This window comes from Hymenobacter sp. UYCo722 (genome assembly GCF_040547115.1).
Classification (GTDB): Bacteria; Bacteroidota; Bacteroidia; order Cytophagales; family Hymenobacteraceae; genus Hymenobacter.
This window is the reverse complement of record NZ_JBEPPC010000004.1, coordinates 287096-339592: the sequence shown is the minus strand read 5'-3', so window position 1 is coordinate 339592 and position 52497 is coordinate 287096. Positions and strand designations below refer to the sequence as shown.

At 58.7% G+C, this 52497-nt stretch carries 40 protein-coding genes and 1 tRNA gene (1 of these 41 running past the window's edge); 14 read left to right on the top strand and 27 right to left on the bottom strand.

The features are described from left to right. The first annotated feature begins 1026 nt into the window (after positions 1–1026). Genes ABIB44_RS13110 through ABIB44_RS13100 form a run of 3 tightly spaced genes read left to right on the top strand, consistent with a single transcriptional unit; the run spans position 1027 to position 2898 of the window. Positions 1027–1734 carry an IS5 family transposase gene (locus ABIB44_RS13110; RefSeq protein ID WP_354585091.1) on the top strand — a complete coding sequence of 236 codons (708 nt, stop codon included), beginning with the start codon at positions 1027–1029 and terminating at the stop codon, positions 1732–1734. Then, on the top strand, positions 1694–2002 hold the full coding sequence (locus ABIB44_RS13105) for a transposase (RefSeq protein WP_354585090.1): 309 nt from the start codon (positions 1694–1696) through the stop codon (positions 2000–2002). Before ABIB44_RS13110 ends, ABIB44_RS13105 begins: the two co-directional genes overlap by 41 nt. After that, entirely contained in the window at positions 1999–2898 is a 900-nt protein-coding gene (locus ABIB44_RS13100) for an IS3 family transposase (protein WP_354585089.1), read from the top strand. Before ABIB44_RS13105 ends, ABIB44_RS13100 begins: the two co-directional genes overlap by 4 nt. A 297-nt stretch (positions 2899–3195) precedes the next feature. Here ABIB44_RS13100 and ABIB44_RS13095 read toward each other — a convergent pair whose 3' ends face one another. The 17 genes from ABIB44_RS13095 to asnB form a co-directional block, all read right to left on the bottom strand. Further along, entirely contained in the window at positions 3196–4071 is an 876-nt protein-coding gene (locus ABIB44_RS13095) for a CgeB family protein (RefSeq protein WP_354585088.1), read from the bottom strand. A 200-nt stretch (positions 4072–4271) separates the two neighbouring features. Next, positions 4272–5273, bottom strand: a complete 1002-nt coding sequence (locus ABIB44_RS13090; protein WP_354585087.1) for a glycosyltransferase family 2 protein — start codon at positions 5271–5273, stop codon at positions 4272–4274. Positions 5274–5295: 22 nt separating this feature from the next. Further along, the gene (locus tag ABIB44_RS13085; protein ID WP_354585086.1) at positions 5296–6276 is read right to left on the bottom strand and encodes a glycosyltransferase family 2 protein; all 981 of its coding nucleotides are present in this window, start codon (positions 6274–6276) and stop codon (positions 5296–5298) included. A 259-nt stretch (positions 6277–6535) separates the two neighbouring features. Next, positions 6536–7510, bottom strand: a complete 975-nt coding sequence (locus tag ABIB44_RS13080; RefSeq protein ID WP_354585085.1) for a glycosyltransferase family 2 protein — start codon at positions 7508–7510, stop codon at positions 6536–6538. Between the two features lie 103 nt (positions 7511–7613). Further along, positions 7614–8528: a glycosyltransferase gene (locus ABIB44_RS13075; RefSeq protein WP_354585084.1), complete on the bottom strand. Its 915-nt coding sequence runs from the start codon at positions 8526–8528 to the stop codon at positions 7614–7616. Between the two features lie 10 nt (positions 8529–8538). Beyond that, positions 8539–9108 carry a GNAT family N-acetyltransferase gene (locus ABIB44_RS13070; RefSeq protein ID WP_354585083.1) on the bottom strand — a complete coding sequence of 190 codons (570 nt, stop codon included), beginning with the start codon at positions 9106–9108 and terminating at the stop codon, positions 8539–8541. A 48-nt stretch (positions 9109–9156) separates the two neighbouring features. Further along, entirely contained in the window at positions 9157–10107 is a 951-nt protein-coding gene (locus ABIB44_RS13065) for an aspartate aminotransferase family protein (protein ID WP_354585082.1), read from the bottom strand. A gap of 59 nt (positions 10108–10166) precedes the next feature. Next, entirely contained in the window at positions 10167–11003 is an 837-nt protein-coding gene (locus ABIB44_RS13060; RefSeq protein ID WP_354585081.1) for a WbqC family protein, read from the bottom strand. Positions 11004–11014: 11 nt separating this feature from the next. Beyond that, complete coding sequence (locus ABIB44_RS13055) at positions 11015–12097, bottom strand: DegT/DnrJ/EryC1/StrS family aminotransferase (protein ID WP_354585080.1); 1083 nt, start codon at positions 12095–12097, stop codon at positions 11015–11017. Between the two features lie 59 nt (positions 12098–12156). Beyond that, positions 12157–13863 (bottom strand): ABC transporter ATP-binding protein, encoded by a 1707-nt coding sequence (locus tag ABIB44_RS13050; protein ID WP_354585079.1) that lies wholly within the window; start codon positions 13861–13863, stop codon positions 12157–12159. A 394-nt stretch (positions 13864–14257) separates the two neighbouring features. Continuing rightward, positions 14258–15187, bottom strand: coding sequence for a glycosyltransferase family 2 protein (locus ABIB44_RS13045; RefSeq protein ID WP_354585078.1), 930 nt, complete (start codon positions 15185–15187; stop codon positions 14258–14260). Between the two features lie 29 nt (positions 15188–15216). Next, positions 15217–16320: a DegT/DnrJ/EryC1/StrS family aminotransferase gene (locus ABIB44_RS13040; protein ID WP_354585077.1), complete on the bottom strand. Its 1104-nt coding sequence runs from the start codon at positions 16318–16320 to the stop codon at positions 15217–15219. 9 nt (positions 16321–16329) lie between these two features. Next, positions 16330–17289, bottom strand: coding sequence for a GNAT family protein (locus ABIB44_RS13035; protein ID WP_354585076.1), 960 nt, complete (start codon positions 17287–17289; stop codon positions 16330–16332). Next, positions 17271–17681, bottom strand: a complete 411-nt coding sequence (locus ABIB44_RS13030) for a sugar 3,4-ketoisomerase (RefSeq protein ID WP_354585075.1) — start codon at positions 17679–17681, stop codon at positions 17271–17273. The genes ABIB44_RS13035 and ABIB44_RS13030 overlap by 19 nt, the downstream gene beginning before the upstream one ends. 464 nt (positions 17682–18145) lie before the next feature. Then, positions 18146–19144: a UDP-glucuronic acid decarboxylase family protein gene (locus ABIB44_RS13025; RefSeq protein WP_354585074.1), complete on the bottom strand. Its 999-nt coding sequence runs from the start codon at positions 19142–19144 to the stop codon at positions 18146–18148. A gap of 130 nt (positions 19145–19274) precedes the next feature. Beyond that, complete coding sequence (locus tag ABIB44_RS13020) at positions 19275–20612, bottom strand: UDP-glucose dehydrogenase family protein (RefSeq protein ID WP_354585073.1); 1338 nt, start codon at positions 20610–20612, stop codon at positions 19275–19277. Between the two features lie 264 nt (positions 20613–20876). Beyond that, positions 20877–22781, bottom strand: a complete 1905-nt coding sequence (gene asnB / locus ABIB44_RS13015; protein ID WP_354585072.1) for an asparagine synthase (glutamine-hydrolyzing) — start codon at positions 22779–22781, stop codon at positions 20877–20879. A 187-nt stretch (positions 22782–22968) separates the two neighbouring features. Between asnB and ABIB44_RS13010 the strand changes: the two genes are divergently transcribed. Both ABIB44_RS13010 and ABIB44_RS13005 read left to right on the top strand, forming a co-directional pair. Next, positions 22969–23415: an acyl-CoA-binding protein gene (locus ABIB44_RS13010; protein WP_354585071.1), complete on the top strand. Its 447-nt coding sequence runs from the start codon at positions 22969–22971 to the stop codon at positions 23413–23415. 187 nt (positions 23416–23602) lie between these two features. Next, entirely contained in the window at positions 23603–25258 is a 1656-nt protein-coding gene (locus tag ABIB44_RS13005) for an amidase (protein ID WP_354585070.1), read from the top strand. 163 nt (positions 25259–25421) lie between these two features. Here the strand turns inward: ABIB44_RS13005 and ABIB44_RS13000 are convergent, their stop codons facing one another. Beyond that, positions 25422–26843 carry an FAD-binding oxidoreductase gene (locus tag ABIB44_RS13000; RefSeq protein WP_354585069.1) on the bottom strand — a complete coding sequence of 474 codons (1422 nt, stop codon included), beginning with the start codon at positions 26841–26843 and terminating at the stop codon, positions 25422–25424. A 52-nt stretch (positions 26844–26895) separates the two neighbouring features. Here ABIB44_RS13000 and ABIB44_RS12995 point away from each other — a divergent pair, with 52 nt between their 5' ends. The 3 genes from ABIB44_RS12995 (at position 26896) to ABIB44_RS12985 (ending at position 31423) form a co-directional block, all read left to right on the top strand. Beyond that, positions 26896–27510, top strand: a complete 615-nt coding sequence (locus ABIB44_RS12995; RefSeq protein WP_354585068.1) for a C40 family peptidase — start codon at positions 26896–26898, stop codon at positions 27508–27510. A 151-nt stretch (positions 27511–27661) separates the two neighbouring features. Continuing rightward, positions 27662–31162 (top strand): outer membrane beta-barrel protein, encoded by a 3501-nt coding sequence (locus ABIB44_RS12990; protein WP_354585067.1) that lies wholly within the window; start codon positions 27662–27664, stop codon positions 31160–31162. Between the two features lie 187 nt (positions 31163–31349). Beyond that, positions 31350–31423: transfer RNA gene (locus ABIB44_RS12985), tRNA-Ala, on the top strand. Between the two features lie 155 nt (positions 31424–31578). Here the strand turns inward: ABIB44_RS12985 and cysK are convergent. After that, positions 31579–32502 (bottom strand): cysteine synthase A, encoded by a 924-nt coding sequence (cysK, locus tag ABIB44_RS12980; RefSeq protein WP_354585066.1) that lies wholly within the window; start codon positions 32500–32502, stop codon positions 31579–31581. A 169-nt stretch (positions 32503–32671) separates the two neighbouring features. Continuing rightward, the gene (locus ABIB44_RS12975; RefSeq protein WP_354585065.1) at positions 32672–33511 is read right to left on the bottom strand and encodes a serine O-acetyltransferase; all 840 of its coding nucleotides are present in this window, start codon (positions 33509–33511) and stop codon (positions 32672–32674) included. 194 nt (positions 33512–33705) lie between these two features. On the opposite strand from ABIB44_RS12975, the gene ABIB44_RS12970 reads away from it, so the two are divergent. Both ABIB44_RS12970 and ABIB44_RS12965 read left to right on the top strand, forming a co-directional pair. Next, on the top strand, positions 33706–34047 hold the full coding sequence (locus tag ABIB44_RS12970; RefSeq protein WP_354585064.1) for a cupin domain-containing protein: 342 nt from the start codon (positions 33706–33708) through the stop codon (positions 34045–34047). A gap of 345 nt (positions 34048–34392) precedes the next feature. Next, complete coding sequence (locus ABIB44_RS12965; protein ID WP_354585063.1) at positions 34393–35373, top strand: aldo/keto reductase; 981 nt, start codon at positions 34393–34395, stop codon at positions 35371–35373. Between the two features lie 422 nt (positions 35374–35795). Here the strand turns inward: ABIB44_RS12965 and ABIB44_RS12960 are convergent, their stop codons facing one another. The 6 genes from ABIB44_RS12960 to ABIB44_RS12935 all read right to left on the bottom strand — a co-directional run bounded on the left by ABIB44_RS12960 (position 35796) and on the right by ABIB44_RS12935 (position 45867). Continuing rightward, positions 35796–39011: a PAS domain S-box protein gene (locus ABIB44_RS12960; protein WP_354585062.1), complete on the bottom strand. Its 3216-nt coding sequence runs from the start codon at positions 39009–39011 to the stop codon at positions 35796–35798. 132 nt (positions 39012–39143) lie between these two features. Then, positions 39144–39962: a mechanosensitive ion channel family protein gene (locus ABIB44_RS12955; RefSeq protein ID WP_354585061.1), complete on the bottom strand. Its 819-nt coding sequence runs from the start codon at positions 39960–39962 to the stop codon at positions 39144–39146. 136 nt (positions 39963–40098) lie between these two features. Further along, positions 40099–42126 (bottom strand): peptidylprolyl isomerase, encoded by a 2028-nt coding sequence (locus tag ABIB44_RS12950; protein ID WP_354585060.1) that lies wholly within the window; start codon positions 42124–42126, stop codon positions 40099–40101. A gap of 80 nt (positions 42127–42206) precedes the next feature. After that, the gene (locus tag ABIB44_RS12945) at positions 42207–43316 is read right to left on the bottom strand and encodes a glycosyltransferase family protein (protein WP_354585059.1); all 1110 of its coding nucleotides are present in this window, start codon (positions 43314–43316) and stop codon (positions 42207–42209) included. 320 nt (positions 43317–43636) lie between these two features. Continuing rightward, the gene (locus ABIB44_RS12940) at positions 43637–45220 is read right to left on the bottom strand and encodes a T9SS type A sorting domain-containing protein (RefSeq protein WP_354585058.1); all 1584 of its coding nucleotides are present in this window, start codon (positions 45218–45220) and stop codon (positions 43637–43639) included. 155 nt (positions 45221–45375) lie between these two features. Next, entirely contained in the window at positions 45376–45867 is a 492-nt protein-coding gene (locus tag ABIB44_RS12935) for a redoxin domain-containing protein (protein WP_354585057.1), read from the bottom strand. Positions 45868–46095: 228 nt separating this feature from the next. Between ABIB44_RS12935 and ABIB44_RS12930 the strand changes: the two genes are divergently transcribed. The 4 genes from ABIB44_RS12930 to ABIB44_RS12915 all read left to right on the top strand — a co-directional run bounded on the left by ABIB44_RS12930 (position 46096) and on the right by ABIB44_RS12915 (position 51899). Next, entirely contained in the window at positions 46096–47043 is a 948-nt protein-coding gene (locus ABIB44_RS12930) for a hypothetical protein (protein ID WP_354585056.1), read from the top strand. 208 nt (positions 47044–47251) lie between these two features. After that, positions 47252–47728 (top strand): nucleoside deaminase, encoded by a 477-nt coding sequence (locus tag ABIB44_RS12925; RefSeq protein ID WP_354585055.1) that lies wholly within the window; start codon positions 47252–47254, stop codon positions 47726–47728. Positions 47729–47893: 165 nt separating this feature from the next. Next, positions 47894–49432: an FAD binding domain-containing protein gene (locus ABIB44_RS12920; protein WP_354585054.1), complete on the top strand. Its 1539-nt coding sequence runs from the start codon at positions 47894–47896 to the stop codon at positions 49430–49432. Between the two features lie 175 nt (positions 49433–49607). After that, a complete protein-coding gene (locus ABIB44_RS12915) occupies positions 49608–51899 on the top strand; it encodes a xanthine dehydrogenase molybdopterin binding subunit (RefSeq protein ID WP_354585053.1) in 2292 nt (763 codons plus the stop codon). Positions 51900–51976: 77 nt separating this feature from the next. On the opposite strand, the gene ABIB44_RS12910 is transcribed toward ABIB44_RS12915, so the two are convergent. Further along, positions 51977–52497: the 3' portion of an MAE_28990/MAE_18760 family HEPN-like nuclease gene (locus ABIB44_RS12910; protein WP_354585052.1), read on the bottom strand. The gene runs 115 nt beyond the window's last position; the window shows 521 of its 636 coding nt (coding positions 116–636); the start codon falls outside the window, past its right edge; the stop codon is at positions 51977–51979.

Below are 52497 nucleotides of genomic sequence, written 5' to 3'. Positions count from 1 at the left end.
TTCGCTTCAATCATCGCTACGAGGACCTCTATAAATTGCTCCTTAAATTACTTCGTCAACTGCCCCTGTAAACCGGTTTGCTTCCTAAGCCCCTTTGTAAAAAGATAGCAATCTGGGCGTAGGTGGTCGCGTAGGCCTAGCACCCTTTGAGGCCGTAGCCGGCAAACCGCGCATCGAGCAGAATCATGAGTGCAGGATTGTAGGCGGTTTCTTCGCGAGGATGATAGTAGAAACTGTTGCGCGCAATGCCCAGCAACTGGTAGCTAACCTGCCGAGAGCGACTTGCAAGACCAGAGCCTGTTGTTGGGTTACTGACGGAGCCCTACCGTTTTTTGGGCGGTGAATTTTCCATTGGGCCGCTAAGACGGCCAGCGGCCGGCGCTCCGTGGGCGTGGCCAGCGCCCCTCGGCTTTTAATTCGGCCGTGTAATGGCGAGAGGTACCTTTCGGGGTCAGAATCGAGCTACGTTAACCGCTCATTGTAACCGGCGTTGAGAGTACCGCAGACAGTGCCTGCCAGGGACGGTAGACCGTGACACGCCGGCCTAAAATACCAGCCTTTATGCGCCGACTGGCCCATTCCACGGCCAGCCATAGCCACCCTTTATGCCGTCGTTGGCCCACATCAAATTTCGTCCAACTCAAACGCCTCCCCCCCCTTGCGTTGCGCTTTTGTCGGCCAACAAAAGGGCAAGGGCAGGTGTGCTTACTATGCTTTTTTCACTGAATTAGCCATGTGGGCTACGCCAGTCACGCGCACAATGGCTTCGTTGCGAGTTACGCTCAGCCAGTAGCTTCTCGGCTTAGGCATAGCGGGCAGTCCGCTCAGCTGCCGCAAGCACAATGCGGGCCTGATTGTTCGCAGGCTTGGCATTAATAGCGGGCATGCCTGCCACTGTGCCCGCTACGAACAATCTGTTCATTGCCGCATTTGGTACCAGCACGTTAAGAGCCTGTTAAAATTCACAAGTAACTGTTAGACAAAAAGAAACCAGCCAGATTACCGTCTTTTTTCATCCGACCAAAGATGTACGAAACGGACCTGACTGATTTCCAGTGGCAAGTTATCCAAGAAATATTTCCCGACATACGCCGCCGCAAGCATTCGCTGCGCCTGATTATCAATACCTTACTTTACCTGACCAAGAGCGGTTGCCAGTGGCGGCTGCTGCCGCACGAGTTTCCGCCCTTCCCGCTAGTCTACTACTATTTCCGCCGCTGGCAGGCCGACGGGCGCTGGGCCCGGCTCAATCAGGCCCTGGTGCGCCGCCACCGCCAGCGCGCGGCCCCGTCGCGGCAAGCGAGTCCGAGCGTGGCCGTGCTCGACGCCCAATCCATCAAATGCAGCGAGCGAGGCGTACGGGACAAAGGCTTTGACGGCCACAAAAAAATCCAGGGCCGCAAGCGCCAACTCCTCGTGGATACCGGCGGCTTGCTGCTGGCTGCTCATGTCGGGCCGGCCCACGAAAACGACCGGGTTGGTGGCAAGGAAGCCCTAAAAAAGCTGGCCCAGCAGGGATTTGAGCGACTTGACCTCGTATTGGCCGATGCCGGCTACGACGGCCAGCCCCTGGCCCAGTGGACCCGGGAGCACTGCGGCTGGCGCTTGGAAACGGCCCCTGGGCTCACGGGTAGCGGTGGGTTGAGGTGGTCGGGTAAATGTGGACAGAATAGGGTCTTATCTTTCGAATGTCATGAAAGACAGCCCCCAACCCACCAAACGTCGTCGTTATGACGCCCCCTTCCGCGCCGAAGCTCTGCGTCTGGCGGGCGAGAGCCGCTCGACCCAGGCCGCGGCCCGCGCCCTCAATATCAGCCCTAAACTGCTCTACAAGTGGCAGAAAGAAGCCCTGACGCCCGTCGCGGCGGCGCGCGGGGCCGATTTGGACCTGGCTACCGCTGCCGAGTTGCGCCAGCTGCGGGCCTTGTCCCGGCGGCAGGCGCAGGAACTGGCCATTTTAAAAAAAGCCATCGCCATCTTCTCGCAGACCGACGACCTATGAGCCGCTACCGCTTCATCGACGAGCAGCGGGACCACTACCCCGTGCGGCTGCTCTGCCAAGTAGTAGCCGTGCCAGCCAGCGGCTACTATGCCTGGCACCACGCGCAACAGCCGGCCGTCGCTGCGCCAGAACCGGCCTGGGAAACGGCCCTGGTCAAGGTCTTCGGGGTGCACAAGCGCTGCTATGGCACGCGCCGCCTGCAAGTCGCGCTGCGCAAAAAGGGGTACCGGGTAGGGCGCCAACGCCTGCGCACAGCCATGCGCCGCCGGGGCCTGCGTGCGCTGCAGCCCAAGGCCTTTACCCCGCGCACCACCGACTCCACCCACGGCCTGCGCTGCGCGCCGAACCGGCTGCTGGACCAGCCCAAACCCACCCGGGCCAACCGGGTTTGGGTCCCGGATATCACGTATCTGCCCCTGGCCAACGGTGATTGGGCCTACCTGTGTGCTTTTCAGGATATGGCCAGCAAGCAGGTCGTGGGCTGGCAAGTCGGGGCGACGATGCCCGAAGAATTGGTGACCAGGGCCTTACAGCGCGCGTTTTGGGCCCAGCCGCCCGCGCCGGGCCTGCTCGTGCACTCCGACCGCGGCGGTCAGTACTGCGGTAAGGCCTACCGGCAACTGCTGCACGACCACCAGGCCCTGCGCTCGCAGAGTCGCCGCGGGGACTGCTACGATAATGCGCTGGCCGAAAGCCTCTGGTCACGTCTCAAAACGGAGGTCCTGGAAGTCCGCGAGCGGCCCGTTTTTGCCGACCTGGCCGAGGCCCAGCGCAGCGTCGCCGACTATTTTGACTACTACAATCACGAGCGGCTGCACTCCAGTATCGACTACCAGGCGCCCTATCACGCTCACCAACAGCTTCTTCAACTCAACGCTCTAAACTGTCTAGCGTAACTAGACCACCTCAACTTTGCCCCCGTGCCCACACGCTGAGTCGTTGAGCGCTCCATCAGCTGGTTGCAATGGGACCGCCGCTTGAGCCGCGACTACGAATGCGAAACCAGCATTGCCGAAGCAACGGTCTATTTATCCAGCATCCGACACCTAATCCGCAAATTTTAACAGGCTCTAAACGCTTGCCATAGGCCCAGTGCAAAATTCATCCAGCATCAGACCGCCACCGAATAATTACCCTAATTTGAACTACCGCAATATTTCTTAGCAGATATTTACTCACATTAGTCAAATTCGCTACATTTTGTCCAAATGTCCCAATATATGGTTAGCAACGGATTGAGGGCTGGCCATAGAACGCCACCAATCAAGCGTTTTCAGGTGCAATTCCGCCATACGGTTTGGTTCTCGAAGCAACCGTTCGACTGTTTGCTTCAGTTCGCGCCAGGAAGACAGCACAATAAATGGCGCGTTGCGGTAAATTACTACGTCTGGTAAGGTAGTGGTAATGATAATACATCCAAGACTTGCTGCTTCAAAATGCCGCATCGATTCCGGGTTTTCTATACCTGCCGGACATAGCACAATCTTGCTATCACCTAGAAGCTGCGCATAGTCGCCGAGTGGAATGCCGTTATGAAAACCATTGCTAAAGCGAATGATTGATGCCGGAAAAGCGTTGTCAAATTGTTCGCCAAATAACCCACGTAAACGATGCAGAAGAGCAAATGGTATTAAAGGAACACCGGCCAAGACGCGGTATAATGCAGCCCGACCACTGTGTAGATTACCTGAGAAAAACACGTTATGCTTTCGCTTCAAAACGGGAATTACCTCTCCTGGAGCAAAGTGCTTGCTTGGCCCTACCGGTAGGTGGAAAACTTTACCACGTTGATTAACGGGCAGATAAGTACGGAAAATGACATCAACTTGGTCAGCAAATGAATAATTAGTACGTTCCGACTCGTCACCGATGCAAAGCACTAGTTTTTTTCGGGGGCTGACCTCTACTTGTAAGTCGTCGCCCTTCCACCGGCTCAGTTCAAAGTATAAGTAAAAGTCCCAATCTTCTCCCAGCCCTTGCAAAATATAATTAGCGAGGCTTTCAGCGTAACCGCTTTCGCGAAAAGATGCTATTTTATCTAAAGGAAGATTTGATAAAATTCTATTCATAAAATATTATTTGCTTTTTTCAAAAAACTATTAACAATTATTGTCGGACGTTGTGGCTGCATACAATTAGTAAACTAACGTCGCGTTTAAATGCCTTTATAAACCCATAGTACGCCTCTAAATCCAAAATTTAGAATGAGCGACAAAGGATTTTTAGTGGGCACGATATGTGAAATTTTATTCAAAGATACCGGGTTTAATCAGAAACGGAGCAGCATTTGGGCCCAAAGCTTGGCTTTTTTCCCCAGTCTTACGGACGAATAATCGGCAAATGAACTGCGGTAGAAACTGCGAATGCTGTTTAGCCGGGACTGCTTGTGCATGTAGCACACCTCAAACCATCGTTCGCCCAAGCCACGTTTTAATGCCAAGTCGTCAAAAATGTTTTTTTTCTCATTATGACGCACTATTTTTTGCAACCACATTTCTACCTCTGTGAGCGAAATTTCTTGTAGTGTATTTTTCAGCATCGCAATGCTGTTGTATACCATGAGCTCACGTGCGGAATAAGACAGCTGCCAGTCTTGTAGAAACTTTTCCCGAACTACATCCGATACAGTAGCCCGCTCGCTGAGAATATTTTTCTTCTGGCTATTAGGTGGCACGCGGTACTGAATCAGAGGTTCCTGTAAAGTGGCTATTTGCAATTCTCGAATATACCGCATGCAGAAATCATAGTCTTCCGTTTGTCGCAATGTGGGGTCGTAGCGCAGTCCGTTTTGCTTAAATAAGCTCGCGCGCAACATTGCGGAAGGATTGCCGGTTGGCAAAGTAAATAAAGTAAGAACCTGGGTATCAACTGGCTTGGCGGGGTAACGATTCAAGTAATTGCTCGCACCAAAGTTCTGCATGAAACTACCTACGACGTTTACCTCTGGATGCTGCTCAAGGTAAGCTACCTGACGTGCGAGCCGCTCGGGGTGGCAAATATCGTCACCGTCCATCTTGGCAATGTATTCGCCTTGTACGTACTCCAGTGCCGCATTATCGGTACCGGCACGACCTAGATTGCTCGGATTCACAATCAACTTTATCCGTGGGTCAACGAAAGAACGGACTATCTCCACCGTGTTATCGGTTGAACAGTCGTCTAACACCAATAATTCGAAATTTTTGAAGGTCTGCAGCAACAGGCTTTCAATAGTAGCATGAATATGTGGAGCGACGTTGTAAACGGGCAGAACTATGGTTACTTTACACATTCAAATAATGTTATGCGAATTACTATTTAGCTTTCCAAGCTGCCGGGTTTAACTTGTGCTTGTACACAAAGTTCTGCATCCTTTTGGTTAGCTTCCAACCCAGCAACTTACTCATTTCACTGAATAGAGGCGTCATGTGCGGGCTAGCAGTGCTACCACCTAAGGCCTGAATGCGGGCCGCAGCCAATTTCCTTATTTCGTAGTGGTTAGGATAATACTCGTATATAAGTCGCTGGTAGTTATTAGCACAAGCCCGCCGGGTTGCGTCCTCATCACGGTAGGCTAGCAGATGAACTTCATAGGCACGACACACAGCCAAGTGTGACTCGGTCGCGTTAGCACTTCGAATGCTACTCAATGAGTCCGCTATGCCTTTTCGGTAATACGATATAGCTTCAGCACAGAATACAATTTCCGAGCTTTGCAGCAATACCCGACTAAAAAACTCGCCGTCATCATGCAACGACAATTGTTCGTTCCAAGGTCCCGCAGCTTCTATTAGCGACCGATGAGTAAGCCAAGCAGAAGGCTGCATCCAAACCCCGTTTTCCCAAGCCGCCACCAGCCACTGCACTGGGTCGGAGTAATCGCGCCATAAAACAGTTGGCGTAAAGGCGGCATCGCTCGGTTTATCGTAGAACATGGCCCAAGCCGAAGAAGACAGTTTTGTGCCCGTCCGGAGGCGGAAGCATTCCATCTGCACCGCTATTTTATTGTGTTGCAATAGGTCATCAGCATCAAGGTATTGAATGTACTCGCCTGTAGCCAGTGCGAAAGCGCGATTGCGAGCTGCGCTGGCTCCACTGTTGGCTTGCGACACGATTTGCACCTTGCCGCCAGCATAACGGAGCGCTTTTGCCAGCGTTTCGTCCTGCGAGCCATCGTCTACTACGATAACCTCTATATTGGGCCAAGTCTGCGCCAGAACAGAGTCGAGTGTTTGCTCGATGTAAGCAGCCGCGTTATAGGCAGGAATCAAAACCGAAACTGTAGGCGTTTTCATGACTTTCAAAGTTGGTTGCAGCCAGTGAAACACCCCCATCCAATTGCCCGCAGGTAGGCAAATGAGAAGCAAGGGCCTGCTCCAAGCATGAGGATTAAAGGCGGTGCGCTGCTACTTTCAGCAGTGGTCTAAACTTCGGTATTTTATTGCACCATTTCGCTGCTTTATTTCACTTAAAAACAGCTTTTACCCGGGTCGAAAAGACGTTTTGCCAAGTTACAGAAGCGAATCCCCCCCCCCTTTATCGCTTGGTTCTAACTTACTTTTTATTACGCCTTAATAGCCGTTCCTTAATCCAGTAGGCACTGTCGTACCAAATGTGCATGGGCTTGTCGACTTGGGTGATATAGCGAAAATGATTGGTAAGGCCAGCGCTCCAGCTCTCATACAGCAGGTTAAAGCGCGTCAGCTCCTCATACAAAAAGCCTTTTTGTTTGCCCAATACCGGCTTTAAGTCCAGTCCACTACCTGTGCAGCTCCGAACCATATCCTCCATGATATTAATCAACGACTGCCTGGCTTGAATTTTATATTTCCACATCTTATAGCGGTTGCCTGACATATTACTGCCATGGGTGCGCACAAAGAATTCGGTTCCTTCCCGGTTATCGTACAAGAACTTGTGGTTCTGCAGCGCAGCGCGGTACCAGAAATGCCAATCTTCGAGCGAAAACAGTGTCTGGTCGAATGGGCCAGCGGCTAATGCCATGCTGCGCTTAAATAAAGGGCTACCCACTAGAAAGATGTTATCGATAGCCATATGCTGGACGAGTTCGGTGCCTTGGCCGGTAATGGGTAGCATCGTCAGCGCGAACTTGCGGAAGTTGCGGGGAGCGGCGGGGTCGTCGGAGTGAGTGTAGATGTACGTGTCAGCGTATACCAGCGCGGCGTCCGCGTTTTGTTCCAACAGCCCAACCTGGAGTTCAAACTTCCGTTTGCTTATGTAGTCGTCAGCGTCGAGAAACTGTAGGTAGTCCCCCTGGGCTAAAGCGATGCCCTTATTGCGGGCAGCCGACAACCCCTGATTTTGCTGATGGTGGTACTTGATGCGGGCATCCTGGGCAGTGAAGCGGGCCACTACTTCCGCCGTGTTATCCTTCGAGCCATCATCGACTACGATAACCTCCCAATGCGGGTACGTTTGCTCCAAAATGCTATTAATAGCATCGGAAATGTATGCGCTATAGTTATAGCTTGGTATTATAACACTAACTAGTTTGGCAGTAGCTGGCATGGGCATCAAAAGGCAGGGTTATGAGAGAGGAAAAGCACCTGCCCCAATGGTGCCGGCAAAAACAATAGTAAGAATGAATGCATTTCAACAAGCTGCTGAAGTCTCAGTTTTTTGCTGCCTTGGTCTGCAAACGGCGTTCGATGTAAAGAGGAATGCGCTGCCAGTTGTAGCACTGGGCTAAGGTGTGGAACTTTAGTTGTTCCCAGCGCCGGCCTTGGCTTCCGAGGAAACGTGCATAGCCCTCGTACTGCATGGCCAGGTAAATGTCGGCGTGCTTCCTGTCCTGAGGCTTGAACATGTGCTGACGAAACATTTTGGCTTCGAAGACGCGCCGCTTGAACTTCGATTCTGACTGCGCCATTGTGGTGCCCTTGCTCTGGGCGTGGATGCGATAACGCGCCATTACCCGTGGCAGGTATATTGCAGGCCCCTGTTTTGTGCTCAATAGCTGCAAAGCGTAGTCCCCGCTGTAAATGCCATCAAACCAAAAAGGAAGCGGCCTTGGAATGCTCGTTGCCCTCATCAGCATCGAAGCCGTGGGAATGAACCATCCGTAGCGGGCAATATCCAGTTGGGTGAAAGTACGCGGCTCACCACCGGCCGCAGGCAGAATGTGCGGAAACTCTTCCCCAAACGTCCATTCCTTGCTGTTGTCGTGGTCGTTGAACGTTTCCGCATCATGAATGCAGAGCGCATAGCCGGGACGTGACTCTAGAGCAGCCACTTGCAGGCGGAGCTTATCCGGGTCTATCCAATAGTCGTCTCCTTCAAGCACAGCCACAAACTCGCCGGTGCAGGCAGCCATGCACTCCCGTTGGTTTATCGCCGCGCCCACGTTTTTCTCGTGGTAGATGGGCCTGATGATGTGCGGGTGGCTGGCCGCATACTCGGCAATAATTTGGCGGGTATCGTCCGTAGAGCAGTCATCTCCGATAATCATTTCGATGGGAAATTCACAGTTCTGCTCTAATACACCTTCGATGGCTTGCCGCACGAATTTCTCGTGATTGTAAGTCATCGTGAATACACTAACTTTTATCATCCTCCCAATAATTATTTTTCTCAATCAGTTCAAAGTAGTCATCCCGCGTAACACCGATTTCAATCCGGTCCCAGTAACGGTTGTTGCGAAAGTACCAATTCCGGCGGGTTCCTTCGTGCTTCCAACCGCACTTGTTGAGGTAGATGCTTAAGGAAATAGCATTGTACTCAATAATCGTGGTATCAAGGCGCTCCAAATGCAACTCCTCAAAGGAATAGCGCATTACCGCCATAATGGTATCAATGCCGTAACCCTTGCCCCTGATGACCTTGTCACCAAGCATTATGCCGTGAAAGGCATTGTTATTTTTCCAGTCGATGTCAATCAGATTGGCCGTCCCAATTAGCCCGAGTTCGGCTACTTCGATGGCAAAGCGCTGGTTCAATCGGTCGGCTCCGAGGCCGGCAAACCATTTCTTCTGATATTCAACCGAGCTGGGAAAATGCCACCCCCCCAACATCTTCCAGATTTCCGGGTCGTTTGCCCATTTGTGGAGCAAGGGCAAATCTGCTTCATCAATGGCTCGAAGAATTACTTTTTTACCAAGAATATTCATTATTTGACAGATACGGATGACACAAAATAAACGCTGGGCAAGCGCTGCTCAGGTCAACAATTCTCGGACAGCCTGTGCTACTCGTTCGATTTCGGGAAAACCGTAGCGGTGGTCAAGCGGCAGGGCCAACACGCCATCAACGAAAGACTTTTCCCGGGAAAAATCACCGGGGCGCTGCCGCATCTCAGGCCATAGCCAAGGCACAAAGATATGCTGTTCAAAAAGCTGGCGACGGTCTATCACCGGCTGGGGCAGCCGCAACGGATAGCAGAACGGAACACTGCCCTCTTCAGGCGGCAACCATTCCTGCGCTGCACCGCTTTGCAGCAGCGGCTGTAGCATCTCTTGATAGAGCCGGAAGTTAGCTTGTCGCTGCCGAGCAATTTCTGCGTAGTCGAGCCACGAGAGCCAGCTGCGACTGACAGGCGATATTTCACGGGGTGCATAGCTGAGCCGTTCCTCGTATTGGCTATAAGCGGCGTAGGCCGCGGCTTGGTGCCCCATTTTCCGCTCTACTAGATGCGTCAGGCTAATGTCTTGATTAGCCGGCAGACTTAAAGGAGGACGCTTGTTGGGGCGATAGAGAAAGGCCCCGTCAGGAACGCCAAAAAACTTTCGGGCCGAATTGAACCCCCACTGCTCGGGAGCTGGTTCCTGAAAAAATGCCTGAGTCAGGTCCAGCAATAATTTCGCCCCGTAATAGTGGGCCAAAGTAGCAGCATAATCCCTTTTTAGCCCGAAATAATTTACGTACAGCAAGCATTCATCAGCAGCCAGTTCGGGCAGGTCCTGCAACTCTAAATCTTCGGTCAATGCGTAGTAGCAGCCCTCCACTCCTGCCTCCGCTAGTGCATGCAATACCGAATCACAGATGAAGAAAGGCAGCCAGACCCGGCGGGGACGCACCTCCTGGAGCATGACGGCCAAACAAGCCCGCCCGCTGGTCAGAACTGCCCAGGCCCGCGAATGGGGCTTGGCCGGGCCAACAGGAAGTTCCAACTCAAAAAACCCCCCGATTGGAAAAGAAATTGCCAAGCTATTCATTCCGGGACAGCACGTTATTTTGTAAGTGTATAATTTCGCAACATTTCGTTGGTTTCAGCTACTGAATTATTCATGAGCACGTCAATCATTGACAGGCCGGGCACGAACTCGCCCTTGCCCAACTGCTTGTAAGGACGTAGCTCGGGCTGCAGAAAATGCAGTTGTAAACCGTTGGCAGCAAACGTTTCTTGGTCATACAACGCACGGCCGCCCTGGGCATTCACATAATCTGTGGCCTCTTCGATAGAGCAAATGTCGAGCACCCGGTCCTGAGCGCGCAGGTGTTGGTTGCCATAATGTGTGGAAGTAGGGACAATCTCGACCGCAAGCCCGAGGTATGCAACTACTTCGCGAAGGCTCAGTCGCACCAAATCGGCAATAGTTTGAGCTTTCGGGTGGGTTAATACGCGTTCAAGTAACGGGAAAACCTGTTCGAATTGCGCCGCCCGCCGGTAGCTCTGCGCTACAGTTTGCAGAAGTTTCGGACGCCAGTGCGGATTAGGACTGAGAGCAATGTCGCTGATGTTACGGTTAGGACTAGGTGCGTCCAGGGGCACGGTGAACAAAAGGGGCTGGCTATTAGCCAAAAGACGATTTCTGTTTATCCACCCGCCCTTTATAAATTGTACGTCGTCGTAAACTATAAAACGGTCGGCGGCCATCAATAGCTGGAAATAGCCCAGATATGGAAACAAATACGGTTGCATAATGGCAACCGTGCGCGTAACCGGCGGCACCAAAGTCTGTTGTAAAGGCATAAGAAGGGAAGACAAGCTAGCTACAAGGCCCCAGCTCCTTTGGGCCAGGGTAAATGAGAGACTACAAGCAATCTTTAAGCCCCAGTTTTCCATGTAACCCAGAATCAGTCAGCAAGCGCCTCGCGAATCAATTTACTGATGCGTTGCACCTCATTGTGCTCCAGCTGCTGGTAGAAAGGTAAACACAACACCCGCAGTGAGATGTCCTCCGATACCGGGCAGGCCGCACCTACATGATACGGCAGTTGGTTGAGCGATGGAAAAAAGTAGCGTCTGGTATTTATACCGTTTGCCGCCAGCGCGTCTTTGACCCGATGCATCGTCGAATCCTTTTCAAAAACGACGGGAAAGTATGCGTAATTATACCCGATGCCCTCAGGAGGTATAGGATAACGCAGGGGCAGGGTAGCTAACTCGGCATGATACAGTTCAGCCAGTTGGCGACGAGCGTCAATAAATGCCGGCACGCGTGGTAGGTTGCACAAACCCATTGCGGCATGAAATTCAGAGTTTTTGCCATTGACACCTAGAGAATAGTACTCATCGCCGACGTGCCCAAATGACTTGTACAGCCACACTTTTTTCGCTAGCTCCTCGTTGGTTGTGATAATGGCCCCGCCTTCGCTGGTGTGAAATAGCTTCGTGGCGTGGAAGCTGCATGTTGTAATGTCGCCGTACGACAGCAGTGAACGGCCGCCCGATAGCGTTACCCCAAAAGCGTGAGCACCATCATAAATCACCTTCAAGTGATGGCGGCGGGCAATATCTTCGATAGCCCGTACATCGCACGGATACCCATATACATGCGTAGCTAGTATGGCCGAGGTGCGCGGCGTAATGGCAGCTTCAATCTTGGTGGCATCAATGCAAAACGTCTGCTCCTCAATATCCACAAAAACCGGCTCGCATCCTTCCCATAAAATAGCCGTGGTGGTTGCAACGTAAGAGAAAGGAGTTGTAATAATTTCACCGGTGAGGGCCAGCGCCTTAATGGCGACCTGCAATGCAATGGTGCCGTTGGACATAAACTGTACTTGTGCTCCGCTCAGCGCGCTGCTCAGATCTGCTTCGAGTTGTTGGACTAGTGGACCGTTGTTCGTCAACCATCCACGTTCCCATATCCCTTCCAAGTAATGCACATATTCTGCAAGCGGCGGCAGGTATGCTTTTGTGACGTTGATACTCATGAATGAAGAATGATTTTGATGCGCTTTACACCAGCGCTTCTGGGTATATAAATCAAAATTTAGCGCACCAAGTCCTCATACTGATGCTCAGATGCTATCTTTCCATCCCGCAATTCATAAATCCGGTTGCACTGTTGCAGCGTGGTGATTCGGTGCGCAATGATGAAGATGGTAATGTTTGTGTGCGAAAGTTTGCTGATGGCTTCGCTAACTTCTCGCTCGGTTTCATTATCAAGGGCGCTGGTCGCTTCATCCAGCACCAGCACTTCTGCTCGCTTGTATAGGGCACGCGCGATGCCAATACGTTGCCGTTGGCCTCCAGATAAACGAGAGCCCCGCTCACCAATGGCCGTGTTCAATCCTTCCGGCAGGCTGGATACGAAATCAGTAAGAGAAGATTGCTCCAGTGCGAATTGCATTCGCTCCGGGTCCAGATGCTCGTCTCGCAAAGTGATGTTATCTTGGATTGAGGCTTCCATCAGAAACGTATCTTGTTTCACGTAGCCGACAATCTTGTACCAAGATTCCAGCGTCTCTTCCGAGAGCGGCACTCCGTCAACATTAATATTGCCCATTCGCTCGGTATAAAAGCGCAGCAGCAAGTTCATTAGCGTGGTTTTGCCCGACCCCGAACTCCCAATAAACCCTATTTTTTCACCTTTGCTAACGCTGAAGGATATATCCTTTAGCACCAAATCCTCACTGGCGGGGAAGGCAAATGACACGTGCTCAAACGAAATTGTTTTTTCAAATATCAATGCTTTCTGCACCGGCTGGGGCGTGGTCAGGTATTCGCGCATTGTTAGCAGGTCATCCACGACGTATTGATTCTGCTTCATGGTCACTAACGCCGTAAGCAGCCTATTAATGGATGGCATTAGCCGATAAGCAGAAGCAGCGAATAAGCCGATAATGGTGATTAGCCCATCCGGATTATTCGAAAACAATAAAGAATAAAGAAAAATGGTAACCACCGCTGCGATAGAAACCATTTCAATGATGCGCATGGGAATCAACGTATAGAGATAGGACTCTGCCTCCAATGCCTGACTTTTCTCCTCATTATTGAGCAAGCGCTGCATAAACTTCGCTTGCCTACCAGCTAGCCTTAACTCGATGAAGCCTATGAATGACTCTGAGAGTGCACTAAATGATATTGGTCTCAGGCTGGAGAGTACGGCTCCTAATCCTTGCACTTTATTCCGCAACCCACGGTATATTAAAAACATGGCCGGGGTCAAGACGGCCCCTAGAATTAGAAATAGAACCGGCTGGTATAACAACATACCGACTATTACCAAAACCACAATTATCAGTTCAGAAAAGAAGATGAATAATTGCCGGATGATGCCAAACACGTATGCATTAGGAACATTTAAAGTACTGTTCATCAAATTAGATGAGCCCACACTGCTAAAACGGAGGAACGGCAGGTTGATATGCTTCTGAAATTGCCGTTCTATAACCTTCAGGGCGATGTGGGCTGTGAACTTTGCCTGCTGATAATTGATAAGAGTTGAAAATATATTTTTTACGATAAAAAATACAAAGATGCTCAAAATCAGAAAAATCAGAAAATTTCTTTCCGAAGCAAATCCTAAAGCATTGTATACCTGTAACGAATATTCGTTTTTTAAGATGGAGCCTGGCCGGGAAGCAGCCATAATAACAGGAACGAGTGAGGCGAGGCCAAAAACGTCTAGTACAGAAGAAACTAGCAATAGAACGAACATCCCAATAGCCTTTCGTTTGTCTTGAGGCGACAAATAAAATCTTATACTATTCAATGACCTTAGTACGACCCCTTCTTTCATATCACTTGTATTAGCTTCAATTATTGATTAAACCTATAAAACTCATTGGCTAACAAGCCTACGCACCCTGCTCACGAAACGACGGACTTCAGAGTGTCAAGCAATGTCTGCGGAGGCACCAACTGAATACGTTTGTGAAAGCCTTCGTGACTAATGCCAGACCCACAAAGATAGCCAATGTGTCTTACCTGTCAGGCTGTATGGGCAATTAACTTCGCATTTATAAGCCAGCCGTAAGATACTATCGACTGAGCGATAGCATTATCGGTGGCGCACCTGGCCGGTAATATAGGCCGCAGGGTTGGAGACAATAAGCTACTTTTGAGCGGCAAGAAAATAACGCAATCTACTCCACCACCTCCCGAACTACATATAGCGGCCGCTGCCGGGCCGCGTCCAACCCTCGCCATACATACTCGCCGATGACACCCAGGGCCACCATCTGGAAGGCCGATACGATGAGCAGCACCACCATGAGGGTGGTCCAGCCGGCGGGCTCGTTGGGGTGCGTTATTTTCAAGCCGATGACGTAGAGGCCGTAGAGCAGAGCGGTGAGCCCCAGCCCCAGCCCCAGCACCGAAATAGCCCGAATGGGCACGAACGAGAAAGCCAGCAGCGAATCGACCAGCAGCTTTATTTTCTTGCTCAGCGTCCAGCGCGACCGGCCGATTTCCCGCTTGCGACGGGTGTAGGGGATGCTCACGTAGGCAAAGCCCAGCCACACCATTAGATAGAAGACGTTGGTATTACGCTCGTGCAGCTTCAGCACTTCGGTGGCCACCTGCCGGTCGAAGAACACGAAGTCGAAGCCGCCGTCGGGAATGTTGCGCAGGGCCAAGTGCTTCATCAGCCAGTGAAACAGCCGGGCCATGGTCTGGGCCAGGCCAGTTTCTTCCCGGTTCTGCCGGTTGCCCAGCACCAGCCTGAAGCCATGCTGCCAGTGGACATACATTTGGGCCAGCAGTTCGGGGGGGTCCTGCAGGTCAGCGGTGATGACGGCTAAGCAGTCGCCGGTGGCATGGGCCATGCCCGCCACGATAGCATTGTAGGAGCCTACGTTGCCGGCCAAGTCTACGATGCGGAGGCGACCAGGGTAGGCGGCCTGCGCCTGGCGCAGCGCCCCCAAGGTGTCGTCGCCGGAGCCGTCGTTCACGAACACATACTCGAACGTGACTCCGGGCGGAAAATTAGCCTCGTTCGCGACTAGCTCGCGGGCCGTTACCGGAATATTTTCCTCGTTGAAGTAGCAGGGAATAATGACGGAGAGCTTGGGCATAGGGAACAGAGCAGAATAAGGAACAGCATTTAGCCAGCAAACGCCCGAATGGCATCAGCCACGGCCGCTACGTGGGTCTCATCCATGCCCGGCCACATCGGCAGGCTCAGGCAGGTGGCGGCCAGCTTTTCGGCAATAGGGTAAGCCCCGGCGGGCAGGTTCAACGACTGATAGGCCTGCTGCCGATGCGGCGGCACCGGGTAATGAATGAGCGTACCGATACCCTGGGCTGTAAGGTGCTGCTGCAAGGCTGCACGCTGCGGCGTGTGCACCACGTAAAGGTGGTACACGTGGGTAGCCCCATCAGCTACTATTGGCAGGCGCAGGTCGGCAATGCCGGCCAAATGCTGGTCGTACCAGGCTGCGACCTGCCGGCGCTGGCGCGTCCACTCCGGCAGTTGCGGCAGCTTTACCCGCAGCAGGGCCGCCTGCAGCTCATCGAGGCGGGAGTTATAGCCCACTACTTCGTTGTAATACTTCTGCTGCGAGCCGTAGTTGCGCAGTACCCGCACGGCGTGGGCCAGCCTGGCATCGTTGGTCGTGATAGCTCCGGCGTCGCCGAAGGCTCCCAGGTTTTTACCGGGGTAGAAGCTGGTGCCGCTCACCTGCCCGAAGCTGCCCGTTAGCTGACCGGCAAAGGTCGCCCCCTGCGCCTGAGCGTTATCTTCCAACACATACAGGCCATTTTGGGACGCGATGGCCATTATTTCCGTCATGCGGCAGGCCTGCCCGTAAAGGTGCACCGGCACGATAGCCCGCGTACGGGTCGTAATAGCCGCTTCGATGCGGGTGGGGTCGAGGTTGCTGGTTGCTGGGTCGGGCTCTATGGGCACGGGCGTGGCCCCTACCTGCGTCACGGCCAGCCAGGTAGCAATGTAGGTGTTCGATGGCACTATGACTTCATCGCCGGGTCCGATTCGCAGGGCGCGCAGTGCCAGCACCAGCGCATCGAGGCCGTTGGCGACCCCCACAACGTGGGCCACCTGGTTGAAAGCCGCGTATTCCTGCTCAAACTGCTCCACCTCCTGCCCCAGCACGTACCAGTGCGAATCGTACACCCGGGCAAAGGCCGCCATCATAGCCTCGCGCAACGGTGCATGCTGCGGCTCGAAGGACAGGAAAGGCACTTTCATACCGCAAAGTTAACTGCTGTGGCAGGCCAATACGTGGCTGGTGCTACCCAGCCGGAAACCCAGCTTCTCGCACGAACGGAATACGGCGTGGTTGGTGGCCTGAGTAGTCATCAGCACGGCTTCGTGGCCAGCGGCCTGGGCACGGCGCACGGTTTCGCCTAGCAGCTTCACGTGCCAGCCGCGGTTGGCAGGCCCCACCGCCGTCAGCAGCACCCGCGACAGCCCTACTCCAAGGGCGCGCGCATCAGCCACTAGGTCGCTGATGGCCAGGAAGGAGTCTGGCACCTGCCCGGGCAGGTCGGGCACCAGCACGGCATCGGCCAGGCCGGAGGCCACGGCGTTTTCGGCGTAGCGGGCTAAGTAGGCATCGGCCCGGGCCGCTCCAAACCAGGGGTCAGCATGAAACCGGTCGTAGGGGTTGCGGGCGCGAGCCGCCACATCTCCCAGCATCGGAGCCTCGGCCGCAGTGGCCAGCCGCACCGGGTGCAGTGGGTAGTCGAAGGCAGCCAGCTGGTCGCGGTAGTACGTGAGGCGGGTTTCAACCAGCCGCCAGCCGGTGCCGGTCAGTGCCTGCAGCAGGGCCACGTCTTCGGCCGGCACTACGCTGAAGGCGTAGAACACACCTCGGGCGGCCAGTTGCTGCCGGAGCCCTTCGGCAGCCCGCACCAGCTCGGCGGCCGTCGTGTGGGCCGCAAAGAGCCCGGTGAACAGCCAATAAGTCGGCGTCCCGAAATAGTCCGAATCCCACGCCAGCCGCCGCAGCAGCCAGTGAACTTCTGCCGTTACCGCCGAAGACTCGCCAGGGAGCGTAATTTCTCCCGCGCCCTGCCCCCACCGGGTAGCCGCCCCCGTACCGAATAGTTCCTGCTGCCGCTCATCGGACAGCTGCCGCAAAAAATAATAGGGCGAGTAGTAGACCAGCGCTTCGGCCCGGGCCATTACCAGCGGGTTCAGGCCGGGGTTTTCCATTGTTGCTTGAATTCTTCGTGGTCCCGGATGTAATCTGCCTCGTCGTAGGGCTGCGAGGCCAGCACCAGTTGCACGGCCGAGTGCGAATACTGCATCGTGTGCCAGGCGCAGGGAGGTACGTACAGCCCCACATGCGGGTCCTCCAGCCGGAACAGCTGAATTTCGCCGTTGGCCAACTCCGTGGTGGCGAGAATGCGGCCGGCGGCGGCAATAATTACCTGCTCGGTTTTGTGATGCGCGTGCCGGCCGCGCACAATGCTTTCTGGCGTGTAGTACGTCCAGAAAATACGCTTGATTTCGAACGGAATCGCCTCCTGCTGTTCAATTACGGAGATGTAGCCAATAGCAGGGTCTCCCAGCTTGGGCAGTTGAATAAGGTGCGGTTTATTCATAGACAGCAGCAATTACGTACGGCGGCACTCCACATAGCTTAAGCGCTGCTGCCATCCTGGTGAAGCTGTTTAGAAAGTAGCCTAGACAGCGTGGATAAGCATATTCGCGTCTCGTCATTGGACGGGAACTGCCGTTATCATCCAATGGCGAGACGATATATCAGCTAATTGGCTTTCTAAGCAGCTTCGGAATCACTGCTCCCAGCGTGCAAAATAAGGGGAACCACGCAACGGTACGTAGTTCTCCTTATTTTGCACCACACCAAGCGCTGGTAGCAGCAAATAAATCTCTCAATACTGTTGGAGTGCTAAAATAGCATTATGATAACTGCACCGGGGCTGAAGAAAGTCCCGCCCGTATCTGTGCCGGCAGCAAAGCAGTCACCACCAACCTGCTTTATTGATAGCAGTACCCTATGAAGCAAGATGACCTTTTTTGAACCTAACCAAGCTAACGCCCTGCTTCAAAAGCTACGTGGCATATTGTCTGCCTTATTGGCCATCACCTCACTCACGTGCTCTTTGAAGTACTCCAATGTGCGGCGTAGCCCTTCGGCGCGGTCCACCTTAGGCTCCCAGCCCAGGATTTCTTTCGCCTTGGTAATGTCCGGACGGCGCTTCATCGGGTCGTTTTCGGGCAGCGCCTGAAAAGTGGGCTTGAACTCGACGCCGGTGAGGCGGGCGATTTCTTCGCCGAACTCCTTGATGGTGATTTCGTCAGGATTGCCGATGTTCACGGGCAAGGCGTAGTCGCTGAGCAAGAGGCGGTAAATGCCTTCCACGAGGTCGTCAACGTAGCAGAATGAGCGGGTCTGCGAGCCGTCGCCAAACACCGTCAGGTTCTCGCCGCGCAGGGCCTGCGAGAGGAAAGCGGGCAGCACGCGGCCGTCATTGAGGCGCATGCGCGGGCCGTAGGTGTTGAAGATGCGGATGATGCGCGTTTCCAGGCCGTGGTGAGTATGGTAGGCCATCGTAATGGCCTCCTGGAAGCGCTTGGCTTCGTCGTAGCAGCCGCGGGGCCCTACGGGGTTCACGTTGCCAAAATACTCCTCCACTTGGGGGTGAACTTCGGGGTCGCCGTACACTTCCGAGGTGCTGGCGATGAGCATGCGGGCCCCTTTCACCCGGGCTAAGCCCAGCAGGTTGTGGGTGCCGAGCGAGCCTACCTTCAGGGTCTGAATCGGAATCTTGAGGTAGTCAATCGGCGAGGCCGGCGAGGCGAAATGCAGGATGTAGTCCAGCTTGCCGGGCACGAATACGAACTTGCTCACGTCGGACTGGTGAAACTCGAAATCGGGCCGCCCAAACAAGTGCTCAATGTTCTGGAGCGAACCCGTAATCAGGTTGTCCATCGCGATGACGTGGTAACCCTCTTTCAGGAACCGGTCGCAGAGGTGGGAGCCCAGAAAACCGGCCCCGCCGGTGATGAGGACGCGCTTTTTATCGGTGTTATTGTCAGTCATAGTGCTTTGCTTGTCATCCTGAGCATAACGAAGGACCTTATCACGTCCGCGCTACTAGGTTTAGTTGGGAATCCTGAAAAAAGCAGTCGTGATAAGGTCCTTCACTGCATTCAGGATGACAGATTAATTCTTAAGCCGGCTCCTTATGGTCGGTTTTGATGCCAATACAGTGATAGACGAAGCCCAGCTCCTTCAGCTCCTTGGCATCGTAGATGTTGCGACCATCGAAAATAGCTTTCTGCTTCATCAGACGGCTTACTACGGCAAAGTTGGGCACCCGGAACTCGGGCCATTCCGTCACGATGAGTAGGGCGTCAGCGTCAATCAGCGCGTCGAACTCATCTTTGGCATAGGTGATGGAATCACCGAGCGTGTGTTTCGCTTCGGGCATAGCCACGGGGTCGTAGGCCGTCACGGTGCAGCCGGCCGCCAGCAGCTTTTCGATGATAACCAGCGAGGGGGCTTCGCGCATGTCGTCAGTCTTCGGCTTGAAGGACAGGCCCCAGATGGCCATTTTAAGCCCCTTCAACTCGCCGCCAAAGTGCTTGCTCACCTTGTCGAAAAGCACCGATTTCTGGTCCTCGTTCACGCTTTCCACGGCGCGCAGTACCTGCATGTCGTAGCCGTTTTCCTGGGCGGTTTTGATGAGCGCCTTCACGTCCTTCGGGAAGCAGGAGCCACCGTAACCGATGCCGGGATAAATAAACTTGGTGCCAATACGGGCATCGGAGCCAATGCCGCGCCGCACCATATTCACGTCGGCCCCCATGATTTCGCACAGGTTGGCGATGTCGTTCATGAAGCTGATTTTAGTGGCCAGCATCGAATTAGCCGCGTATTTCGTCATCTCCGCCGACGGGATATCCATGAAGATAATCGGGTGACCGTTCAGCAAAAAGGGCTTGTAGAGCTTGGTCATCACCTCCTCGGCGCGCTCCGACGAAATACCCACCACAATACGGTCGGGCTTCAGAAAATCGTCGATGGCCGCGCCTTCCTTCAGGAATTCGGGGTTGGAAGCTACGTCAAAATCGATGCTTTCGCCGCGCTTGGCCAGGGCTTTTTCAATTTCGGCGCGCACTTTGGCAGCCGTACCCACAGGCACGGTGCTTTTGGTCACAATCACACCGTAGCTGCTCATGTGTTCGCCAATGCCGCGCGCTACGGCCAGCACGTATTTCAGGTCGGCTGAGCCATCCTCGCCGGGCGGGGTGCCTACCGCGATGAAGGCCACATCGCAGTCCTTAATGGCCTCGCCTAGGTTGGTGGAGAAGTGCAGGCGGCCTTTCTCCACATTGCGGGTCACCATCTCTTCGAGGCCCGGCTCGTAAATCGGCAAAATACCTTGGTGCAGATTGTCGATTTTTTTCTGGTCGATGTCGATGCACGTCACGTCGATGCCAACCTCGGCAAAGCACGTTCCGGTAACCAGACCGACGTAACCGGTACCTACTACTGCGATTTTCATTCTGAAAAATTAAAAATTATGAATTAAAAATTAAAAATTAAAATCTGGCATTAAAAACTTGTTAAGCTGTTTAGAAAGTCAAGAGAGCGGTCATGCTGAGCTTGTCGAAGCATCTCTACCGCTTCGTAGGCGACGGCTTAACGAAGCGGTAGAGATGCTTCGACAAGCTCAGCATGACGTTTTAATTAATTTCGGCGACTTTATATACAACTTCTGCATTTCAGCTGTGAACCAGAACTTTTAATTCATAATTTTTAATTTGATTTAAGCCATGTACTGCTTCCACCAGGTCTGGAATACGATAAGCCCCCAGATGCGGGCGTGCACGTCGCCGGGGCTGCGCGAGAAAAGCTGGGTTTTCAGCGTGCGAATGGCAGCTACGTCGAAAATACCCTGGGCTTCAATAAAGTCATCGCGCAGCAAATCGTTCTCGATGAGGGGGCGTAGCTCGCCGCGCATCCACTTCAGCAGCGGCACTTCGAAGCCGTGCTTGGGGCGGTCGTAGAGCTCGGCGGGCAACTCGGAGCGGAAGGCATCCTGCACGATGCGCTTTTTCATGGTCGCATCGACCTTGCTGGTGACGGGGATAGAAAAGGCGAAATCCACCACTTTGTAGTCGAGAAAGGGCGTACGCACTTCCAGTGAGTTGGCCATGCTCATCAGGTCCACTTTGGTGAGCATATCGTAGGGCAGCACCAGGGTCATGTCGGTGAGCAGTACCTCGTTGAGGTCGCCGTCGGAATGCAGGTGTTCCAGGATGTCCTTGCGACGCTTGGCGGCGAGCTTCTTGCCCACTTTGGCGCGGCTGGCCGGGCTGAGAAGCTTGCGGGCGTCATCGGCCGAGGCAAAGCTGGCCCAGTCCCAGTACCGTTCCTTCACGCCGGCCGTCATGCCGCGTGAGAAGCGCTGCAGTTGACGGATACGGTTGCCAAAGAAGCCGTTGCGCGACTTAGGCAGCGCGTCCCACACGAAGCCCAGGGCCGTCACGGCCTCGGCCTTCACGCCGCCCTGGCGCACCTTGAACTCGCCCATGTGCTTGTTGTAGCCGCCGAACATCTCGTCGGCCCCATCGCCGCTCAGGGCCACGGTTACTTTCTGGCGGGTGCGCTGGCTGAGGATGTACACGGCCAGGGCCGAGGAGTCGGCAAACGGCTCATCCAGGTAATCCAGCATGCTGTGGATGTGCTCGTAGAGGTCGTCGTTGGTCAGTGAGTAAACCGTGTGGTTGGTCTTATGGCGGGCGGCCACGAGGTTGGCATACTTGGTTTCGTCGAAGAAGGGCTCGTCTTTGAAGCCGATGCTGAACGTGCTCAGGTGCGGGGTGTGGCGCGAGGCCAGGGCGGCGATGACGCTGGAGTCGATGCCGCCGCTCAGGAAGCAGCCGAGCGGCACATCGGCCACGAGGCGGCGCTGCACGGCCCCATCCATCAGCTCGACCAGCTTTTTCTGTTGCTGCTCGTAGCTGAGCTTGTTTTTGGCAACCTTCTTGGGGTCGTAGGGAATTTTGTACCAGGCCTTGCCCACCACCTTGCCATCCTTGATGTACAGGTAGTGGCCGGGCAACACCTTCTTCACGCCCTTGAAAATGCTGGCCGGACCGGGAATATAGTTGAGCTGCAGATACTGGCTCAGGGCTACGAAATCGAGCTTGCGCGGCACACCCAGGGCCATCATCGACTTCATCTCCGAGGCGAAGAACAGCTTGTCCTCGTCGCGGTACACCAGCAGGGGCTTCACGCCGTAGCGGTCGCGGGCGACGAGCAGCGAGTTTTCCTCCTTGTCGTAAATCGCGAAGCCGAAAAAGCCGTTCAGCTTCTTGATAAAGCTGCGGCCTTCCGTGATGTAAAGCTGAAGAATGACCTCGGTATCGGTCTGGGAATGAAAAGTGCAGCCGCGCTTGATGAGCTTCTCGCGCAGCTCGCGGTAGTTGAAAATTTCGCCGTTGAAGACAATGGTGTAGCGGCCCGAGGCATCGGTCATCGGCTGGTTGCCGTCGGCCGAGAGGTCGAGAATGGCCAGCCGGCGGAAGCCCAGCCCGCACTGGTCGTACACGTAGTGGCCCTCCGAGTCGGGACCGCGGCGAATGATGGCGTCGGTCGACGCCTGCAGGTTGGCCAGCGACTGGCGACCCGTTTCGGTAAAGGCAAATACTCCGGTTATTCCACACATAGTCGCCCGCAAAAGTACGACCCCGCAACCTAAAGCCCATCTCCGGGGTATTGACAGCGCGCCGGCTTCGCGGCGAGCGGGCCAAACCCCGGCCGGGCGGCTACCTGATTTTCACTGCCTTTCGCTCCTGCACGGTGGCCGACGGGCTTTCTCCTGCTTCATTTCCCATCCTATTTTTTTGATTCTCATGGACCTTAACGCGCAATTCCAGGCTGCGGCCGATAAAGTAAACAACCTTCCCGGCGACATGGCCGCCAAGCATATGACCGAGCTCTACGGCCTCTACAAGCAGGCCACGGAGGGCGATGTAAACATGAAAAGCGACGAAGTCGATGCCGATGCTGCCGATAAAGCCAGCGGCCCCGGCGGCCTCTCGCAGGCCCAGTGGGACTCGTGGAATCAGTTCAAAGGAGTGGCGGAGGACGAAGCCAAACGCCGCTACGTGGCCAAAACCGCCGAAATCACGGGTGGCGCTGGGGCGGGCCAGACCGGCGGAGCCGTCGAAGCCAGCGAAGTACCCACCGATGGCCTCACCGGCGCGCCCAATACTGCCGACCACGGTGGGCTGAAAGGGAACATTAACGCTGGCACACCCTATGGCGGCGAGGATAAGCTGAAAGACATGCAGGCGTAAGTGCGCTCTGGCAGCAATCTCGGATAGTGCTTGCCATTTTTCCTAAAGCCGGCTTCCTATGGGAGGCCGGCTTTTTTATGGCCGATTCCCACAATCTTATGGGTATTGGAACGGAGATGGCCGGCTGGCCGGCTGTACATTGCCACCCGGCTATTCCGCCGCCCCTCCCCCACCCCATTCTTCTTTAATGAACCGTCGCCTTTTCCTGAACCAGGGCACCCGCGTGGCCCTCACCGCCGCCCTGCTACCCACCGTGGCCTGCCAAACCACCACCGACAAGCCGGCCGCTGATGTGCCTGCCGGAACTCCGGCGGCGGGAGCAACGACGGAAACGGGTACGGCCGACAGCTTCGAGCTGCACGAGGCGACCGTGGCCGACCTGCAGGACCGCATGGCCAAAGGCACCGATACGGCCCGCAGCCTCAGCGAAAAATACCTGGCCCGCATCAAGGGCCTGAACGAGGCCGGCCCAATGCTACGCGCCGTCATCGAAACCAATCCCGATGCGCTGACCATTGCCGACGAGCTAGACAAGGAGCGCAAGGCCGGTAAGGTGCGGGGCCCGCTGCACGGCATTCCGGTGCTCATTAAGGACAACATCGACAGCGGCGACCAGATGATGACCACGGCCGGGGCTTCGGCCCTGACGGGCCACAAGGCGAAGCAGGATGCCTTTATTCTGAAAAAGCTGCGGGCCGCCGGGGCGGTGCTGCTGGGCAAAACCAACCTGAGCGAGTGGGCCAACTTCCGCTCGTCGCACTCGGTGAGCGGCTGGAGCAGCCGCGGTCGCCAGAGCCGCAACCCCTACGCCCTCGACCGCAGCACCAGCGGCAGCAGCTCCGGCTCGGGCGCGGCGGTGGCCGCCAACCTCTGCGCCGTGGCCATCGGCACCGAAACGGACGGCTCGGTAGTTTCGCCTTCAGCGGTGAATGGCTTGGTTGGCCTCAAGCCGACGGTGGGCTTACTGAGCCGTAGCGGCATCATTCCGATTTCGAGCACCCAGGACACAGCTGGCCCCATGGCCCGCACCGTGCGCGACGCGGCCCTGCTGCTGGCTGCCCTGCAAGGCCCCGACTCAGCCGACCCGGCTCCACTGCCCATTCCGGCTAATACGCCGGCCGACTACACTGTTTTTCTGAAACCCGACGCCTTGAAAGGCCAGCGCCTCGGCGTGGAGAAATCTCACCTCAACGGCCCGCCCGCCGTGGCCGCGCTGCTGAAGGAAGCTGTGGCCGCCCTGAAAGCCCAGGGCGCGACCATCGTGGAAATCGAGCTGAACAAGCTGGTGAACCCCCTCGGCGAGGCCGAGTTCGACGTGCTGCTCTACGAGTTTAAGGAGGGCGTGAACAAGTACCTGGCCGGAGCCGGGGCAAGCGTAAAAAACCTGGCCGACGTCATTGCCTACAACAAGGCGCACGCCGCCGAGGCCATGCCCTTCTTCCAGCAGGAAACCCTGATTCGGGCCGAAGCCACCGACGGGCTGAATAATCCCAAATACAAAGCCGCGGTGAAGAAAACAGTCGCCGGCGCGCGCCAGGCCATCGACGGACTACTGAAAACCAACCAGCTGGCCGCCATCGTGGGCGTAACTACCGGCCCGGCCTGGTGCATCGATTGGGTGAACGGCGACTACTCAACGGGCGTGGATTTCTCCTCGCCGGCCGCGATGGCCGGCTACCCCCACCTCACCGTGCCCATGGGGCAGGTGCTGGGGCTGCCGGTGGGCCTGTCGTTTGTGGGCCCGGCTTACCAGGAAGGCCGGCTTTTAGGCTTGGGCTTTGCCTACGAACAGGCCACGCACAAGCGCGCGGCCCCCAAGTTTTTGCCGACGGTGACGGTGTAGGGCAGGTGTTTGGCAAATAAAATCGCAGCTAAACGGCCGTCATGCTGAGCGCAGCCGAAGCATCTCTACCGCAATACTATTTCTAATTGTAGGATTACTACTACGGTAGAGATGCTTCGGCTGCGCTCAGCATGACGGCCTATTTGGCGGCTGACTAGCTTTCCTAAAAAATCTTCCCCGGGTTCAGAATTCCATGCGGGTCAAAAACCTGCTTGATGCCGCGCATCAGATTCAGATTGGCTTCTTTCAGGGCGATGCCGATGTAGCCTTTCTGCACCAGGCCGATGCCGTGCTCGCCCGAGATAGTACCGCCCAGCTTCACGCAGAGCTCGAAAATTTCGGAGATGGGCTGACGCAGGCCCACGTTCCACATCTCGTCGTCGAGGTCGCCGCGGATGATGTTGACGTGCAGGTTGCCGTCGCCGGCGTGGCCGTAGCACACGCTCTTGAAGCCGTAGCGGGCCCCTATTTCTTTCACCCCGGTGAGCAGGACGGGCAGCGCGGCGCGGGGCACCACGGTATCTTCCTCCTTGTACACCGAATTGTAGCGCACCGAATTGCCGATGTTGCGGCGAATTTTCCACAGGTCGTCCTTCTGGCCGGCGGTGTCAGCCAGCAGGATTTCGTCCACGTCGTATTTTTCCAGCACGCCGTACACCTGCTCGGCTTCCTTGTAGAGCTGGTCCAAATCCTGGCCGTCGAGCTCGATGAGCAGGTGGGCCTGAATATCCTCGGGCAGCGTGAGCGGGATTTTCAGGTAATCGGACGACCAGGCAATGGCCTCGCGCTCCATAAACTCCATCCCCGATGGGATGATGCCCGCCCGAAACACCGCCGACACGGCCTCCGCCGCCTGCTCGACCCGGCGGAAGGGCACCAGCATCAGAATGTTATGCTGCGGGAAAGGCAGTAGCCGAAACACCACCTTCGTGATGATGCCCAGCGTGCCCTCCGAGCCCACCAGCAGCTGCGTGAGGTTGTAGCCGGTGGAGTTTTTGAGGGTGTTGGCGGCCGTCCAGATGATGTCGCCGTTGGGCAGCACCACCTGCAGGTTCAGCACGTAGTCTTTGGTGGTGCCGTATTTCACGGCTTTGGGACCGCCGCTACTGTGGGCCAGGTTGCCGCCCAGCGAGCAGCTGCCTTTGCTAGCCGGGTCGGGCGGGTAAAACAGCCCCACTTCCTTCACCGCATTCTGGAAAACCTCGTTGATAACCCCCGGCTCCACGGTTGCCTGCAGGTTGCGCTCGTCGATTTCGAGGATTTTGTTGAGCCGCTCGGTGCTCAGCACCACGCCGTGGTGGATGGGCAGCGCCCCGCCGCTGAGGCCGGTGCCGGCCCCGCGCGGCGTCACGGGCAGGCGGTGCGCGTGGCAGAGGCGCATGATGGCCCCAATTTCCTCGGCCGAGCCGGGCCGCAGCACCACGTCGGGGGCGAAGTGAAGGTCTTCGGTGTGGTCGCGGCCGTAGTCGGCGTAGGCATCGGCGGTGGCGGCAACCTCGGCGCGCTGCGCCGTGAGCACGTGCGCCGGGCCCACAATGGCTTCGAAGGCCACCAATAATTCGGGAGTCAACTCGTTAAAATTCATGAGCGGCAAAACGAAAAGGCCGCGCAAACTATCTTTGCGGCCGATGGGGAGGGTGACAACGAAGATACTACCGCTGCTGCTGGCTTTAGTTTTGCTGGCTGGCTGCCACCGCAAGCTGAATTATCGCGACGGCCAGTACCGCTCGGCGCGCGAAATGGTGCGCCTGAAAAAGGGCGGCCGCGTGCACTCCGTGGGCAAAACCAAGGTGGTAGGCGTGAGCCCGAGCGGGGCCAAAACCAAAGTCGTGGCCCGGCGCGCTGCCCGCGCGGGCAGCGCCACCGGCACGCTGGCTTCGGTGATTGAGGCCGCCCGCTCCTACCAGGGCACTCCGTACTTATACGGCGGCACCACGCGCCTGGGCCTCGACTGCTCGGGGCTGCTGCAATTGTCCTTCGGCGAGGCCGGCGTGGCCATTCCGCGCTCCTCCAACGAGCAGGCCGGGTGGGGCGAACCCGTGAAACCGACCGACCTGCGGCCCGGCGACCTGGTTTTTTTCGGGGCCTCACCCGGTAGTCGCACGATTACCCACGTGGGAATGGTGACGGTGGCCGACGAGGAAGGAGTCGATTTTATTCACGCCTCAACTTCGCTGGGCGTGGTCGAAAACAGCTTAGAATCTGACTATTACTTAAGCCGGTTCATCCGCGCAGTACGCCCGCACCTCTAAATTGGGGTGTATCGGCCGGTGGATTGCGCAAACGGTTTCACGTGGTCTTCCCTAAAAATAGTAAATTTGCCGTAATATTGACCCCTTCTTCTTACGCGTACCTTTGCACCGCTTTTAATTAAAGCTCACTGTTTCCACCAACCTTTTTTTTATGAACAACTCATTTTTACGCCACTTTGTGTTGCTGGCGATGATGCTCTTCACCGCCCGGTTGGGCTGGTCGCAGGGTGCCACCACGGCCGCCATGAGCGGGGTTATCACCGACAAAACCGGCGCGGGCCTGCCCGGCGCAACGGTGATTGCCGTGCACACCCCAACGAATACGCAGTATGTAACGCCCACCAACTCGGAGGGCCGTTTCAACATTCAGAACATGCGCGTAGGGGGTCCCTACACGATTAAAGTAACGTTCGTAGGTTACAAGGACCTGGTGCGCGACGGCATTAGCCTGAGCCTCGGCCAAAACCTCCGCTTCGACCAGCAGCTGAACGACCAGTCGACTGAGCTGACGGAGGTGACCGTGAGTGGTCGCCGCGACCCGGTGATGAACGCCGACCACACCGGTGCTCAAACCACGGTGCAGCGCGAAACCATCGAGCGTTTGCCCACCCTGAACCGTTCGCTGAACGACTTCACCCGCCTCACGCCCCAGGCCAACGGCCAGAGCTTCGGCGGTCGGAGCAGCGGCTTCAACAACATCACCATCGACGGTGCCATCTTCAACAACGCTTTCGGCCTGCAGTCGACCGTAGGTGGCCAGGCGGGTGCCCAGCCCATCTCGCTCGATGCCATCGACCAGATTCAGGTGAGCATCGCGCCCTTCGACGTGCGCCAGGGCTCGTTCACGGGTGCCGGTATCAACGTCGTTACCCGCTCGGGCTCAAACAAGGTGTCGGCGTCGGTGTACGATTTCTTCCGCAACCAGAAGCTGGTAGGCAGCACTGTAAACGGCATTACTTCGGACTACCCCACTTTCAACCTGAATAACATCGGCTTCCGCGTGGGTGGTCCCATCATCAAGGACAAGCTGTTCTTCTTTGTAAATGCCGAATCGGAGCGTCGTAACGACCCGCCCAACGGCAACTTCACCGCTGCGCGCGACGGTAGCACACCCGGCGGCACGGTGTCCAACGCTTCGGGCCGCGACCTCGACGTGCTGAGCAACTTCCTGCAGCAGCAGTACGGCTATAATCCCGGCCCGTACGAGAACTACAACCTGAAATCGAATAGCGACAAGGCGACGATTAAGCTTGACTGGAACATCAGCAACAATAACCGCTTCAACATCAAGTACAACTACCTGAAGTCGTTCGCCGATATCAACCCCAGCGGTTCGGGCGCTATTGGTAACTCGCGCGCGCAGTCGCAGTTCGGCCTGCCCTTCCTGGCGGCTTACTACCGCATCAACAACAACCTGAACTCCATCATTGCCGAGCTGAATAGCACGCTGGGCGGGGGCAAATACTCCAACAACCTGACCGCCGGCTACTCGGCCTTCCGCGACTTCCGCGAAAGCAGCGGCGGTGTTTTCCCGCTGGTCGACATTGGCAACGGCACTGGCCGCACCCTTTCGGGTACGGCGGGTACCACGGCCTCCAATACCCTCACTGCGTTCGGCTATGAGCCATTCTCGGCTTTCAACGTTCTAAATTCGGACGTGTACCAAATCGGCGACAACTTCACGGCTTACCTCGGTAAGCACAACGTGACGGTGGGTACTTACAACGAGTACTACAAGTTCCGCAATGGTTTTGCCCCAAACTACTACGGCAACTACTCCTTTAATTCGCTGGAGGACTTCTACGCTTCGGCGGGCTTTAACTACGAGCGCAACTCTGCGACCTACACGCCCTTCGCTCCTGGCACCGTGCGCCCCGGCGCCCAACGCTACAACTTGCAGTACTCGGCGGTGCCCGGCGGGGCTTTCCCCTTTGCCGATATTACCGCAGCCCAACTGGGCCTGTATGCACAAGATGAATGGTCGCCCCGCAACAACCTAAAAATCACCTATGGCATCCGCGCCGACCTGCCCTTCCTGACTTCGGACCTAGCGCAGAACGAGAACGCGGCGAAGCTCACCTTCCGCGATGGCGTGCAGCTCAACACGGGTGCCGTGCCGAAGAAAACGGTGTTGTTTTCTCCCCGCGTGGGTTTCAACTGGGATGTGAACGACGACCGCAAAACGCAGTTGCGTGGTGGTACGGGCATCTTCACGGGCCGCGTACCCTTCGTGTGGCTCTCGAACCAGGCTAGCAACAATGGCGTGCAGTTCGGCTCTTACACTTACACTGGCTCAGCAACCGTTAATCCCAACGCCGGTACTCCCTCGATTTTCAACCCCAACGTAGATGCCTACCGCCCGCAGAACGCGGCAGCTAATACGCGTTACAATCTGGCCGTTACCGCCAACGACTTTAAATTCCCGCAGGTATGGCGCACCAACTTGGCCGTCGACCAAGAACTGCCCGGCGGCGTTATCGGAACCCTCGAAGCTTTCTACACGAAAGATTTGAACGCAGTTTATCACCAGAACGTGAACCTGCCCGGCTCTGAGGCTAACCCCACCTACCGCGCAACGCCGGTAGGCACTGGCGGCGACAACCGCGAAGTGTTCTACGTACTGAATAACTTGGGCGCAGGAGTGACTTTCCCTACCGTCAACAACCAGATTTATGCTGGCCGCGGTGGTGCTTCGGCTGCCAATCCCAACATCAGCGACGCTATCCTGATGAAGAACACCAACAAGGGTTACTCTTACGCCATTACTGGCCAGCTGCAAAAGTCATTTAACAGCGGCTTCTACGCCAGCGTGGCCTACACCTACTCCGACGCGCGCTCAGTAAACGACGGTGGTTCGATTGCCAATTCTATCTGGCGCGACCGCCAAGTTTCGGGCGACCCGAACTCCGATGCGCTCAGCTATTCCGGATTCCTGCAGCAGCACCGCTTTATTGCTTCCGCATCGTACCGCAAGGAGTATTTAGGCCACCTGGGCACCACGCTCTCGCTGTTCTACGAGGCTGCCCCTGCTGGCCGCTACTCGTACGTGTACTCGGGCGACATGAACGGCGACAACCTGAATGCGAACGACCTGATGTACATTCCACGTTCGCAGGGTGAAATCAACCTGCGCGACATTACGCTGCTGCCAGCTATCACCACCGGCACTAACCAGGCCCCGGCCGTTATCTATAGCGCCGCCGAGCAGTGGACCGACCTGAACAACTTCATCAACCAGGACGACTACCTGAGCAAGCACCGCGGCGACTACGCCGAGCGTAACGGCGCTGTACGCCCTTGGCAGAACCGCCTCGACCTGCGCCTGCTCCAGGACATTTTCACCAACCTGGGCAACGACAACCGCAACACCTTGCAGATTAGCCTCGACCTCTTCAACGTGGGCAATCTGATTAACAGCAAGTGGGGCGCGTTCCAGACGGCCAACAAGGTTAACCCGCTCACGTTTTCGGGTTACAATACCCAGGGCCAGCCAGTATTCTCGTTCCCTTACTTGACCAACCCCACCCGCACGAGCTCGACGGACGCTACCGTTGCAGGTGGCACCAAGCTCACCGACACCTTCCGTTACGACACGGGCGGCATCGGCTCGCGCTGGCAGGGTCAGATTGGCGTTCGCTACATCTTCAACTAAGTATTTCCACTTAGCGTAGCCCCGAAAAGCGGGCAGGAAGCAATTCCTGCCCGCTTTTTTTGTGGCTGATTGTTTGGCATTTGCGCTAAAACAGCAAAAAAAGCGGGCGCATTGTTTGCCAGCGCAATAAATGGCCGTACTTTTGTCGAACCAACGCGCAATAGGCACGGCGGCAATTACCAAATCAGGGGGATTAGCTCAGTTGGCTAGAGCGCTTGCATGGCATGCAAGAGGTCATCGGTTCGACTCCGATATTCTCCACTGAAGGTGTGAATGAAGATAAAAAGCCCAACCGGTTTACCGGTTGGGCTTTTTGTTTGGCCGCGGCACTGAGTGGGTGGGTCAACAGGATTTAAGAAGACCGTCCTGCTGAACGCAGTGACGCAGGACGTGCTGTAGTATCGAGTGGAGTTTGCCTACACAAACAACCCCTCGACCGACAGGTACCGCTCGCCGGTATCGTAGCAGAAGGTGAGCACGCGGCTGCCCTGGGGCATGTCGGGTAGCTTTTTGGCGATGGCGGCCAGCGAGGCCCCCGACGATACCCCGACGAAAATGCCTTCCTCGCGGGCGGCGCGGCGGGTCATCTCGTAGGCCTCGGCCTGGGATATTTGAATGGTGCCGTCGAGCACGTCGACGTGCAGGTTTTCGGGGATGAAGCCCGCGCCGATGCCCTGGATGGGGTGCGGCCCCGGCGCGCCGCCACTGATAACCGGCGACGCCTCGGGCTCGACGGCGAACGTCTGCATGGAGGGGAAATGCGGCTTGAGCACCTCCGTAATGGCCGTAATGTGGCCGCCGGTACCCACGCCGGTGATGTGAAAGTCGAAGCCCTCGGGCGCGTCGCGCAGAATTTCCTGGGCCGTGGTTTCGGCGTGAATGCGGGGGTTGGCGGGATTCGAGAACTGCATGGGCATCCAGGCGCCGGGCGTGTTGGCCACTATTTCCTGGGCCTTTTCGATGGCACCCTTCATCCCTTTTTCGCGGGGCGTGAGCTCAAGGGCGGCCCCGTAGGCGGCCATGAGGCGGCGGCGCTCGATGCTCATGCTCTCGGGCATTACCAAAGTCAGCTTGTAGCCTTTCACGGCGGCCACCAGGGCCAGGCCCACGCCGGTGTTGCCGGAGGTGGGCTCCACAATCAAACTGTCTTTGGTGATGATGCCGTCCTTCTCGGCCTGCTCCACCATGCTCAGGGCAATGCGGTCCTTAATGGAGCCGCCGGGGTTGGCGCGCTCCAGCTTCATCCACACCTCCACATCGGGGCGAATGGCGGCAAACAAGTGGTTGATGCGGACCAGCGGCGTATTACCAATGGTTTCGAGAATGGAATGGGCTTTCATCGGCGTGAATAAATGGCGTGAATAAATAAGGAACGTGGTAAAAAGCACCTGTCATCCTGAGCGCAGCGAAGGACCTTCTCACGCAAGAACCTATTACCGTAATTATGTCGGCACTAACGTGAGAAGGTCCTTCGCTACGCGCCGGACGACAGGTATGCGAGTCTTAGCATTAAATCGAAAACACCAGCTCGGCCGAAGGGTCGAGGCTGCGGGAGATGTTGATGTGGGCGCGGTGGTACACGCGCGAATGAGAAGGTACGCTTTCGGTGAGCCACACGTTGCCGCCAATAATGCTGTGCGCCCCGATGACCGTGCTGCCGCCCAGGATGGTGGCCCCGGCGTACACCACCACAAAATCCTCGATGGTGGGGTGGCGCTTGGTGCCCTGCAGGCCCTTGGTCACGCTCATGGCCCCGAGCGTAACGCCCTGGTAAATCTGAACGTTGGCCCCAATCACGGCGCTTTCGCCGATGACGATGCCCGTGCCGTGGTCGATGCAGAAGGCCGGGCCAATTTGCGCGCCGGGATGAATATCGATGCCCGTGCGCTGGTGGGCGTACTCGCTGAGCAGGCGCGGCAGGCGCGGCAGCCCGCGCACGTACAGCGCATGCGCCACCCGGTACAGCGCCGTGGCATAAAAACCGGGGTAAGTGCTCACGATTTCGCCCAGGCCCTGGGCGGCCGGGTCGCTGGCCAGAATGGCGCTGGCATCGCGCTGCAGGGCGGCGCGCAGGGCCGGCAGCTGGGCAGCAAACTCGTTGGCCAGCACTGAGGGCAGGGCCGGCAGGTTGGGTACCTGGTTGAGGAGCACGGCCAGCTCGGCCCGGAAGTGGTGCAGCTCGGCGGCCACGGCGTCGGCGCTGGGCAGGGGGCGCTCGGCGCGCTGCGGAAACAGCAGGGCCAGGATGCCATCGGCCAGGGCGCAAAAGGCCGCGCCGGGCAGGGCATCGGGCACGGTGGCGTGGGCGTGAGCCAGCTGCTCGGCAAATGAGAGGGTTTCGGAGGACACGATAGCAGGAAAAAGGGGAATGAGAACCGGGGCACTAAACCGGACGCCCCGGCGAAGGTTTCGGGCCGGCCGGGGCAACGCCAACGGTGAAGCGGCCGTTTAGCCACCGGGGCGCACCAGCTGCCAACCGGCCATTGCCCAGGCAAAAGGTACGCATTTCCCCATTTCGTTTCACTTTTTTACTACCCGCTTTTATGTCGGATACCACCATCACCAAAATTGATTCACGCCACTCGCCCAAAGGTCCTGAGGGCGAAAAATACCTGGCCTCGGGCAAGCATGTGGCCATGCGCATGTGGGAAAACGAGCAGCCCGGCGAGTCCAAAGCCCCGGCTTCCCGTCCCTACGAAACGGTGGGCTACGTGCTCAGCGGCCGGGCCGAGCTGCACCTGGCCGGCCAGGTGGTCGTGCTGGAAGCTGGCAACTCGTGGGTAGTGCCCCAGGGAGCCGAACATACCTATAAGATTCTGGAGGCCTTTTCGGCCGTGGAGGCGACTTCGCCCCCGGCGCAGGTGCACGGCCGCGACGAGAAATAGCAAGCGTCTATTCCTGAAGGATGTTTGAACGTCATGCCACGCGCAGCCGAGGCATCTCTACCGCAGTACAAGGAACGTCATGCCGCGCGCAGCCGAGGCACCTCTACCGCAGTACAATAACGTCATGCTGAGCGCAGCCGAAGCATCTCTACCGCAATACTAGGAACGTCATGCTGAGCGAAGCCGAAGCACCTCTACCGCCGAAGTAATCATTTACTATGGCGGTAGAGATGCTTCGACAAGCTCAGCATGACGTTCCTTGTGCATGCTGATGTTGCGCCCTTCTCCTTCCTACCCTCTACCCTCATACCCTCCTACCCCATACCCTCTCACCCCAAAAAACCCATGACTACCCGCGAACTCGGCCGCACCGGCCAGCAGGTTTCGGCCCTCGGGCTGGGCTGCATGTCGATGGCCTCGGACTACGCCTACGGGCCCAGCGATGCCCGTGAAGCTACTACCACCCTGCACCGCGCCCTGGAACTGGGCGTCACGTTCTGGGACACGGCCGACGTGTACGGCTTCGGGGCCAACGAGGAGCTGCTGCGGCCGGTGCTGCAGGCACATCGGGCGGAAGTTTTTCTGGCCACTAAGTTTGGTTTCGTGGCCGACGGGCAGGGCGGCACCGCGCTCAACGTGCGCCCCGAGCGCATTGCCGCCGCCTGCGAAGCCAGCCTGCGCCGGCTGGGCGTGGAGGTGATTGACCTGTACTACGCCCACCGCATCGACCCGGCCGTGCCGGTGGAGGAGATGGTGGGCGCGATGGCAGCGCTGGTGCAGGCCGGCAAAGTGCGGTTTCTGGGCGTGTCGGAGGCCTCGGCGGCTTCGCTGCGGCGGGCGAGCGCCACGCACCCCATCGCGGCGCTGCAATCGGAATATTCGCTGTTCACGCGCGACGTGGAGGCCGAAATTCTGCCCGCCTGCCGCGAGCTGGGCGTGAGCCTGGTAGCATTTTCGCCGCTGGGTCGGGGACTGCTCACCACGGCCGGACCACAGCTGGCGGCGCAGGATTTGCGCCGCGGCATGCCCCGCTTCGATGATGATAACCGCGCGGCCAACGCGCCGCTGCTCGCGGGCATGCACGCGCTGGCGGCGGCCAAAAGCTGCACACCGGCCCAGCTGGCTCTGGCCTGGCTGCTGGCTCAGGATGCGCGCCTGCTGCCCATTCCGGGCACCAAGCGGCCAGCTTATCTGGAAGAAAACGCGGCAGCGGCGGCAGTGAGGCTAACTCCGGCGGAGCTCCAACAGCTGCAAGAGCTGCTGGCGGCGCGCCCGGTTGTGGGTGCCCGCTACGGCGAAGGCGCACTGCGACTGGTGAACCGCTAAAAAACTGTTCTATTTATTCAAAACGGGGGTAGAGACGCAACATCTTGCGTTTCGTCGGCCACGCCGTTTAAGTAGTTGTGCAAAAGCGAGCGTAGCAGAAAGGCGGTCATGCTGAACGCAGTCGAAGCAGCTTTATCGCAATAGTAAGTAGTTGTGCAAAAGCAAGCGTATTGAAGTAGCACGTCATGCTGAGCGTAGTCGAAGCATCTCTACCGCTTCGTTGAACAGCCCTTGCGAAGCGGTAGAGATGCTTCGACTGCGCGGACGCCAGATGAAGCATGACCGCCTTTTTTGCTACGCTTGCTTCGGCGCGATTACTTAAATATCGGGCGGGCTACGTCCGCCGAATCGTTTTATGGGGAGACGCAAAGTATCGCGTCTTTGCCCCGCTCAAATGGCTTTTCAACTTCTGCAGACACCTTTTAAGCGCCGGGGCTGGCCATTGGCCGGGGTTGGTAACCAACCACCCACTTATACACCATTTTCAGCAGCGTTACTTCCGCGAAAGGCTTGGTGAGGTAGTCGTTCATGCCGGCGGCCAGGCACTTATCGCGCTCGCCCAGAATGGCGTTGGCCGTGAGGGCCACGATGGGCACAGCCAGGCCCAGGTGCTGCCGCAGCCGGGCAGTGGCCTGGTAGCCGTTTAGCACGGGCATGTGCACGTCCATCAGTATCAGGTCGTAGGCTTGGTCGCGGGCCTGGTCGACGGCCAGCTGGCCGTTGGCGGCTTCGTGCACTTCGATGCCCGCGTTGGTGAGGAAAATAGTGGCCAGCATGCGGTTAAACACATTGTCTTCGACCAGCAGCAGGCGCTTGCCGCGAAGAGCCTGGTGCAGGTAGTCGAGGTTGTCGTACTTCTTCTGGACGAGCGACTGCGGATGGCCCACCGGCAGGCGCAGCACAAACTGGCTGCGGGTGCCCACGTGCTTGCGGCTTTCGAGCTGCAGCTGGCCCCCAAGCAGCGCCACCAGTTTCTGGCTAATGCTCAGGCCCAGGCCGGTGCCGCCAAACTGCCGTGATACGGAGGAGTCTTCCTGGCTGAATTCTTCAAAAATCTGTTTCAGGTAATCGGCCTCAATGCCTACCCCGGAATCTTCCACCACAAATTCGACCAGTACCTCGTGCGGGGCAGGCCGGCCCAGCAAGGTGCAGGCCAGGCGCACGTGGCCCCGCTCGGTGAACTTGATGGCATTGCCGGCCAGGTTGAGCAACACCTGGGTAATGCGGTGCGGGTCGCTGAACAACACGGCAGGCAGGGCCGGGTCGAGCTGGGTTTCGAAAAGCAGGCCTTTTTCCTCGGCCCGGTAGCGCAGGGTTTGCTCGGCCTGCTGGCATAAGTCCACCGGGTCGAAGCCGATGTGCTCGATGCTGAGCCGGCCGGCATCAATCTTGGCCGAATCCAGGATGTCGTTGATGATGACCAGCAGCGTATCGGCCGAGGCCGTGATGGCGTGCAGGTAGCTGGCCTGGGTGGCATCGAGCGCCGTTTTCTGCAGCAGGTGGCTCATGCCCAAAATGGCGTTCATGGGCGTCCGGATTTCGTGGCTCATGTTGGCCAGGAAGCGCTGCTTGGCCTCGGTGCTGGTCTCGGCCACGGCCTTGGCCTCGCGCAGCCGGGCTTCGAGCTGTTTCTGGAGCGTCACGTCGAGGTAAATACCGATGGAGCCCACGTGGCGCTGCTGGCCGTCGTAGAGCGGCCCACCGCTCACCAGCAGCCACTTGGGCTGCCCGGCTTTGGTGTTGACCATGATTTCGTAGGAGTCGGACACGCCTTGCTGGCGCACTTCAAGCTTGCTTTCGACCCGGGCCAAATCCTCGCCGGTGAGCAGCAGCGGCGACAGGCGCTGCCCCTGCAGGTCCTCGGTGCAGTAGCCGGTCATGTCGCAGAAGCTCTGGTTGGCGTAAATCAGGTGGTCATCGAGGTCGGCCTCCACCAGCCCCAGCGACATATTTTCGATGATGCCCCGGTATTTCTCTTCCCGGCGCTTCAGCTCCATCTCGGCTTGGGTGCGGGCCGTGATATCGGCGAATTTCCACAAATGCCCGATGTAGCGCTCGCCGTCGAAAATAGGGATGTAGTCGCGCTGCAGCACGCGCCCGTCCAGCAGTTCCAGCTTATCGCCCAGCACCAGCTCCTTTTGAGCCAGCACCACCGCAAGGCGGGCCAGAAAAGCGGCAGGCTCCCGCATGTACTCGCTGTTTCGCACGGCTAGCTGCGTTGCATCCATGCCAACGAGCTGGGCCGGCACGGTGGGCTTGGGCAGCTGCTGGCAAAACGCCTCATTGACGAGCATGATGCTCCGGCTTTCGTCTTCCAGCGCAATGCCTTCGCGAAAATTGTCGATGACCGTGCTGAGGCGGCGGTTAGTAGCATCCAGGGCATTCTGGGCTTCTTTCAGGGCCGAAATATCGGTGTTGGAGCCCGTGAGGATGGTGGGCCGGCCGGCCGCATCGCGCGCAGTTATCACGGCCCGGGCGAGCACCCACTTGTAGCGGCCATCGGCGCAGCGCAGGCGCACTTCGCACACGCAGGCCGGAATGATTTCGGCCACGAATGCCTTTCCCAGACGCATGGCCGCCTTGTAGTCGTCAAGATGAATTATCTGACGCGCGTCGCCGTCCAATTCGGCAAATGTCTCGTCGGAATAGCCCAGCATGGCCTTGTACTCCGGCGAATAATAGGTGGCGTGGGTGCGCAGATTCGTTTCCCAGGTGCCATCGCCGAAACCTTCCAGAACCAGCTGCCCACGCATGTTGCTTTCGCGCACGGCCGTTTCAGCCATTTTCAGGGGGGTAATATCGAGCAGAATACCGCTGTATTTCACCCAGCCAGGGCCGGTTTCGGTCACGATGGAATTGCCCCGCAGCCAGCGTACGGGCTGGCCGGGCACCACCACACGGCCCTCGTAGGACCAAGGCAGGTGGTGGCGGGTGGCGTAGTCGAGATTTTCCAGAAACCCTTCCAGCTCATCGGGGTGGATGAAGTCGGTCATCTGGCTCAGGGCTTCCGGCTCCAGGCCAAACAGCTCGCGCACCTTGGGGCTGGCATAGTCGAACTGGTAGGGGCCTTCGTCGTACTTGCGCCACTCGTAGAGTACGCCGGGCACGTTTTCGGCCAGCGTGCGGAACCGCTGGTCGCCGTTGGCCCGGGCCAGCTGCTCCTGCTTCCACGCCGTAATATCTTCGAGCAGGCCCACGTAGCGGACGGGGCTGCCGGGCCGGGCGGCCACGGGCCGCACACTCACCCGCAGCCAGCGCACGGCCGCCGGGTCGGGCTGGGGCAGCTCGTACCAAAAAGCACGTTGGAGGCGCATGCTTTCCTCGATGTAGGCTGCCAGCGCCGCGTCGTGCCCGTGGCCGCGCAAAAAAGTCGCCGGCTGCTGGCCCACAACCGCCGCCGCCGCCAAGCCCGTCAGGGCCGTAAACCCGGCATTCACCCACTGCACCCGGTAGTGGGCATCGGTTAGCACTATGCCCGTATGCGCTTCAGCCAGCAGGTAGCTCAGCAGGCCGTCCAGGGCGAAAGCAGGCATTTCGGGTGGCGGCGCCAAAGCACTGAAAGCGGCGACTTGGGCCCGTAGCGCCTGGTTCTCGGCCTGTTGCCGGGCTAGTTCAGCTTGCAGTTCGGCGTTCGTCATACGGCAGCGATTGGAACAGTTGGCGCAATACGTTTTTTCCGGGCAACTCCCGGAACCAGTTGGGTGCATTCGCTAACGGCCGCGCTCCATGCGGGCTAGCTACGGAATCACTCCGTTATCGGACTGCCAACCTTACCTACCCGGCAATTGGCCCACGTAGCTGTGCGACACCGGCACCGGCCCGTGCACATTGTTTCGGGCAAAGGCCAGTTGCAGCGCCTCGGTGAGGCGGGCTTGCGCCGGCACGGCACGCCCGGCCAGGGTGTAGGCCCGGAACGAGACCGCCAGGCTGCCCGGCCGCAGCGCCGTGACGACGACCTGCGGGGCCGGCACGGGCAGCACGTCGGCATCGGCGGCCAGCAGCGGCACCGCCCAGGCGCGCAAGGCGGCCAGGTCGGTGGGGCTTTCGAGCTCGGCCACGATGTCGACCAGCGACCTGTTCTGCGTGGTTTTGTTCACGATGACGTTGTTCGACGTGGCCCCGTTGGGCAAAATCACGGTGTCGCCCTGCGGCGTGCTGAGAATAGTATTGAAAATCTGAATTTCGCGCACCTCCCCGCTTTTGCCCTGCGCCTCAATTACATCGCCCACCACGTAGGGCTTGAACACGAGGATGAGCACGCCCCCCGCGAAATTGGCCAGTGTGCCCTGCAGGGCCAAGCCCACCGCCAGCCCCGCCGCCCCCAGAATCGCCACGAACGAGGTGGTCTCGAACCCTATCATGCCGGCCACCGAAATCAGCAGCAGCACCTTGAGAACGATGCTGACCAGGCTGCGCAGAAACGAGCTCAGCGACACGTCGAGGCGGGCCGTGGTACGGTTCAGCAGATGGCTGACGCGGCCAATCAGCCACCAGCCGATTATCAGGGCCAGGCCGGCCATCAGCACGCGGGGCAGGTAGAGCACGGCCAGCGTTTGCAGCTGCTGGGCGTAGGAAGTGAGCTGGTTCATTTTGGAAGGAAGTAAAACGTCGTGCTGAGCGCAATGAAGCGTCTCTACCGCGCAAGTAACTCAATCAATTGATTAGTTGCGCGGCAGAGGTGCTTCACTGCGCTCAACAGGCCCACTCGATACGCCATACGCGCCCCTACTTCACCAGTTCCATCCCCAGAATCTGGTCGCCGATATCGAGCTTGTGCACCACGTCCATGCCACCCACTACCTGGGCAAAAATGGGGTAGCGGCCGTCGAGGTGGGGCGTGGGCGTGTGGGTGATGAAGAACTGACAACTCTCGGTATCCTTGCCGGCCGAGGCCAGGCCCACGCTGCCTTCCTCGTAGCGCAGGTCGCCGAATTCGGAGCGCAGGTTGTAGGGCGCGCTGCCGTTGCCGTCGCCGCGCGGGTCGCCGCCCTGGGCCACGAAGTTGGGCACCACGCGGTGGAAATACAGCTTGTCGTAGAACTTCTGGTTGAGGAGCGTAACGAAGCTGGCCACCGCACCGGGGGCCTCGTTGGGCCTTAGCTCGAGCAGAATAATGCCCTTGCTGGTGCGCAGCCGCACCTGCTGGCCCACGGGCACGCTTTGCACCACGGCCCAGTCGATGGGGTGCTGCGCGGCCGTGGCCAGCGGCGAAGGCGTAGGCTTCGGCGCTTTGGTCAGCTTATCAAGGGCCGCCTGCAGCCCCTGCCAGGCTTCAATTTCGGTGGGCAACTGCAACCTGGCTTGGGCGGCGCGCAGGGCGGCGAGGTCGGCCGGCTGGGCTTCGGGGTAGAGCTTAGCATCACCCAACGCTTCGGCGGCGGTGCCGAGCTGGGCCACGTCGCCCCCGGCCAGGCCCTGGCGCATGGCGGCGGCAAAGTCGGCCTGGCGGGCGGCCGGAAAATCGGCCAGCCGGCGCATGCTCAGCAGCGTGGCCAGCGCGTAGCCGGCCACCACCGGCGACTGCCCCGAGGCAAATGCCTCGCCGCGCACAAAGTCGAACGCGGCCGGGTCCTCCCCCAATGCTTCCAGCAAAAAGCCCTTCTCGTACACCGAGCCCGCCACCGGGTAGCGCTTCTCGATGGTTTCGACCAGGCTGGGCCGGGCGGCCGGGCTGGCGTGGCGCACGGCGGCCCGCAGCAGCGCCGCCCGCACCCGCACCGAAGCCTGCTTGTTGCCGTCGGCCAGGGCGGCCAGCAACGGACCCGACTCCCCCTTGGCATGGGCCAGCAGCCACTCGGCCGCCGTGAGGGCTACCGGGGCGCGGTCGCGACGCAGGGCATAAAAAACAGCTTTCCGACTGGCGGGGTAATCTGCATCGAACGGCAGGCCCCGAATGGCGCTCAAACGCACCCGGTAATCGGGGTCTTTCGTGGCCAGCGAGGCCAGCACATTGCTTACCTGGTGAATGGCCGGTAGCGGGCCGCCCAGCATTTCTTCCTTGGATACAGGCATGGCCGCAATCCGGCCCAGGGTGGTGGCGGCCGCCGCACGTACGGCATAGGCCCGGTCTTTCTGAGCCAATCGAAGCAGGGTCGACAAGGCCAGCCTTTTTAAGTCGGCATCGAGCCCACGGGTGCGCGAGAGGGCTACCACGGCGGCCAGCCGGCCCCGGGCGGGCATCTTGGGCTCGTTCAGGAGCAGCACCGTGCGGCGGATGCTCTCGGGCGAGCTGAGGCCGCGCAGGGCGGCGCGGCTCAGGCCCCAGGCCAGGGCGGCGGCGCGGGCCGTGTCGTTCAGGACTTCGACGCGCCAGAGCTCGGGCAGCGAGTGCCGGGTAACGGTGCGGCCTAGGGCCTCGTGCACGTAGCGGCGCACCACGTCGTCGTTTTCCTGCAGCACGCGCACGCGCAGGCTGTCCACGGCGGTGCTGTCGCCGGCCTGGCCCAGGGCGTAGGCGGCGGCGCGGCGCACGCTGGGCTCGCGGTCGCGCAGCAGGGGCAGCAGGGCGGGCACGGCGGCCGGGGCCTGCACCGAGGCCAGCGCCAGGGCGGCCTCGCGCCGGTAGCTGGGGTTGCCGTTCGTGAGAAAGGGCAGTATCGCGGCCGTGTTGCGCTCGTCCTGAGCCGTGCCGATTTGGCGCATGATGGGGTCCTGATACTTATTGGCCGGGCCACTGGCGCTGGGCTGCGGGGTGCGGGCGCAGGCGGCCAGCAACAGCAGCAGCGCCCAGCTAAAACGGGTACGAATGGGCATAGAAAAGGGAAGAATAGGTACCGCGAATTGCGCGGCTTTCGGCACTACGGAAAAACAACGGCAGCAAACGGGCTTCGCCCCTACTCGCCACCCCAGGCATCGGACGGCGGGGCGCTTGCCGCCGGCTGCTCCTCGCGAATGGCGCGCAACTGCTCGTCGAGGTGAGCAAACAGCACCTCGTTGCCCTGCTGCCGGTAGCCGGCCAGCGCGGCTTCGTAGGCGGGCAGGCCGTAGAGGAAGGCCCGCAGGTTGTCGGCCGTGATGGCCTCGAAGTGGCGGCCAAAGCCCATTTGCTGCACCTGGGCCGCGTTCAGCCACTGCTCGAACTGCGCCGGAATGGGGATGGCGCAAATGGGCTTGTGCAGGAACACGGCCTCCGAAATCAGCGAGAAGCCGCCATTGGTGACTACGGCCCGGGCGCTGGCCAAATCGGCAATGAAACCGGCCTCCGAAAACGCGCACAGCTGCACGTTGCCGTGGCTTTCCTGCTTGTTGAAGCCGTAGACGCGGAATTCCTGGTCGGGCAGCTGCTGCAGCAACGGCACCAGATTCTGCTGCGTGGTGGCCGACTGGTACACCAGCACGTGCCGCCCGGCGCTGGGCGTGGCCGCCAGAATCTCGGGCCGGATAATGGGTGGCACCAGCGTGGTGCGCTCCCGGGCCAGCGGCAGGTCGAAGAAGGTAGTAATGAAGTAGTGGCGGCTGTGCGGCAGCTTGGCCCGCACAATGCTGCGGGCCAGCTGGTGGTTGCCGCGCTCGTCGCGAGGCACTGCCACGTTCAGTGTCGCCCGGCTGATAATCTGCATGTTATCGATGCTGACGACCGGCAGCCGGTGCAGCTTGGCAAAAAAGTAGCTGAACGACTCGAAGTCGGAAATTACTACCTCAGGCTCGAAGCCACCGAGCAAATCGCGGTAGCGGGCGAAATTCACGCGCAGGTCCTCGGGCGCGGTGCGCAGGGTGAGCACGGCCGTGCGCAGCTTGCTCACCGCCAACCCATTATAGGCCAGGTGAAAACCCCGGATTTCGAGTACGCGCTGCTTGCCGAAGGCCGCCGCCAGCATGGTGTAGGCGCGGCTGCTGCTCACCACGCGCACGTCGTGGCCCTGGGCCAGCAGGTGGCCCACCACCACTTTGCTGCGGGTAGCGTGGCCCAGGCCCTCGCCGGGCACTCCGTATAAAATTTTCATGGGCGCAAAGATGCGCAGCGGCGGGCGGAGGAACGTCATGCTGAGCGGAGTCGAAGCATCTCTACCGCGTCGTTGAATTCATTGGATTAGGGCGGTTCTCAGGATGATGCACGGGTGTAGAGACGCAACATCTTGCGTCTCGTCGTTGGACAGTTGGCGAACGGGCCGTTAAACGACGAAACTCCAACTATTGCGTCTCTACCCCGTCCAAAGGACCATACAATAACCTGATTTTTGCTCTAGTTGCGCGGTAGAGATGCTTCGACAAGCTCAGCATGACGGTCTGTGTTTCTTTGCTTTCAAAAACCCTGAAAAACGCGCTAGTGGCCGTCCGTCAGCACCAGCTTTTCGGTACGGGAGCCTGCTTCCGAATCGAGGCGCACGAGGTAGATGCCGGCGCTGAGGCCCGCCAGCGGCACTGGCAGTTGCTGCGGGCCGGCCGGGTATAGCTTTTCGCGCACCAGCGTGCGCACCAGCCGACCCGTGCCGTCGAGGATGGATGCCGTGATGGGCCCGGGCCGCTCCTGCTGGAAGCTGAGCGCCGTGGCTCCGCTGGCCGGGTTGGGGTAGAGCGCCACCTGCACCAGGCCGGGCGCGGTGGCCTGGCCGGGGGCAGTGCTCAGCACGATATTTTCGTCGCCGGGGCGGTAGGGCAGCAGCTCGAAATAGGTGAGCAGCATCTCGTCGGTGGTGCTTTCGCCCCAGGTGGTGGTGCGCGGCGGGCTGTTGGGGTTGCGCGGGTTCTGAGCGGTGTTGTCGTAGGTGGCATCGGCGATGAGGCGCGAGCCCGCCGGCACTTTCAGCATGTTCTGAAACCGAAAGCTCCCCTGCCAGCGGAAGTCCCAGTCGTTGATTTTCACCAGCCGGATGGTGTCGCCGTTGGGCTTCACCACGGCCACCTTCCAGGCTTTGCTGAGCAGGTGGGCGTGCGGCGCTACGCTGAGCAGCGTGAGGTCGACGGGCACGGTGACCTGGGCGTGAAAGGTTTTGGTCTGGTTGGCCGGAATCACGAACGGACCGTTGGTGAGCACGTTGGGCGCGATGGCGGGTAGCGTGCTCACGTAGCGCGTGACGGGCTGCCGGGCGAAGAAGATATTGACCACCGACGAGTCGGTTTGCGTCACGAAGTTGGGCCCGTAGTGAATCTGGAGCAGCAGCGAGGCCCGGCGGTAGAGCTTCTTGCCCATGCCCGCCGGATAGAAACGGGCCTGCGAGCCCGGCACCCAGGCCGCGAAGTTGGTCTCGACAGGGTTGAAGCCAAAGCCGCCGAACTGGGTGTAGCCGTAGCCCGGGTCGGCCGCGTCGAGGGCCTGGGCCTGCCGCGTGGTATCCATGCCCATGATGACGTGGTGCACGATGCGCTTATTGCCGGCCCGCACCTCGATGGCCGCGATGTCGCGGTCGGTGGGCAGGTTCACGGGCAGCACGAAAATGCGGTACATGTCCTGGCCATTGCCCTGGTGCGTGAAGCGCTGGGCCATCGAAACCACCATGTCGGGGGTGCCCAGCTGCGAGCCGCTGGGGTAAGTGGGCACCGGCGGCGTGAGGGCCGGGTTGCCCTGCGGCGTACCGGCATCGACCCAGGCCGCGATTTTAGCAATTTCCGCCGTGGTCAGCGTGTTTTCGTCGAGGTAATGGCGGTAGCTGGGGTCGGGTTTCCACGGCGGCATGTAGCGCGTGCCCGTCACGTACTTAATAGTTTGGGCGTGGCTGGCCACTTCGGCGTAGGTCGTGAGCGGAAACGGGGCCACCTCACCGGTGCGGTGGCAGCTGGTACAGTGGTTGTACACCAGCGGCGCAATATCCTGGCTGAAGGTGTACTGCGGCGTGGTTTGAGCCTGCGCCGTGAGAACAGCCCCGGCCAGGGCGAGGACAGTGATAAGTGAGGAGAAAACGTGCTTCATATGGTCAATTTTTATCCGAAGAGGGGTCATGCTGAGCTTGCCGAATCATCTCTACCGCAATAGCAATCCAATTAATTCAACGAAGCGGTAGAGATGCTTCGGCTGCGCTCAGCATGACGTTCCTGGTATTCATCAGTCTGTTAGCAACTTCTAAACTACTCAATAAAACACCCCACCGGCTCGGTGCGCGCCACGGCCACGGCGCTGCCGGCGACCACGGCGGCCAGGGCCTCGGCCAGCTCATGGTGGCTGACCACGGTGCGGTGCTGGCCCAGTCCGGCGTAGGCATCGTCGAGGCGGCCCTGGTAAAGAACGGTGCGGCCGTCGGCAGCTACTACCACGGCCTCGGGCGTGACGCGGGCGTGGAGCTGCCGGGTGAGCTGGTGGCCGGCATCGGCCCGCAGCGGAAAAGCCAGCTGGTAGGTTTTGGCGAAGGCCGCCAGGCCGGCGGGCGTGGTTTCGCGGGCCGGAAACACGCCCATGAAGCGCACTCCCTGCGCCCCGTAGCGGGCGTGCAGCTCCCGCAGCGGCAGCGTGGCCGCCTGGCTAATGGGGCAGGTTTCGGCCAGAAACACGTACACCGTGGCCCGGGGCGCAGGCCCGGGCCCGCCCAGCAGCTCAAGGAAAAGCAGTAGCAATAGCGGCATCAGCAGCTCAGAAAAAACGGTTTGTTCGTTACTTACGCCTTCGTGCGCTCGGCGGCACGGGTGTTGGCTTGGATGAACAAGCTACGCAGAAGTTACCTCGCGGCATCGCAACATTTTGTTCCGCTGCCGAATTGGGGCGCTTCTCAGACACAGTTTTGGTGGCCTGAGTTTCGGTATTTTCGGCCCGGTTTTCGTTGATGCCCGCCAACGCTCTTTACTTCACTATTCATGACGACTCTGCTTCTCCGCTCCTCCTTTCGGCCGCTGGTGGCCATTGCGGCCACTGCCGCTAGCTTGCTGGCCGCCTCCTGCACCGCCCCACGCGCCATTGTTGCCACCGGCAAAGTCACGCCCCAGGGCGAATTTCGGGTGGGCTACAACCAGGGTTTTAACCTGGCCAGCGCGCCCATCGCCAAAGCCACCGGTGCCGTGAAAGCAGCCGCCAGCCAGGCCGCCAGCCAAGCTGCCAGCCAACAGAAAGTCGACTACACCGACGCCACCACCCAGCTGCAGGCCGCCGCCCTGGCCTACATCCTCGACCCGGTGCAGCCCACCGCCGACCTCAACATCCGCTACGGCATCATCCCGCGCCTTGATGCCGGCTACAAGTATGCGTTCGGCTCGCACGTGTTCGATGCCCAGTACCAGCTGCTGGGCCCCACCGGCACCCCCGAGAACCCCGGCCGGGGCGCGGGCACCGGCACCACCTACGCCAGCATCGGCCTGCAGTTTGCCACCCAGCGGGCCAAGCTGCCCAGCATTCCCTTCCTGTCCGACATCAACTCGGTGCTGAATTTCCGGGCCAACCGCAACGACCTGCTGGTGCCGCTCACCTTCAGCCAGTCGTTTGGGCCGGAAGAGGAAATCGGGGCCATCAGCTACGGCCTGGTGTACGCGCACAGCTGGGTGAGCTACGGCTTCGCCCCCGAAAAAATCTACAACGGTTCGGTGAAGGTGCCCGAGCTGCCGCAGCAGTCGCGCAACTTCTCCTCGTTCGGCGGCTTTGTGAACCTCAAGCTGGGCTACCGCTATTTCTACGTGGTGCCGGCCGTGTCGGTCTTCTATCAGAACTACGGCGACTATGCCCTGCTCAATGGCCAGAGCACTTCGCTCAGCGGCGTCACGTTTGTGCCCTCTCTGGGCTTCCAGCTGCGCATTCCCAAGTTCACGAACTAGCGCACGCTTAGGCCCCGATGCCCGGCGGTGCCGCTTCCCATTGGGAGGCGGCACTGTTTTTTTGGGGCTGAAGCAGAAGGCCTACCTACGACCTTGGCAATGGTCGAATCGTTTGCGTGATTCTTCGCAAGTCCGGCTTTCCGTGGCTTTCTTTGTTACCCGTTTTTCAAAACTTTACGCCGCTGCCGCGTACCTCTCCCGCCCCCCTATGGAAGCTCCCAACCCTGAATTCATGCGCGAAGCCATTCGCCTGTCCATCGACCAAATGAAGGCCGGCTTCGGCGGCCCCTTCGGCGCGGTAGTGGTGAAGGACGGTGAAATCATCGCCCGCGGCTTCAACCAGGTCACCACCACCCACGACCCCACCTGCCACGCCGAAGTCGACGCCATCCGCAAAGCCTGCCAGGCGCTCGGCACCTTCCAGCTCGATGGCTGCGACCTCTACACCAGCTGCGAGCCCTGCCCCATGTGCCTGGGGGCTATTTACTGGGCGCGGCCGGCCCGCGTATTCTACGGCAACACCAAGGCCGATGCGGCCGAAATCGGCTTCGACGACCAGTTCATTTACGAAGAATTGGAACGGCCCCTGGAAGCCCGTAAATTGCCCATGACGCAGCTGCTGCGCGACGAAGCTCTGGCTGGATTTAAGGCCTGGACGGAACTGGAAGGGCGCACGGAGTATTAAGTAATCAGCATTATCAAAAATGCGCAAAAAAAGCAGTCATGCTTCATCTGGCGTCCGCGCAGCCGAAGCATCTCTACCGCAGCAGTAATCCATATGATTGAGTCAGTTACGCGGTAGGGATGCTTCGGCTGCGCTCAGCATGACGTTCTGATTGATTCCACATTCATGATAGCATTTTTCCTCAACGACCAGCCCATTCGCACCAGCGAGGCCCCGGCCAGCGCCCTGCTCGATTTTGTACGCTACCACGAGCAGCTGAAGGGCACCAAAATCGGCTGCCGCGAGGGCGACTGCGGCGCCTGCACCGTGCTGGTGGGCGAGCTGGCGGCCGACGGCCAGACGGTGAACTACCAAAGCATGACCAGCTGCCTCACGCCGCTGGGCAACGCCCACGGCAAGCACATTGTGACGGTGGAAGGCATCAACGCGGCCGGCAGTCAGCTCACGCCCGTGCAGCAGGCCATCGTGGACGAGGGCGGCTCGCAGTGCGGCTTCTGCACGGTGGGCTTCGTGATGTCGTTGACTGGCCACAGCCTGAGCAGCCAGCCCGCCACGGAGAAAAGCACGATTGCGGCCATCGATGGCAACATTTGTCGCTGCACCGGTTACAAGTCCCTGGAGCGCGCCGCTGCACAACTCACGGCTGAGCTGGCCCATCGCCCGACCGAAAATGCCATGGCCTGGCTTAGCGAGAAGCAGTACGTGCCCGGCTACTTTGCCGAAATTCCGGCCAAGCTCGCCCAGCTGCGGCCCGATACAGCCCCGGCAACTGAAGCTTCTTCAACAGCAATAGCAACTACGGCCCACGCCAACGGCGGCAGTTCCCTTTCAAACTCGCCCAACGGCTACGCCCAAAACCAGAATGACCACGGCCACTCCGCCGCACACGCTTTCGCCCATCCGCTGCTGGGAGGCGGCACCGACCTGCTGGTGCAGCGCCTCGAAGAGCTGTGCGAGCAGCCCGGCGTGCGCCTGATTTTCGACCAGCCCGGCCGGCGCGGCATCCGGCACGAAATATCTGGCCGCGTAGTGCTGGGCGCGGCCACTACGGCCAGCCAGTTGCTCGAGTCGGACCTCATGCGCGGCCTGCTGCCCCACCTGCCGCAGTACCTGAAACTGGTGAGCAGCACGCCCATCCGCAACATGGGCACGGTGGCCGGCAACTTCATCAACGGCTCGCCGATTGGCGACCTCACCATTATGTTCCTGGCCCTGGGCGCGTCTATCACGCTACTCGACGCGGCCGGCAGCACCCGCGAGCTGGGCCTCCACGACCTTTACCTCGGCTACAAAAAGCTGGCGAAAACCGCCGATGAGCAGGTAACTGAAATCAGCTTCCCCGCCCCGTTGGCCGGCAACCTTTTCCATTTTGAGAAAGTATCCAAGCGCACCCACCTCGACATTGCCAGCGTGAACTCCGCCGCCTGGCTGCGGGTCGACAACGGCATCATCCAGGCGGCCCGCGTCTCGGCGGGCGGCGTGGGGCCGGTGCCGCTGCTGCTGGCCCGCACCAGCGCGTTTCTGGTCGGTCGCGAGCTGACGGCCGAAACGGTGGTAGCCGCCAACGCCGTGATGCAGGCCGAAATCAGCCCCATTTCCGACGTACGCGGCACTAGTGACTACAAGCGGCTGTTGCTGCGGCAGTTGTTGTGGGCGCATTTTCTGGAGTTTGTGCCGGAGTTGGCGGTCGATGAGTTGATTTAGATTTTTATAAATAGTCGCCCTCCGCGTGCGCCTCACCCCCGGCCCCTCTCCGACAAGGAGAGGGGAGCCTGACGAAATTTCGTCCTCGCATAACCGGTGCCCCTCTCCTTTTCGGAGAGGGGCCGTGCCCGGCAGGGGTCAGGGGGTGAGGCGTAACGCCAGAACAAAACTCACAATGAACCACCTCGACCCCAACCGCCACGTGCGCGGCGAATCGCAGTACCTCGACGACGTGCCAGTGCAGCAGGGCACCCTGTATGCGGCCGTGTTTGAAAGCCCGCTGGCCCACGGTGTGCTCCGCAGCCTCGATTTCAGCGCCGCACTGACGGCGCCCGGCGTGGCCCGCATCCTCACGGCGGCCGATATTCCGGGCATCAACCAGATTGGTGGCATCGTGGCCGATGAGCCGCTGCTGGCCGAGGGGCACGTGCATTTCCGGGGGCAGCCGGTGGCGCTGGTGCTGGCTCGCACTGAGGCGCAGGCCCACGCCGCGCTCAAGCTGATTAAGGTCGAAATCGACCCGCTGCCCATCATCACCGACCCGCGGGTGGCCGCCGCGCAGGGCGAGCTGATTGTGCCGCCGCGCACCTTTCAGATTGGCGATTCGGCGGCGGCTTGGGCGGGGTGCGCACACGTTTTTGAGGGCGTGGCCGAGAGCGGCGGGCAGGAGCATTTGTACATCGAGACGCAGGGCGCGTACGCTTTCCCCACGGAAATGGGCGGGGTGCGGATGATTTCGTCCACGCAGGGGCCGACGGCCGTGCAGCGCCACACGGCCCACGTGCTGGGCCTGGGCATGCACCAGGTGGAAGTGGACGTGACGCGCCTCGGCGGCGGCTTTGGCGGCAAGGAAGACCAGGCTACGCCCTGGGGGGCGCTGGCCGCGCTGGGCGCTTTCGTGACGAAGAAACCGGTGAAGCTCGTGCTCGACCGCATGGCCGACATGCGCATGACCGGCAAACGCCACCCCTACTCGTCTGATTTCAAAATCGGCTTCGATGCCGACCTGAAAATCGTGGCCTACGAAGTCACGTTCTTCCAGAACGCGGGCGCGGCGGCCGACCTCTCGCCGGCCGTGATGGAGCGCACGCTCTTCCACGCCACCAACGCTTATTTCGTGCCCAACGTGACGGCCACGGCCTTTTCGTGCCGAACGAACTTACCGCCGAATACGGCCTTTCGGGGCTTCGGCGGGCCGCAGGGCATGTTCGTGATGGAGTCTGCCCTGGCCAAAGCGGCCGAGGAGCTGGGCGTGCCGACTTTCGAGCTTCAGCGGAAGAACCTGCTGCGTGAGGGCGACCTGTTCTCCTACCGCCAGGCGGCCGAGATGTGCCACGCCGAGCAGGCCTGGGACACGGCCGCTTCGGAGTTCGATTTGGCTGGGATTCGGGCCGAAGTCGAGCAGTTCAACCAGGCCAATAAGCTGAAGAAAAAGGGCTTTGCGGTGATGCCCATTTGCTTCGGCATCTCGTTCACCAAAACGCCCATGAACCAGACGCGGGCGCTGGTGCACATCTACTCCGACGGCTCGGTGGGCATCAGCACGGGCGCGGTGGAAATGGGCCAGGGCGTGAACACGAAAATCGCGCAGGTGGCGGCCCGCACGCTGGGCATCTCGATTAACCGAATCAAAATCGAAACCACCAACACCACCCGCGTCGCCAACACCTCCCCCAGCGCCGCCAGCGCCACCGCTGACCTCAACGGCAAAGCCACCGAAATGGCCTGCACGGCATTGCGCGAACGGCTGCTGCGCCACGCCGAAACCGAGTACACGCTCAACTACGAGGGCCTCGAAATCCACGATGAGCAGGTGCTGGCGGCCGGCGTGCCCGCCGAAACCAACTGGGAGAAGCTGGTGTCCTCGGCCTTCTGGAAGCGCGTGGCCCTCACCGAAAACGCCCACTACGCCACGCCCGACCTGCATTTCGACGCGACCGTGAACCAGGGCCACCCCTTCGCCTACCACGTTTACGGCACGGCTTTGACCACCGTGACGGTAGACTGCCTGCGCGGCACCTACACCGTGGACGCCCTGCAAATTGCCCACGATTTCGGCCAGAGCTTCAACGAAGTCATTGACCGGGGCCAGATTGAGGGCGGCGCGGTGCAGGGCATCGGCTGGATGACGATGGAGGAAATCGCCTACAACGCCGAAGGCCGCCTGCTCAGCAACTCGCTCAACAGCTACAAAATCCCCGACATCTACGCCGCGCCCAAGGTGCTCGACGTGCATTTCCTCGACACGCCGGGCCACCCCAAGGCCATCCTGCGCTCCAAGGCCGTAGGCGAGCCGCCGCTCATGTACGGCATCGGCACCTACTTCGCCCTGCGCGACGCGGTGCGGGCCTTCCAGGGCCATACCGCGCTGCCGTTTTCGGCCCCGCTCACGCCGGAAAAAGTGCTGGTGAGCTTGTACCCGGAGTTTGTGAGGGCTGGGGAAACGGCTGCGGTGGCGCGGGGTTAATAAACAACTTATTATAAGTTTTTAAAAGCCAAAAGAGCCTGATACTGTAACATTATCAGACTCTTTTCATATCAATATTAATTTCTGTACTTTTTAAGCGAAGCCGAATTAATTATATCATCTTTAATATTTCTCATCATCGCAAGCATTTCATCATATATAAAATAGAAATCGTCCGCATCAACTCTAACAAATTCTCCGTGCGCAATAGCATTTCTATTGGCGAGCAATTTCGAGTCAATCAAATTCGCTTTTAACTCATACTGAGAATAATCTATACCGACAACATTCAACATTTCTTCCAACACATTGGAATTTAGATTTGATTGCGTTGAAATAATGCCCTTATATGGCACCAGGGACCTTTCATCACCACATTTCAGTACAAATTCAACCATTTTCTTATTCACCAAAATGCTGCTGGATGACAGTCCGGCGAACATCTCTCTAATCACAATTGCAACAAAAGAGTAATTTAGTTCCTTATAGAGTAGACGCTTTCCACTGACATAAATCAAATACGATTCACACAGCTTTTTAACTAATCCTTCCCAATGAGCATACAGCATAACAATACCAACACGGATTGCGCCCCGAG

Coding starts and splice junctions, on each gene's coding strand:
- ABIB44_RS13100 (WP_354585089.1), top strand. CDS start 1,999: ATGAGCCGCTACCGCTTCATCGACGAGCAGCGGGACCACTACCCCGTG.
- ABIB44_RS12940 (WP_354585058.1), bottom strand. CDS start 45,220: ATGAAGCACGTTTTCTCCTCACTTATCACTGTCCTCGCCCTGGCCGGG.
- ABIB44_RS12935 (WP_354585057.1), bottom strand. CDS start 45,867: ATGCCGCTATTGCTACTGCTTTTCCTTGAGCTGCTGGGCGGGCCCGGG.
- ABIB44_RS13055 (WP_354585080.1), bottom strand. CDS start 12,097: ATGAGTATCAACGTCACAAAAGCATACCTGCCGCCGCTTGCAGAATAT.
- ABIB44_RS13025 (WP_354585074.1), bottom strand. CDS start 19,144: ATGACTGACAATAACACCGATAAAAAGCGCGTCCTCATCACCGGCGGG.
- ABIB44_RS12990 (WP_354585067.1), top strand. CDS start 27,662: ATGAACAACTCATTTTTACGCCACTTTGTGTTGCTGGCGATGATGCTC.
- ABIB44_RS12945 (WP_354585059.1), bottom strand. CDS start 43,316: ATGAAAATTTTATACGGAGTGCCCGGCGAGGGCCTGGGCCACGCTACC.
- cysK (WP_354585066.1), bottom strand. CDS start 32,502: ATGAAAGCCCATTCCATTCTCGAAACCATTGGTAATACGCCGCTGGTC.
- ABIB44_RS12915 (WP_354585053.1), top strand. CDS start 49,608: ATGAACCACCTCGACCCCAACCGCCACGTGCGCGGCGAATCGCAGTAC.
- ABIB44_RS12970 (WP_354585064.1), top strand. CDS start 33,706: ATGTCGGATACCACCATCACCAAAATTGATTCACGCCACTCGCCCAAA.
- ABIB44_RS13005 (WP_354585070.1), top strand. CDS start 23,603: ATGAACCGTCGCCTTTTCCTGAACCAGGGCACCCGCGTGGCCCTCACC.
- ABIB44_RS13075 (WP_354585084.1), bottom strand. CDS start 8,528: ATGACTTACAATCACGAGAAATTCGTGCGGCAAGCCATCGAAGGTGTA.
- ABIB44_RS12925 (WP_354585055.1), top strand. CDS start 47,252: ATGGAAGCTCCCAACCCTGAATTCATGCGCGAAGCCATTCGCCTGTCC.
- ABIB44_RS13090 (WP_354585087.1), bottom strand. CDS start 5,273: ATGTGTAAAGTAACCATAGTTCTGCCCGTTTACAACGTCGCTCCACAT.
- ABIB44_RS13040 (WP_354585077.1), bottom strand. CDS start 16,320: ATGAAAGTGCCTTTCCTGTCCTTCGAGCCGCAGCATGCACCGTTGCGC.
- ABIB44_RS13060 (WP_354585081.1), bottom strand. CDS start 11,003: ATGGAAAACTGGGGCTTAAAGATTGCTTGTAGTCTCTCATTTACCCTG.
- ABIB44_RS13080 (WP_354585085.1), bottom strand. CDS start 7,510: ATGCCAGCTACTGCCAAACTAGTTAGTGTTATAATACCAAGCTATAAC.
- ABIB44_RS13095 (WP_354585088.1), bottom strand. CDS start 4,071: ATGAATAGAATTTTATCAAATCTTCCTTTAGATAAAATAGCATCTTTT.
- ABIB44_RS13020 (WP_354585073.1), bottom strand. CDS start 20,612: ATGAAAATCGCAGTAGTAGGTACCGGTTACGTCGGTCTGGTTACCGGA.
- ABIB44_RS12930 (WP_354585056.1), top strand. CDS start 46,096: ATGACGACTCTGCTTCTCCGCTCCTCCTTTCGGCCGCTGGTGGCCATT.
- ABIB44_RS13045 (WP_354585078.1), bottom strand. CDS start 15,187: ATGCCCAAGCTCTCCGTCATTATTCCCTGCTACTTCAACGAGGAAAAT.
- ABIB44_RS12960 (WP_354585062.1), bottom strand. CDS start 39,011: ATGACGAACGCCGAACTGCAAGCTGAACTAGCCCGGCAACAGGCCGAG.
- ABIB44_RS13000 (WP_354585069.1), bottom strand. CDS start 26,843: ATGAATTTTAACGAGTTGACTCCCGAATTATTGGTGGCCTTCGAAGCC.
- ABIB44_RS12920 (WP_354585054.1), top strand. CDS start 47,894: ATGATAGCATTTTTCCTCAACGACCAGCCCATTCGCACCAGCGAGGCC.
- ABIB44_RS13085 (WP_354585086.1), bottom strand. CDS start 6,276: ATGAAAACGCCTACAGTTTCGGTTTTGATTCCTGCCTATAACGCGGCT.
- ABIB44_RS12955 (WP_354585061.1), bottom strand. CDS start 39,962: ATGAACCAGCTCACTTCCTACGCCCAGCAGCTGCAAACGCTGGCCGTG.
- asnB (WP_354585072.1), bottom strand. CDS start 22,781: ATGTGTGGAATAACCGGAGTATTTGCCTTTACCGAAACGGGTCGCCAG.
- ABIB44_RS13110 (WP_354585091.1), top strand. CDS start 1,027: ATGTACGAAACGGACCTGACTGATTTCCAGTGGCAAGTTATCCAAGAA.
- ABIB44_RS12965 (WP_354585063.1), top strand. CDS start 34,393: ATGACTACCCGCGAACTCGGCCGCACCGGCCAGCAGGTTTCGGCCCTC.
- ABIB44_RS12950 (WP_354585060.1), bottom strand. CDS start 42,126: ATGCCCATTCGTACCCGTTTTAGCTGGGCGCTGCTGCTGTTGCTGGCC.
- ABIB44_RS13030 (WP_354585075.1), bottom strand. CDS start 17,681: ATGAATAAACCGCACCTTATTCAACTGCCCAAGCTGGGAGACCCTGCT.
- ABIB44_RS13010 (WP_354585071.1), top strand. CDS start 22,969: ATGGACCTTAACGCGCAATTCCAGGCTGCGGCCGATAAAGTAAACAAC.
- ABIB44_RS13105 (WP_354585090.1), top strand. CDS start 1,694: ATGAAAGACAGCCCCCAACCCACCAAACGTCGTCGTTATGACGCCCCC.
- ABIB44_RS13035 (WP_354585076.1), bottom strand. CDS start 17,289: ATGGAAAACCCCGGCCTGAACCCGCTGGTAATGGCCCGGGCCGAAGCG.
- ABIB44_RS13070 (WP_354585083.1), bottom strand. CDS start 9,108: ATGAATATTCTTGGTAAAAAAGTAATTCTTCGAGCCATTGATGAAGCA.